We start from the raw sequence: 57,671 nt of genomic DNA on the forward strand, positions 1-57,671 counted from the left end.
ACGAAGTGGTCGGCGGCAGCCCCAGCCAGTTGCGCGGTTATACCGAAGTGGCGGGGCAGTCGGCGCGGGTGATCGTCGCCAACCCCTACGGCATCAGTTGCAACGGTTGCGGCTTCATCAACACCCCGCGCGTGACATTGACCACCGGCAAACCGGTGCTGGACAACGGTCGGCTGGATCGCTTCCAGGTCGATCAGGGCAGCGTCTCCATTGACGGCGCCGGGCTCAACGCCAGCAACGTCGACCGCTTCGAAATCATCACCCGCAGCGCCAAGATCAACGCCGAGATTCAGGCCAGGAACCTGACCATCGTCGCCGGTCGTAATGACGTCAACGCCGACAGCCTCAACGCCACCGCCCGCGCCGATGACGGCAGCGCCAAACCGCAATTGGCCATCGACTCTTCGGCGTTGGGCGGCATGTACGCCGGAGCGATCAAACTGGTGGGCACCGAGGCCGGAGTCGGTGTGAAACTCGACGGCAACCTGGCCGCCAGTGGCGGGGATATCCAGCTCGATGCCAATGGACATCTCAGCCTTGCGCAAACGTCGGCCGCGGGCGCCGTCAACGTCAAAGCAGCGAGCCTCGAAGCCCGGGGACCGGTTTACGCCGGCACTGCGCTGAACGTGCAAACCCAAGGCAATCTGACCAACCAGCAAACCCTCGCCGCACGGGACAGCATCACGTTGAGTGCCGGCGGTGTGCTGAGCAACAACGGCATCATCGAGGCCGGGGTCAACGCCGACACCAGCCGCAACGCCAACGGTGATGTGAGCCTGAACGCGCAGAACCTCAACAACACCGGCAAGAGCGTGGTGGCCAGCCGTAATCTGACGGTCAATACCAGCCAGACCCTGAGCAACCAGAATGGCACGCTGAGCGTCGGGCAAACCGCCAACATCACCGCCGGGATCCTGGACAACCAGAGCAACGGGCGAGTGTCGAGCAGCGGCAACCTCAATCTCACGGCCAATCAGGTTCTCAACACTAAGGGGGTGATCACCAGTACCGGCAATCTCAACGCCACCCTCGGTCATCTGAACAACCGCAATGGCGAAGTCTCAAGTCTGGCCACCGCGACTCTGCGCATGGCCACTCTGGATAACGTGGCAGGACTGGTGAACGCCGGTCAGGGCTTGAGCATCACCGCCACCGGGGCGGTGAACAACCAGGGCGGCAAGCTGACCAGCCTCGACAGCCTGAACCTCAACGCCGGCACGGTCGATAACAGCGTCAAGGGCCGAATCGCCAGCAACAATGCCCTGACGGTCAATGTCAGCAGCCTCGACCAGCACGATGGCGGGCAACTCACCAGTGGCACGTCGCTGAGCCTGGATCTGAATCACGGCGAGCTGAACAACCAGAACGGTTTGATCAACGCCCCGGTGCTGGTGCTGAAAAACCTCCAGAAGGTCGATAACCGTAACGGCGAGATTTCCAGTGCCCAAGCCTTCACACTGGCGGCCGACAGCCTGGATAACAACAACGGCAAACTGCTCGGCAATCAGGCAGTGACCCTGCGTGTGCAGCAGGCGTTGACCAATATCAAAGGCTTGATCGCTGCGGCATACGTGGACGTACAGGCCGGTAGCCTGAACAACAACGGCGGCACCCTCACCAGTCGGGGCGACGTCGACCTTCAGGTTAACGGGGCGCTCGACAACCAGGACCAGGGGCTGATCAACGCCACCGCCACCCTGACCATCAACACCGCCAGTTTGAACAACCAAAACGTCGGTTCATTGCTGGGCAGCGCGATTACGATTGATTTCAGCGGTGCCATGGGCGACCTGAACAACGCCAACGGCCTGATCACCACCACAGGGCAACTGAGCATCCGCAACCTGCGGGACTTGAACAACCAGGGTGGTGAACTCTCCAGCAGCGAAAGCTACACGCTGACCGCGCGCAACCTGGACAACAGCGACGGCAAACTCATCAGCCGTCAGCAAATCGACCTCACCGCCGAGACCACCACCAACCTCAATGGCCTGATCTCCGGCTGGCAGGGGCTGAGTCTTCTGGGCGGCAGTCTCGACAACCGCAACCTCGGCACCTTGTCGAGCCGTAGCGGTGATGTGTTGGTGGACCTCACCGGGGCCGTGCGTAACAGCAGCGCCGGGGCGCTGGTCAGTAACGGCACGCTGAAGATCACGGCGGCCAGCCTCGACAACAGTAACCAAGGCATTCTTTCCAGTGGCGGTACGCAAACCTTCGTCATTACCGGGACACTAGATAACAGCCAGGGTGGCCTGATCGACAGTGGTGCCGGTCTGGACATCCAGGCCAAGACCCTTGATAACACCAACGCAACCATCCGCGCGCAAAAGGATATCGGCTTCACCGGCACCTACCTGGACAACAGCGCCGGCACATTGGCCGGCAATGGTGCCGTCACCCTTGACCTGCTCGGCACCCTGACCAATACCAACGGCAAACTGGCAAGCAACGGCCCGCTGGTTATTCAACGCGCGGTGCAGATCGACAACCAGCGTGGCCAACTGGTTAGCCAGGGTTTGTTGAGCCTGTTGACCGGTGGCCTCGATAACCGCGATGGCGGCACCCTCGCCGCGAACGATCAACTGACGCTCACGGCCAGTGGCGCCGTGCAAAACAGCGCGGACGGTTTGATCTTCAGCCGCGACGCCGGCCTGACGCTCAACGCCGCCAGCCTCGACAACGCCAAGGGCACTCTGCAAAGCCAGGGCGACCTGACCGTCGAAACTAGTGCTGCCATAGATAATCAGAGCGGACGCATTGTCGCCAAGGATGGCAACCTGGACATCACTGCCGCTAGCCTCGACAGCCGCGGCGGTGTGCTCTCCAGTCTGCAAGGTGCCTTCAGCAGCTACATCACTGGCGTACTGCTCAACGGCTATGACCTGAACAACAACCGCCAGGGCGGGATCATTCAGGCTCAGAGCCTGAACCTCACGGCACTGGCCGGCATCGATAACTACGGCGGACGCATCACCGCACAAACCGGTGACGCCATCGTCGACACCGGCACGAACGGCAACTTCGACAACCGCAATGGCGGTCTCTATGCCAAGGGCCGAGTCAGCGTCACCGGTAAAGACTTCGACAACAGCGGCGACAACGACGGGCAGATTGCCGGGCTACAGGTCGACCTGAGCCTGCGCGGCGCGTTGAACAACCGTTTGGGCATTATCGAAAGCGAAAACACCCTGACCATCACGGCGGCGAGCCTCGACAATCAGACCGGCCAACTGCGCGCATTGGGCGGTAATGGCAAAACCGCCTTCACCATCGGTGGCCTGTTCGACAACCGCAACGGCACCGTGGAGTCCGCGAACAGTAACCTGAGCCTCGGCGCCGGTAGTTTGCTGAACGTCGGCGGTAACGTGCTGCACGTCGGCACCGGCATCTTCGACATTGCCACCGGGCAACTGGGCAGTGCCGGCGGCAGCTTCGTCACTCGCGGTGGCCTGATCCTGACCGCTGACGGCTGGACCAACAGCAGCGTGATTCAGGCTGATCGGCTGACCGTCAACATCAACAATCTCAACCAGACGGCCAATGGTCAGCTCTTGGCTGTCAGCCAACTGAGCGGTAGCGGCAGCAACTGGAACAACGATGGTCTGATCGCCAGTGATGGCAACTTGAAGATCGACCTTGGCGGCACTTATTCGGGAAGCGGTCGGGTCAGCAGCCTGGGAACGCTCGGCCTGAGTGCAGCACAACTGAACCTCACCACGGCAGGCAGCATTGCCGGTGGGGGTGACACCACCGTGTCGGTGGGTGGTCAACTGAACAACGCCGGGCGCATGACTTCGGCTGCCAATCTGACCGTGAACGCCGGTGGCCTCTATAACTCGGGGACGCTGGGCAGTGGCCAAGGTCTGACTGTGACCACCGGCTCACTGGTTAACGATCACGGGCTGATCTTCAGCGGTGGCGCCATGAGCCTGCGGGTCAACGCGCTGAACAACAGCTACGCCAACATTTACAGCCTGGGCAATCTCACGATTGATCGTAATGGGCAAGGCGCCCAGGCCGCCAGCATAGTCAACAGCTCTGCGTCGATTCAAAGCGACGGAACCATGAGCCTGGCGGCGAGCACAATTCAGAACGTCCGCGCAGTACTGACCACCAAAAACCAAGGCATCTACACCGCCTCCATTACCAACACTGACTGCGCGATTTTGATCAACGCCGACTGCAGCGGCAAGCAGCACTATGCCTGGAAAATCGTGCAGCGCGATAAGTTTGAGGTCACCGAGGCCAGTGCCGCGTCCAGCATCACGGCGGGTGGGGACCTGAGCCTGACCGGTGGCGACCTGCTGAACCAGAGTAGCACCATCGCCACCGGCGGCAATCTGAGCGCTTCGCTGGTCAACCTGACCAACAGCGGCATCGAGACCGGCGAAACCGAAACCACCCGAGTATATCAATCCGAGCGAACCCGGAGTCCAGGTGGGTGGTTTAACGCGGCGAGTGCCTTTACTAACAAGTACTGGTACGAAAGCGGGGGCTATGACGCCAATGACCTGGGCGGTCTTGAGGCCGCAATGGCCAACTTTATTGGCACGACCGAAGGGGAGACTACGCAACTTCGCACGACCGAAAAACTTGCCTCCAGCGACCAAAGTTACGCCGCCGTGATCCAGGCTGCTGGCGCGGTCAACATCAACACCCAAAACAACATCGACAACAGCGTCGTCCGCCCCGGCTACACCTACGTGGGCAGCGGCCCGCGGACCGGCACGGGTGCATCGGGCAGCCAGTACTCCACCCGCATCACCCTGAACCAGCAACTACCGCCCAACCTGACGCAACAGCAAGTCAACCCGTTGAGTCTGCCCGGTTTCAGCCTGCCCACCGGCCAGAACGGCCTGTTCCGTTTGAGCCAGGAAGGCAGCACCAACCCGATCGGCACCGGCCCGCAGAGCTGGAACCTCACCGGCGCCACCGTCACCTCGTCCGCCAGTGCCCCTATCACCCTCAACCGCGTACAGGGCCTGCCGAGCAATGCCGGCAAATCCCAGCCGCACAAATACCTGATCGAAACCAACCCGGTGCTCACCAACCTCAAGCAATTCATGAGCTCGGATTACCTGCTGTCCAACCTCGGTTACGACCCGGACACCAGCGCCAAACGCCTGGGCGACGGGCTCTACGAACAGCGCCTGATTCAACAGGCGGTGGTCGCTCGTACCGGCCAGCGTTTCATCGATGGCCAGACCTCCGACGAGGGCCTGTTCAAATACCTGATGAACAATGCCATCGCCAGCAAAACGGAGCTCAATCTGTCACTGGGCGTCAGCCTGACCTCCGAGCAAGTCGCGGCCCTGACCCACGACATTGTCTGGATGGAAAACGCCGAAGTGAACGGCGAAAAAGTCCTGGTGCCGGTGCTGTACCTGGCCAACGCCAACAACCGCCTGGCGGCCAACGGTGCGTTGATCCAGGGCAACGACGTAACCCTGATCGCCGGCAAAGACCTGAACAACGCCGGCACCTTGAAAGCCACCAACAACCTGTTGGCCACTGCCGCCAACGATCTGGTCAGCAGCGGTCTGGTGGAGGCTGGCAATCGCCTCGACCTGCTGGCGACCAACAATCTGACCAACAAGGCCGGCGGCGTCATCGCCGGTCGTGATGTCTCGCTGACCGCCACCCGCGGCGACGTGATCAACGAACGCACCGTCACCACTCACGAAAGCGGCAGCGGCTATCGCACCGAGCGCACCGACTTCGTCGACAACGCCGCCCGCATCGAAGCCGGAAACTCGCTCACGCTCAACGCCGGACGCGATATCAACAACGTTGGTGGCGTGCTGAAAAGCGGGGCTGACACCACGATCACTGCCGGTCGCGACGTCAACCTCACTTCAGCCGAGCAGATCGTCATCGGCGAGCGCGGTCGGCATCGTGATCAGACCATCACCCAATATGGCTCAGATATTGATGTAGGGCAGGACCTGAAGGTCAATGCCGGACGGGATATCACCGCTATCGCCAGCCAGATCGACGCCAAGCGGGATGTGAGCATGAGCGCTGTCGGCGATTTGACCCTGGCCTCGGCGGCGGATGAGCAGCACTCGTATAGCAAGAGTAAGAAAGTTACCAGTCAGGAGGATCATGTCAGTCAGGTGTCTACGACGGTCACTGCGGGGGGCAGTGTCGCCCTTAATGCAGGCAAGGATCTTGGCCTGATTGCCAGTCGGGTGAGTGCGGGGGATGAGGCCTATTTGTTTGCGGCCAATAACCTGACGCTGCAGAGCGCAGAAGACAGTGATTACAGCTTCTACAGCAAAACCAAGAAAAGCTCCTCGGGCAAGAAGAGTCGACTCGACGAGGTAGCCAGTACCACCAATATCGCCAGCGCAGTGACCTCCGGCGCTAACACCACCCTGCTGGCCGGTAACGACGTGCTGGTCAAAGGCAGCGAGATCGCAGCCGATAAAGGCGGAGTGCAACTGGTGGCTGGCAACGACATCCAGATCGTTGCGGTCACTGATTCGAACAGCGCCCGCCATGAAAGCAGCTCCAGTAAAAGCAGCTGGGGTGGCTTGAAGTCGAGCAAGGTCAAGGATCAGGTTTCTGAGACGCAAACCACTGCTGTCGGTAGTGTGATCTCGGGTAATACCGTGGATGTCGCGGCTCGTCGTGACGTAACGGTGACCGGGTCGTCATTGGTCAGCACTCAAGACCTTAAGGTTACAGCGGGGCGTGATCTGACCATTGATGCAGCGGAAAATACGTTTACCCGTAGCGAACTGCACAAGGAAAAGAACCGGGACCTGACGGGCGTACTCACTGCCAATAACCTTGGCGTGGACGACATCACCGGTAATCAGCACCTGTCGATTAGCAGGCAGAACCATACCGGCAAGTCATCCCAAACTACGTTGGCCGGTAGCACCATTGGGTCCAGCGCTGGGAACGTCAGTCTGTCTGCGGGACGCAATCTTGGGGTCATTGCCAGTGATCTGGTCAGTACTCAAAACATGACCCTTAATGGCTCGAACGTGACCATTGCCGCAGGCATGGAAAGCGCGAATCAGAGCAGCACCGACAAATCCAGCAGTCTCGCTGTTGGGCGAGTAATCGGGGGGGCTGTCGTCGATACTGCCAATAGCATCCGCGCGGCAGTTAAAGCGGCCAACGATGCCGACGATCCTCGACTCAAAGCGGTGAAGCTGGCTCAGGCGGCGCTGGCGGCCTACAACCTCAATGGAATGGCATCCCAGACTGCCGGAGAGAGTTCGGGTTTCAAAGACAAACAAGGTGGAGCTGCCAGCAACGGTTCGTTGATAAAAATTGGTACAGAACTCGCCAATACTCATAGCAAAAGTACCAGCGAGTACACCAGCCAGACCGCCAAGCAAAGCACGCTCAACGCCGGTAAAGACCTCTCCATCACCGCTGCAGGTAATGGAGCAGGATCCCTTGGTGATATTCATATCGTGGGTAGTAGCCTGAAGGCAGCGAATACCCTGTTGCTAGCAAAGAACGACATCACCCTTGAGAGTGCGCGTAACACCGCAGACTGGACCAACAACAGTACCAACAACAAAACCAGCATTGGCGCCAGTTTCAATATCGGCCAACAAAATGGCTTCACCCTGGACCTAGGAGCGCAGATTGCCAAAAGCATGGGGACTGGGAGTTCAGTCACCCAAGTCAACAGTACGCTGGACACTGGATCGCTGTTGTTGCGTAGCGGCAACGACACCACCCTGGCTGGTGCTCAGGTGCGTGCTGACAGTATCCAGGCGTTGATCGATGGCAACTTAAATATCATTTCTCGTCAGGACAGCGAGACACAGAAAAACAAGCAAGGCAGCGGCGGTTTCGGCGCCAGCATTTGTATTCCTCCCTTCTGCTATGGCTCGACGGTGGCAGCGTCTGCAAACCTTGCCGCGGGCAATATGAGCAGTGAATACAAGCAGGTGACCGACCAGAGTGGTCTATTTGCCGGCACGGGTGGTTACAGCCTTGATGTTGGCAAAAACACCACACTACAAGGCGCGGTTATTGCGAGCCAAGCCTCTGCCGACAAGAACCTGCTTATCACCGACCGGTTGATCGTCAGTGACATCAAGAATGTCAGCGAGATCAACAGCCAATCTGCTGGAGTGAGCGTCTCCGGCAGCTACGGTGGCGGAGCAGCAAGTGCATCAGTGGGCGGTTTGTCTGGTATTGCGCTGGAAGAGTCTGATCACAGCAAAACCCGCAGTGCGGTCAGCGAAGGCACGATCATTGTGCGCAACGCCGAGGGTGCAAATGATCTGATCGGCCTGAATCGCGACACCGCAAATGCCAACGAGACGCTTGATAAGCCTGACCAAAAAGCCATGGAAGAACGCATGGAGCTTGTAAGAAGCTCCATGGAACTGGTTAAAGGTGTCGGTGACGCCATTACTGCGGCAAAAATCAAAGAAGCTAACGATCCCGATAGCGAAACATCAAAAGCTGCACGTCAGAAGTTGCTCGACAACGGGGTAGTCAATCCGAGTAACGAGCAGGTCGCCAAACAGGTTCAGAGTGATTACGGGGTCGGCAGCAGTTTCCAGAAAGCCAACCAAGCGGTGACGGCCATCGTTCAAGGGCTGATCGGCGGAAATATCGGCGGTGCTCTGGCGGGCGCTGCTGCGCCTTATCTGGCGCAAACGGTCAAGGACATGACGGATGGGGACGGAACAGCCAATTTAATGGCCCATGCGGTTTTGGGCGCAGTGATCGCGAGAGCAGGTGGTAATTCGGCGTTAGCGGGGGCTGCTGGCGCTGTCGTCGCCGAGGAAACTGCACGACTGATCAGGGAAGAGCTTTATGGTGGACTCAGCAACGAACAGCTGACGCAAGAGCAAAAGCAAACAATCTCTGCATTGGCCACATTGGCAGCCGGGATTGCGGGTTCAGTCACAGGCAAGGATGCGTTATCTGCTGTGGCATCGGCTCAGGTCGGGAAGAATGCGGTAGAAAACAATTTTCTTAGCCCGGCCGACCAGACGTTGCTGGATCAACTTCGGCAACAGCGGTTGGGCGGGGATACTCGCGTTTCGGTTGCTCAGAAACTGGTCGCGTTGGATAAGCTGGATCAAATCTCAAATGCACTGATGGAACGCTATCGTCTGCATCCTGAGGCGATGTCCGATGCTGACAAGGCTCAGCTCAACAACTATCTGCAGGAATATACCTACGCACTGATCAATGCTTATGGGCCAGAGGTAGCACAAGCAAAAATTGATGCGCTAACAAGGAGCGGGCCGTTAAAGCAAAGCGATACTGTCGCCTATGCGAGCTACAGTGCAGAAAAGCAGGCTTCGCTGGATAGACTGTACCCAGGTGGACTCGTTGAGCAGATGAGTCGCCCGCGGAGTCAAAACGAGCAGCTTTATCTCGACTCCCTTGGCACGCTACGCATCAATCAGAACTACCAGGCGCTTGCTGATGTAGGCACTCCCGCGCTGTATGTGATGAGCGGTAGCTTGGGGCTGGGTATACGTCTGGTCGCTGCTGAAAGTGGGGCACTTCAGATCGTGTACGGTGGAGTGCAAGCCTACAATGGCGACACGTGGGCTGCGGCCGGCAACATAGTGATGGGCGCTCTGAACATTGCTGGTTCAGGGGTGAATGGGGTTTTGAAGGGGGGCGGCGGGGTTGTTGTTCCAGAAAGTAATTGGGGGAAATACTCTACCCTTATCGATGAGAAAGTAACTGTTGTTCCTAAAAGTGAGAGCGTTCCTGGGTGGATTAAAGAAAGCTTTCTTGATTCCAATTACCGGACGGTTGTGACAAGCGAAGATATTACTGTATACCGTGTTTACGGTGGGAATGCCCAGGCAGATGGCGCTTTTGTTTCGACAAGTCCTGCAGGAAATCGGATTCAGGCAAAAATAGATGCGGCTTTATTACCGGAGTGGAAAAATACACGAATATTTGAAGCAGAAATTGTAATTCCCAAAGGTACTCAGTTGAATATAGGAAAGGTCGCACCTCAGACTATAAGTTCAACAGGTACGATTTTGGAAGGTGGGGCTGATCAATTACTCATGCCTCAAGGCTGGCCTAAAGAGTGGATTAAAAGCACGCGTGACGTGAAGCCATAATACAAGTGACGGAGGTCTTTATTTATGAGTGATCAGATGACTGATTTAAAAAGTCAGATAGAAATATCAATTGATGCAATGGAGTTGCAGTTGAAGTCGTCAGGAGAGGTTGTTGTGACTAAATATCTTGAAAAATACCAAAAAGCCCTCAAAGCATTCGATTCGGGATCACCAGAATATTTGGAAAAGTGTCTGAGGGCGCTTTTGAATTGTGCTCGAGGCTATATGGAGTTTTCTAGTAGTTATGATCAGGTCTTTCTTCGCGAAATGTGGGAGACTGAAAATATTATCAAGAAAAGTTTGCCTGATGAGAGTGGTTAAGCGTAATGGAATATAATAGTTGTTTTTCTTGGAGTGGTATTGTGGGTAAATAAAGCTGCTTGTTTTCAGAGAAAGTTTTTTGTCAGCCTGAGAGTTGGTTTAATAAGGATATCCGTCGATGAAGAAAATAATACTACTGACCCTGATTCTCACATTACCGGGCTGCCATTCCAACGTCAGGGACTCTTCCCCTAGCCTACTGAAAGACGGTGTCCAGATGCACCAGAACAAGGTGACAGTCGATGCGCAGCACGCCAAGGTCATCATGAAAGCCTCAGGTAACACTTCTCCGGTGGAGTTCGCGATCAGGCGCGCAGCGGATCCTGACCAGCGTATGGAGGTGCTTGGAACCGTGGTGGATTCAGGCCAAGGGAAGGTGTTCGGCTGGATCGCCAAACTTAACGAAGTGGCCAACAGCGCCACGCTTAAACGCTTCCCACAGCTGGAAGTACAGGCCGATGCCGATCAGCCGTTCCAGGTGTCGGGTTATTCAAAGGGTGGGGGAGTCGGGAATGCTTACAGCTGCGGTCCGCTCAAAACCACTTTCACACCGGAAAGAAGCAAGGTCTATTTGGTGGAGTTCCAGTTTGTTGGTAGCCGCTGTGAGCAGCATATCTACGATATAACGCAGCCTCAGCAGCGCATTCCCGTGACGAGCATGCCTTCTGCGTAAGGCTCATTTATTTGTATTCCCTATGTAAATCGGGCGGCCCATAGGTCGCCCGTTTTTCATTCACTCCGCAGCCTGCGACCGCAACCGTCGACCAATCACATCCATCAAATCACAGCCATCACGCAGTGGTATGGCCAGCAGTTTTGAAAAGTCGGAAAGCACCACCGTGTCGCAGCCGATTTCTGCGCGAAAGGCGATGTTTTCCAGTACCTGAGTGACCGTGCGAATGCGGTAGTCAGCCATGGCTTGCAGGACGTCTAGCGGGGCTTGGGTGTCGATGAGCAGGGAGGCCGGGATCAGGTCGATTCCGGTGAGGGGCATGTATCTATCCATGGGTGGAGCCTCTTGTCATTAATGAGGACTCTCTGTGGTCGGGTCGCCAAACCCGGTCGCCATTTGGGCGACGGGCGGACTATAAGCTTCATCGTTCCAGCGGTGCAAGGTGCCTGTTTCCGAGGTTGTTGTAGGGCATTTGCCCCAGTTGCGGTCAGTCAATCGGACGCAACCTACAGAACACCGCGCAACTTTGTGTGCGAGCCTGCTCGCGATAGCGGTGCATCAGTCGACATCCATGTTGAATGTTAGTCAGTCATCGCGGGCAAGCCCGCTCCCACAGGGGATTGGTGGTGTTCACGGATGCTGTGACCAACCCGGATCAAGCAATCTACCCCCCATGACAGCAACTGGCCGGTGCCTTGTCCTCATACCGATCGTGATGCCGCACCCAGTCCATAATCTCCTCTTCATTACGCCCCTTGGGCGTGAGGTCCAGATAGTTATAGGCACCCACCAGCAAATCCAAACCTCGGGCATACGTTGAATAGGTGTGAAAAATCTCCCCCGCTTCATTGCGATAAAACACGCTGAGCCCTGGGAGTTCTTCTTCGGCGCCGTCGGTTTTTTCGTAGTTGTAGGTAGCTTTTCCAGCGGCGACGTCTTCGGCCCGGGCGCTGACGCCGAAGTCGTAGTTGAAGTCGCAACCTTCGGACGACACCCAGTCGAATGTCCAGCCCATGCGCCGTTTGAAAGGCTGGAATTCGGCGAACGGTGCGTGGGAAACCGCGACCACGGCCACGTCGTGATGGGCCAAGTGTTGGTTGGCGCCGTCGATGTGGTCGGAGAGGAACGAGCAACCCGGGCAGCCTTCGTCCCAGCCAGCGGCGAACATGAAGTGATAGATGATTAATTGGCTGCGGCCGCCGAACAGGTCGGCCAGGCTCAGTTCGCCGTTGGGGCCCTGGAAGCGGTAGGGTTTGTCGATTTTCACCCAGGGCAGGGCGCGGCGTTCGGCGCTGAGTTTGTCTCGTTCCTTGGTGAAGGCTTTTTCGTGGGCCAGGTGTTGTTTGCGGGCGGCAAGCCATTCTTCCCGGGACACGACCGGATGATTCTGAATGTTCATGGTGATTTCTCCTGCATGCTTTGGCGAAAGTCGATCCGCGCAGAGGGGTAAACCGTCTTACACAGCCTAGTCGTTTGGCCTGTGCCCTATTCGACATACCGCCGGTCGGTAGGGCGAAATACCTCGGCTGAACGGCCGCCCTCCCTGTCGGTCACAACCTATGAAGGCCATTTCTCTCGCGGGCACTGGAGGTTGATCAGGATGACGACTTATAACTGGGATTTGATTGAACGCTTGCTGCATGAAGTGCAGAACGGCGCTGGCCATAGCTTCACTCCACGGCCTTATGCCGAACAGTATGCGGCGGCGAAAGCTGCTGCGGGTGAGCCGTTTGAGAACCTGGATCACCTGAAAACGGTGGCTGGTGAGTACGAAAAATTACTGCTGCTGCGGGGCTATATCGAGCCTCGGCCAGAAGATCAGGGCGGCAATGGCGAGAACTACATTTTGACGCCTCGGGGCTCGAGTTTGTTGAGCCTGATCGACAGCAGCATTCCGGGTAATGAGCATCCGCGCGAGGTGCTGGATGAACAGGAAGATGCGCTGGAGGAGCTGACGTTTGATGACGTGGCGTCGAAGGCGCAGATTGCTTGATAGCGTAAACAGCTTCGCGGGCAAGCCTCGCTCCTACGGGTTTTGTGTTGTTCACAAAATGTGTGAACGACGCTTATCCGTAGGAGCGAGGCTTGCCCGCGAAGCTTTTATCTTTAGAACCTATACCTTCCGCGCCGCTTTCAGGCATTTCAAATCAGTGAAATCCTTGCGCACGCCTTCAATCTTCTGCAGCAACCGTTCACGCTGAACCGGTGTGCTCTCGGCCATCACGTCCACCAGCAACGCTCGAGCCTGGGCTTCGGTGTTGGCGTAGGCCTCGCGGTAAGCTGGCGTCCACAAACTCTCGCGATTCACCAGAAGTGTCTCGATTCGTTGTGGGAATTCTGGACTCTGCCGCTGCGCGACTGCTGCGCTGAATTGCCGTTGCCAATGGGCGCGGTTGGCGATCCATTGCTTGTTCTGATCACCCAAGGCATTCGACCAAGCCATTACCCGTTGCAGTTGGGTTGGGTTGAGCGGGCCGAGCCAGTCATTCAGGCGTTTCTCCATGCGCTTGCTCCGCTCGTTGATCTGTTGCTCCAGAGACGGCTTGAGGTAGGCCTCCTGGCGTTTACGCTGGTCCTTGGTGAAGGCGTCGTTCATTTCAGCGACTTGCTTGTCATCAAGGCCCTGCAACAGCTCGATGGCCGACGGGGTGATTTCCCGGGCGGTTTCGGCGATGGCCTGTTTGGCTTCCTGGCTGCGGGTTTGCAGTGCGGCGTCGGTGATCTGGTTCGCTTCGACCATGGCCTGTAAACGATCCAGCCAGTCGAGGTAGCCGGGCAATTGCGTGGTGCAGTGCCAGCTCAAGTGCTCTTTGAGGCGCTCGTTGAACCAGTCTTTTTGTTCGTGGTTCATTTCCAGGTAGTCGCTGAGCGTCCAGGGAATGATCACGTCGAGATTGCGGTAAGCCAGGCCCACGCGGCTGCACGCGGCGACAGTTAGACTGAGGGTGATGATGACGCCGAGCTGTTTCCACCAGTGCGACATGGCGAGTCCTTGCGAAGACCTGGTTTCTTTATGGGTTCTTTTATGTGATCGCAGGATCAGCCTGGCAGTTCAGCCGATTAATAGAAGCTGTGCGCAGCTTTGAGGGTAACCAGACCGTCGCACTCGCTATTGTGGCCGGAGTAAGCGGAACAATCGCTGCCGCTCAGGTTTGAATCACTGTAGATCAAGTCCAGATCGATGCCCATGAACGGCCGGGACAATTTCACTGACCAGTCGGTAAAGCTGCCTACATACCCATCGTCGACGGACACCGGCGTGTTGAGTTGGTGAGTGGTGTATTTCAGGCTGATCCCGATGCCGAACGGCTGGTTGCCACTGAGGTCGGCGAACAGGGTGCTGTTCTGTTTGTCGGGGTCGTTGCTGAAGGCCGCGCCGAAGCGACTGCCCAGCAGGGTCAGGCCGCCGAACAGCTCCTGGCTGTCGAGGGTGTCCGCTTTCGGGTAGCTGTAACGGATCATGCCCACTTCGTAGCCGAGGGATTGATCGAAGGGCTGTTTAAAACCCATGTAGGAATCGACTTCAAGGTTGCTGGATGGGCTCAGCCCCATGCTGGGGGACCATTGACCCACATAGAAGCCGCTGTCGTGGCTCAGGTCGAGGCCACCGTGGAACGAGCCGGTCGTCGAGGGCTTGACCAGCCCTTGGGCCATGCTGCGGCTGGGGGTGGTGGCGAGTTTGAGATCGAAGTCGCCCAGTTCGCGCTGGAAGACTTGCGCATTGGCGTCTGAACACCACAGCACGCTGCAGAGCAGGAAAAAAGAGGGCTTGAGCATGCGTCACTCCATGAACAGCGAGGAGCAGGTCCTTGAAACCTACTGAAACGCTTGATCTAGACGTGTGCAAGCATACCGGCGAATGCTCGGCATCGAGGGCCGTTCGTCGATTTTTGAAATATTGATTTGTTTGATGGGGTATTGCGGGAGGGTTCCAGTCCAAGCGCTTCGAAGCTCAAAGCGCTTACGGACCAGTTAACGCGGGGGAAATTACTTTTTGCCCAGCGTGATCTGCTTGGACGGGCCGAACGTCTGGCCGCTGACGCCTTTGGCAATTTGCTGGATCTCTCCGCCGGACTTGAGGAACGCAGCGATCTGGTTGTTGATCGATTCGCTGGTTTCAACGGCTGGAGCTGGCTTTGCTTTGCTGTTGGATGCTTTTACACGCATGGCGGCCATTAACCTGTAGAAATTAACTTGGCCAGGCATCGTACAGGAAATACTTGACAATTGCTTGGTAAATATCCTCCCGAAATACACCTCGGTGAAACGCAATTTATCGCAAGTTATTATTCGCAATGTTCCCCTAAGCTGCTGTTTTAACTAAGAACCCAAGTGAAGAACAAGCGCTTTTCGGATGAGCTGGTGAGGGGGATGACCAGCCGAACGGCCTGACGAGCGGCCAAACGCACACGTCAAAACCCAGGAAAATTAAGGCCTTCCGCGGATTTTCTTGCGCCACCGGGCCGGCCGCGAAACGCCGCCCGCAAAACCGGGTAGAATGCCGCCCACGCAATGAGGGTATTGGACATGGCTTTAGTCGGGCGCTACAACAGTTTGCAAGTGGTTAAACACACTAACTTCGGTTTATATCTGGACGGTGGCGCGGATGGCGAAATCCTCCTGCCTAATCGTTATATTCCCAAAGATATTCCCAGCGAAGATGAAGACTGGCTCAACGTTTTTGTTTATCTGGACAGCGATGACAAACTTATCGCCACCACCGAAAAGCCAAAAGTTCAGGTCGGTGAATTCGCCAGTTTGAAAGTCGTTGAAGTCAACAGCATCGGCGTGTTCCTGGATTGGGGTTTGCCGAAGGATCTGCTGCTGCCGTATTCCGAAGAAAAGCGCCAGATGACGGCCGGCGAGTATGTCGTGGTGCACGTCTACCTCGACAAACACACGCGACGCATCACCGCGACGGCACGTCTGGATCGCTACCTGGACAAGTCCCCGGCCAACTACACGCCTGGTCAGGAAGTTGATTTGCTGGTGGCCGAAGCGACCGATATGGGCTTCAAGGCAATCATCAACAACAAGCACTGGGGGCTGATCCACAAGAACGAAATCTTCAAGTTCATGCGCGCCGGTAAAGAAGAGAAGGGCTTTATCAAAGAAGTCCGCGCCGACGGCAAGATCAGCCTGAGCTTGCAACCGGTGGGCGAGGAAGCCGCCACCAGCCTGAACTCGAAGATTCTTGCCAAGTTGCGCGACAACAACGGCACTCTGCCCGTCAGCGACAAGAGCGACCCGACGCTGATCAGCAGTATGTTCGGCGTCAGCAAGGGCAACTTCAAAAAGGCCATCGGTGCGTTGTACAAGAACGGCCAGATCGTCATTCACGCTGATCGTATCGAGCTCAGCTGACCTTACGCCGGCCCCTGTAGGAGCTGCCGCAGGCTGCGATCTTTTGATCTTGATCTTTTTTACAGTCAAAAGATCGCGGCCTGCGGCAGCTACTACGGTACGCGTCGGGTGCAAACACCCGGGCTCACCACAAATCCAATGTGGGAGCGAGCCCGCTCGCGATTGACTGCGCAGTAGTCCCCCATCTCTTTGTATACATAACGTCCTGCACCGTTTGCAGGCGCTGACGCCCTGTTCATGGGCATTATCACCCCCTCTACGTCTTAAAGGCTTTGCTCTGAACAGAGTTTAAGGCCTGATTTGTCGCATTTTTCGAACGTATGGCACGCATTCTGCGTAGCAACTCGTATACAAACCATGCAGGCTCCCGTACGCAGTGTGGTCGCCACATCAATCTCGGGGGCCGCGCCTGTACTTTCGAGGAGCCCTGCGATGACCGAGCAATTGCCCAACGGCTACAGCCCACGCCTGTATAACCAGGACCTGGGGCCGCTGCCGCAGAAATGGAATTGGTACAACATCTTTGCCTTCTGGATGAGTGACGTGCACAGCGTCGGCGGCTATGTATTCGCCGCCAGCCTGTTTGCGCTTGGGCTGGCCAGTTGGCAGGTATTGATTGCGTTGCTGGGCGGGATTTGCATCGTGCAATTGATTGCCAACCTGGTGGCCAAGCCGAGTCAGCAAGCCGCGGTGCCGTACCCGGTGATTTGCCGACTGGCATTCGGTGTGTTCGGGGCGAATATTCCTGCGGTTATCCGCGGCCTGATCGCGGTGGCCTGGTACGGGATTCAGACGTACCTGGCGTCCAGTGCCCTGATCATTGTCGTGCTGCGCTTTTTTCCTTCAATGGCGGCCTACGCCGAACCGCACTTTGCCGGTTTGTCTTATCTCGGCTGGTTCGGTTTCCTCAGCCTGTGGTTCGTCCAGGCGCTGGTGTTCTGGACTGGCATGGAGTCGATCCGCCGCTTCATCGACTGGGCTGGGCCGGTGGTCTACGGCGTGATGTTCCTGCTCGCCGGCTGGATCGTCTGGCAGGCCGGCTGGAGCAACATTAGCTTCACCCTGGCGGAAAAATCCCTGTCTGGCTGGGAAGCTTTCGGTCAAGTGATCGTGGCAACGGCATTGGTGGTGTCGTACTTTTCCGGTCCGACCCTGAACTTCGGCGATTTCAGTCGCTACTGCCGCAGCATGAGCGACGTGCGGCGTGGCAATTTCTGGGGCCTGCCGGTGAATTTTCTGGCGTTCTCGCTGGTGACCGTGGTGATCGTTTCCGGCACCTTGCCGGTATTCGGTGAAATGCTTCACGACCCGATCGCCACCGTGGCGCGCATCGACAACAGTGTAGCGGTGCTGCTCGGCGCCTTTGCCTTCGTCACGGCGACCATTGGCATCAATATCGTCGCCAACTTCGTATCCCCGGCGTTTGACTTCGCCAATGTCGCCCCGAGCAGAATCAGCTGGCGCGCCGGCGGCATGATCGCCGCCGTGGCTTCGATTTTCATCACCCCGTGGAACCTGTTCAACAACCCCGAAGTGATTCACTACACCCTCGACGTGCTGGCGGCGTTCATCGGCCCGCTGTTCGGGATTCTGCTGGTGGATTACTACCTGATCAAAAAGCAGCAGATCGACGTCGATGCGTTGTTCAACGACGGCCCGAGCGGACGTTATTACTACAGCGGCGGGATCAACTGGACGGCGGTCAAGGCGTTGATTCCGGCCACCCTGATGGGCGTTGCGATCACCTTCATTCCGGTCCTGCAGCCGATGGCCAACTTCGCCTGGTTTACCGGCTGCTTCCTTGGCGGCGTCCTGTACTTCGCGCTGGCCAAGCGCGAGCAGGCACAGCAGTCGGCGGCGCTGGTCGTAGCGGGATGACGCAAGCGGCGATTTAAAGGTCTTTTGCAGACACCTTTTTCTGTCCATCTGGTTAATAATCGACGGCATAATTTTTCGCCCCGCCACTCTGTTCAGCAAGAAGGTCGGGGCTTTGCTTTTACTGTCGAGTCACTGCCATGGATTGTGTTATCGAGGTGTTCCGGTGAGCGCCACCCGGCGTAGCGCCGATGGGTTTGCCCTGCAGGTGATGGTCGGGTTGTGCCTGATCTGGGGCGTGCAGCAGGTGATGATCAAATGGGCCGCGCCCGACATCGCGCCGGTCATGCAAGCAGCGGGGCGGTCGGGGATTTCCGCGTTGCTCGTAGGATTGTTGATCTGCTGGAAGGGCGGTTGGGATCAGGTCGGTACTACCTGGCGCGGCGGCTTGCTGGCGGGTGCGTTGTTTGGTCTGGAGTTCTTCTTCATTTCCGAAGGCCTGCAATTGACCACGGCGGCGCACATGTCGGTGTTCCTCTACACCGCGCCGATCTTCACCGCGTTGGGCGTGCATTGGCTGCTGCCGAGTGAGCGTTTAAGACCGGTGCAGTGGCTGGGGATTTTTCTTGCCTTCGTCGGCATTGCCGTTGCGTTTGCCGGTGGTGTGTCGTGGGACAACCTCGACCACCGCATGCTGATGGGCGATGCGTTGGGCGTGCTGGCCGGCGCGTCCTGGGGCGCGACCACCGTGGTGGTGCGCGCCTCGCGTCTGTCGGAAGCGCCGGTGACCCTGACGCTGTTTTATCAACTGATCGTCGGCTTCGTCGGCTTGCTGTTGATCGCGATCCTCAGCGGGCAGGTCACCCATGTCAGCCTGACTACAGTTGCCGTGGCCAGCGTGCTGTTCCAAGGGGTGGTGGTGTCGTTCTTCAGTTACCTGACCTGGTTCTGGCTGCTGCGCCGTTATCTGGCAGCGAACCTGGCGGTGTTTTCGTTCATGACGCCGCTGTTCGGCGTCACGTTCGGCGTGGTGCTGCTGGGCGAAGAACTGAGCCTGAACTTCGTGATCGGCGCGGTGCTGGTGTTGCTCGGGATCACTTTTGTGAGCGCAGAGCAGTGGGTCCGCCGTCGTTTGCGCAAAGCGCTTGGGCAACCCTGACCGGGTGCAGCAACAGACCTCCTGCGATGAGCAAACCGCTGCCGGCGATCATCAGCGCGGGTTGCAATCCACCGCTGAAATGACTGCTCAGCGCGGCCAGCAACGGCCCGCTGAGCTGACCCACGGCGAAGCACGCGGTCAGCAGCCCGGCGTTGCGCTGGGTGGCATGGGGCGCCAGTTCCCGGGAGCGCTGCATCACCAGTTGCATGCAGGCCAGGAACGGTCCGCCACACAAGATCACCCCTAACGCCAGGCCGGCACCGCTGCCCAACAGGCAGGCGAAGACCCCGGCCGCCTGCAACCACAATGTTGCCATCAGCCAATGGCGAGTGGCATTCGGGTTGTGCCGACGCAGGCTCACCAACACCACCCCGATTGCCGCCGCCAGACCGAAGCACGGCCAGAACAGGTCGGCTTGCCATTGCCCATGGAACTGCGCGCTGGCCATTTGCGAGAGGAAAGTGGCCGGGATGATGTAGCCCAAACCGTACAGACCATAGATCACCGGTAAACGTCCGACACCTTGGGCACCCGATGTGACGGCAGACGGTGTCGCCGTAGAAAGGGCGGCCGGTTGCGGCAGGAACGGCAGAATCCCCAACAGCATCACCAGCCCGACACCGGCATACACCAGCCACAAGACTGCGGACGTCTGCCCCAGCAGGTTCGAGCCCAAGGCCAGCAACCCTGTCAGAAAAATCCCCAGGCCCGGTCCGGCAAAGACCAGGGCGCCAAGTCGCGGACGACCAGCCGCCGATGCCAGCGGTTGACTCAATGCGGTAATCATCACCAATACCCAGGCGCTGGCCACGCCCGTGCCGAAACGCAGCACCAGATGCGACCAGAACCCGTCGGCCCAGAACGAGGCCAGGGTCAGCAGCACACAAAGCCACAATCCGCCAAACAGGCGTCGACGAACCTGATCGGGACGACGGGCGAACATCGCGTCCACCGCGCCGGCGAAGTAGCCGAGGTAGTTGGCGGCGGCAATCAGACCGGCGGCAGTCAGGTCGATCTGGCCTTCGCTGAGCAAGTGCGGCAGTTGCGGGGTGAGGGCGAAACGCCCGATGCCCATGGCCATCATCAGGGCGATGAAGCTGGCGGTTAAGCGAATCAGAGGGGACATGGTCTGAGTTCCGTTCCGAGGATCAATGACCGTCAGGCTAGGACTGATTGACTTTCTTTAAAAATGAATAATAGTGAGAAACTTGTTCTGATTTGGAGAATGGCGTGGAATTCAGCCAATTGCGGATCTTCCAGGCGGTGGCGCAGGAGGGCTCCATTACCCGCGCTGCTGAACGCCTGCATCGCGTGCCGTCCAACCTGTCGACCCGGCTCAAGCAGCTCGAAGAGCAACTTGGTGTCGAACTGTTCGTACGTGAGCGTCAGCGTTTGCAGTTGTCACCTGCGGGAAAAGTCCTCTTGGACTACACCGCCAAGCTGTTCGCCTTGCACGACGAAGCCCATGCGGCAGTGCAGGGCGGGCAACCGGCCGGGGATTTCGTACTGGGCACCATGTACAGCACCGCCGCAATTCACCTGCCAGAGCTGTTGGCGCGTTATCACCGCAGCTATCCGGCGGTGAACCTGCAAGTGCAATCGGGCCCCAGCGGCGAATTGCTCGAAGGTCTGCTCACCGGGCGCCTCGATGCGGCGCTGGTGGACGGTCCGCTGGAACTGGCTGGGCTCGACGGCGTGCCGTTGTGCGACGAACGGCTGGTGTTGATCAGCGAGGCCGATCATCCGCCGGTACGCAGCGCACTGGATGTCGAAGGACGCTCGGTGTTCACGTTTCGGCAGGGGTGTTCCTATCGGATGCGTCTGGAAGCCTGGTTCGCCCATGATCACGCGGCCATGGGCCGGGCGATGGAGATCGAATCCTATCCGGGAATGCTCGCCTGTGTGATTGCCGGCTCTGGCGTGGCGCTGATGTCGGAGTCGATGCTCGCCAGCCTGCCGGGGCGCGAAAGCGTAGCAGTGCACCCGTTGGCCGAGCCGTTCGCCAGCGCGACCACTTGGCTGATGTGGCGCAAAGGCATGGTCGGGGCCAACCTGAATGCATGGATCGAGCAGCAGCAGGCGGTGTATCCATCGGCAGCGATTCAGGCCCGGGCAATTGCTTGAACGGGCGGTCTGGGATTTGGATCAATTTAGTAACAGATCATTGCGATCTTGGGCGAGCATTGCGTAGGACTTCGGACTATTATCAGTGCGAAGGGGCTACAGAACTTCGGCCGCTCGGCACGACCCTGAAGGGGGGCATCATGAAAGAGAAAATCCAAAACTGGCTGCATGACCTGGGTGTCGCACTCGGTTTGATCGAACCGCCTCTGCAACCCATACCCATTCGCACCGACGACGAACAACGTCGCCGCCAGCAGCGCCGCCGGTAAATCTGGCAAATCACCTGTGGCGAGGGAGCTTGCTCCCGCTGGGGTGCGCAGCGGCCCCATTCATCGCCACTGAGGTGGATCAGCTCGAGCACGGATGCAGCTTGCGATTGCTGCGCAATCGAGCGGGAGCAAGCTCCCTCGCCACAGAGGTTCATTCGTCATATTAGTGGTATCTGACAACCCGTCTCAATACCGCCCGATCTCAATCAAAAACCGGCTCAAGTCGTCGACGGTCGTCGCAGTCTTGAGCATCCGGTCTTCTTCGGCGATAGACGCTGTCAATCCCAGCTGATCTTCCAGATGGAAAATCAGATCTTCAATATCTTCTTTATCCAGTCCCAACTGCACCAGACGGGTGTTGTCGTCGAAGTCATCCCGGCCCTCCAGCAGGCGGCTGATGAAGCTATGCACGGCATTATGAATGGCATCTCTTGTCATGATTGTTCTTCGAGGGCGTCATTGTTGTTGTCCCTGACGCTGAGTACAGCAGGCTTCAGACGTGCCGACGCTGCCACTCGTCTATCATCGTGCGCAAATACTCCCCGGAAAAACTCCCGAAATGCCCGCCATGCACCGTGCGGATCGGCAGCGCGCGCAAGCGTTGCAGGCTGCGAGCGTAGTCGTCGAGGTTGGAGTGGTAGACGTTTTCGATCAGTGGCCCGTCGTAAATGATGTCGCCGCTGAACAGGGTTTCGGTCGCCGCCTCGAACAGGCTGATGCCACCCGGTGAATGACCCGGTGTGTGCAGCACTTGCAGGACCCGATCACCGAGATCGAGCACGTCGCCTTCTTCAATCAAACCCGTGGCCGGCGCGGCTTTGACCCGGTATTCGGCGTAGCACAACGGGCAGTCGGGGTGAGCCTCGAACATGTCGTCGCCGACGAAAGCCCTGCTCAATGTGTTTTCACCGTCCGGAGAAGCCAGAATCTGTGCTTCGGCCGGGTGCACCAGCCGTTCGGGGAATTCGTGATGCCCCGCGATGTGGTCGAAATGGCAATGGCTGGCCACCGCCACCAGTGGTCGTTCGGTGATCCACGGCAATTGCTCGCGCAGGCTGACCAGCCCGGAACCGCTGTCCAGCAGCAAATCCTTGTCACGCCCCTGAATGTGCCAGAGGTTGCAGCGGTAAAAGGGCCGAATGTAGGGCTCGTGAATCAGGCAGATGCCATCGCTGAACTGTTTGACCTCAAACCACTGATCGCGGCTGACGATCTTCATGGGCAGATTCCTTCAGGCGAAAAAAACGGGTGTGGCAAGTGGGCGTGTCCTCCCTTATTTCCTGCGGCGCAGGAAATAAGGGAGGACACGCCCGTGCCACACCCGTCGAAGAAAGCATCTAGTCGTTATGGAAAGTTTAGGCGGCGCTGGCCACCACTGCCGGGCGACGGGACAGCAGGCTGACCACCACGAAACTCACCAGACCCACGCCGAGGCTGTAGTAGATCGGGGTGTTGGCGTCCATACCGTCCTTGACCATGAACAGCAGCGCGGTGGCAAAGCCCATGCCCATGCTGGCGATAGCGCCGGCGGTGGTTGCGCGTTTCCAGAAGATTGCACCGATCAGCGGGATCAGCATGCCGCCCACCAACAAGTTGTAGGCCAGGGTCAGGGCGCTGATCACGTCGTTCACCACCAGCGCGATACCTAGCACGGCGATGCCGGTCAGCAGGGTGAACAGGCGATTGACCGCCAGGGTCGATTGTTTACCGCCGCGCAGTTTCGGCAGCAGGTCTTCGGTCAGGGTGGTGGCGGCGGCGAGCAGGCCGGCGCTGGCGGTGGACATCATGGCCGCCAGGGCAGCCGCAATCACCAGGCCACGGATACCGTCCGGCAGGGACAGTTTGACGATGGCGGCGAAGGCGTTGTTGACGTTGTCCAGGTCCGGGATCAGCACATGAGCGGCCATGCCGATCAGGGCGCAGGCCAGCCCGTAAAGGATGCAGTAGAAGCCTGCGAATGTACCGGCGACCTGAGCCACTTTGGCGCTCTTGACGGTGAATACACGCTGCCAGATGTCTTGGCCGATCAGGATCCCGAAGAAGTAGATCATGAAGTAGGTGATGATGGTGTCCCAGCCAATCGTGGTGAAGCTGAAGGCGGTTGCCGGCAGTTTCAACACCAACTCATCCCAACCACCGACGCGGTACAGGCAGATTGGCAACAGGATGAACATCAGGCCCACGGTCTTGATGACGAACTGGACGATGTCGGTCAGGGTCAGGGACCACATGCCGCCGATCGCCGAATAGATCACCACCACGCCACCGCCGACCAATACCGACAGCCAGAACGGCAGGTCGAACAGCACTTGCAGCACGGTACCAATGGCCAGGATCGAGACCACGCCGATCATCAGCGCATACGCCAGCATGATCACCGCGCTCGCGGAGCGGGCCATCGGGTTGTAGCGTTTTTCCAGCACCTGGGTAACGGTGTAGATTTTCAGTTTCAGCAGCGGTTTGGCGAGGAACAGGTTCAGCGCCACGATCCCGCAACCGAGGGCCGCGCAGAGCCAGAAACCGGAGATGCCATGGACGTAGCCCAGGCGCACGGTGCCGACGGTAGATGCGCCGCCCAGAACGGTAGCGGCCATGGTGCCCATGTACAGGCTCGGGCCGAGGTTACGACCGGCGACCAAAAAGTCTTCGTTGGTCTTGGCCTTGCGCATGCCGTAGTAGCCGAGTATCAGCATCGCGGCGGCGTAGATGAGTACGACGAATAAATCCAAAGCCATGATGGCGTGTCTCCGATTGTCTTTTTTATGGTGAGGCTGAAATCAGTCTTTGTGGAAAATCGACCTCTGTAGGAGCGAGGCTTGCCCGCGAACGGGGCGCCGCGGTCCATCAGGCAGACCGCGTCATCGTTCTTCGCGGGCAAGCCTCGCTCCTACAGGTAATGCGTTGACCACAGGTAATGTGTTGAATCAGGCGGCTTGTCGTATCGCCGGTTTACCGAGCGAATCCTTGCCCTTGCTGCGTGCATCGGTCGGGCCAAACACTTCCCGCGATTCCGGGAACAGGCTCAGCAGCGTCAGGTACACCACGGAGGCCAGGCCCAGTGTCACCGGCAGGGAGATGTCGATGCCCCCGGCCAGATCACCCAGCACACCGACAAACTGCCCCGGCAGGTTCACGAAGCACAAACCCACCAGCGCACTCGGGATCCAGGCACCCAGGCCGCGCCAGTTCCAGCCGTGGGTGAACCAGTAACGGCCACCTTTCTCGCCACGGGTGAACACTTGCAGGTCATCCGGGCAGTAGAAGCCGCGACGCACCAGCAGGCCGATGATCATGATCACCATCCATGGGGTGGTGCAGGTGATGATCAGCACGGCGAAGGTCGACACGCTCTGCACCAGGTTCGCCGCAAAGCGCCCGATGAAGATGAAGGCAATCGACATCACACCGATCAGCAGCGTGGCCTTGACCCGCGACAGTACCCGTGGGAACACGCTGGACATGTCCAGCCCGGTGCCATACAGCGACGTGGTGCCGGTGGACATGCCGCCGATCACCGCAATCAGGCACACCGGCAGGAAGAACCAGCTTGGCGACACCGCCAGCAGACCGCCGACGTAGTTGTTGGCCGCGATGTAGTCCGGTGCCTTGATCGCCACGATGGTGGCGGTGGCGAGGCCGAACAGGAACGGGATGAAGGTGGCGATCTGCGAGATCACCACGGCGGCCATGATCCGGCGCTTGGAGGTGTCACGCGGGATGTAGCGCGACCAGTCGCCGAGGAATGCCCCGAAGGAAATCGGGTTGCTCATCGCTACCAGCGCAGCGCCGATGAAGGCCGCCCAGAAACCCGGTTGACCGAGGCTGACGCTGCCGGCGTAGTTCACATCGAAAGGACCGGCGAAGGCGAAGACGCCCAGCAGGAACAACAGGCTGGCGCTCCACACGGCGATTTTGTTGACCCACAGCAGGAAGCGGAAGCCGTAGATGCACACCGTCAGCACCAGGATCGCGAACAGACCGTAGGCCAGGCCCAGGGTCAGGTCGGTTTCCGGCAGGCCGATCAGGCGTTTCGCGCCACCGATCAACGCATCGCCCGAGCTCCACACCGAGAGCGAGAAGAAGGCGATGGCGGTCAGCAGCGACAGGAACGAACCGACGATCCGCCCGTGCACGCCGAAGTGCGCACCGGACGACACGGCGTTGTTGGTGCCATTGAGCGGACCGAACAGGCCCATCGGCGCAAGGATCAGCGAACCCAGCAACACGCCCAGCACAATCGACCAGACGCCCGCCTGAAAAGACAGGCCGAACAGTACCGGGAAACTGCCGAGCACGGCGGTGGCAAAGGTGTTGGAACCGCCGAAGATCATCCGGAACAAGTCCGTCGGGCCTGCGGTGCGTTCGTTGTCCGGGATCTGTTCGACCCCGTAGGTTTCGATTTGCGTAAGGCTTTGGTCTTTGTTGTTGTTATTCATGATCTGCTCCGATCATAAAGGCGCGCTCATCGTGCGTGAGCGTCACCTGTTTGGCTAAGGGGGTGGCAGCCCTTCCGGCATGGCGGACAAATGTTCGTGGCAGGCCAGCCATAGGCCTTGTTGTTCTTGGCCAGACGTCTGTTTCTTGAAAACAATCGTCTCGCGTTCCTGGCTGAAGTGTTGCTCCCCTTGCATGCGCAGCTCGGTGGCTACGTCATGGATGAAAATCGCCACGTCACCTTGCAGGCTGACGAAGGCGTTGCTCGAGGTGCATGACAGCACCTCGAAGCCGTCCTCGGCGCGCCAGGTGTCCCACAACGCCTGATAGGCATCGCGCGACAGCAGGGGCTGCTCGAGGGTGTAGAACACAAAGCTGGCATCAACGCTGAATGCGCCGAAGTAAGCTTCGCGATCGTTACGGGCAAAGGCCGATACCAGCTCGGCGGCGGCGTTGAGAACCTGATCACGTTCGCTCATGACCGATCCTCAGCGATGGACCACGCCCGGCAGTACGCAGAGCATTTCGTACAGCAGGTTGGCGCCCAACAGCGAGGTGTTACCGGTGGTGTCGTACGCTGGCGAGACTTCTACCAGATCGCAGCCGACCAGGTCGAGGCCTTGGCAGCCGCGCACGATTTCGATCGCCTGAATGGTCGTCAGACCGCCGATTTCCGGGGTGCCAGTGCCTGGTGCCCAGGCCGGGTCGATACCGTCGATATCGAAACTCAGGTACACCGGACCGCCGCCGACTTTTTCGCGAACTTCGGCCATCAGCGGTGCCAGGGATTTGTGCCAGCATTCTTCAGCCTGAACCACACGGAAGCCTTGATTGCGGCTCCAGTTGAAGTCATCAGCGGTGTAGCCCTGAGCGCGCAAGCCAATTTGCACCACGCGGTCGCAATCCAGAAGGCCTTCTTCTACAGCGCGACGGAAGGTGGTGCCGTGGGCGATCTTCTCGCCGAACATGTGATCGTTCACATCGGCGTGCGCGTCGATGTGTACCAGGCCGACCTTGCCGTGCTTTTTATGGATGGCACGCAGGATCGGCAGGGTGATGGTGTGATCGCCGCCGAGAGTCATAGGGATCACATCGTGTTCGAGGATATTGTCGTAGGCCTCTTCGATGATCCGCACGGCGTCCAGCAGGTTGAACGTGTTGATCGCCACGTCACCGATGTCGGCAACCGACAGCGAATCGAACGGCGCGGCGCCGGTGGCCATGTTGTACGGGCGGATCATCACCGATTCAGCGCGGATTTCACGCGGCCCGAAGCGGGTGCCGGGGCGCAGGGACGTGCCGATGTCCAGTGGGATGCCGATAAAGGCAGCGTCCAGGCCAGCAGCAGATGGCAAATGGGGGAGTCGCAGCATGGTGGCGATGCCGCCGAAGCGCGGCATTTCGTTGCCGCCCAGTGGTTGGTGAAGAATCTTGTCCACGGGTAAGGCCTCATCGTCGTTGTTTTATTTATGTCGGTTGCACGCTCGGGGAGAGACGGGCACCGCTGTGGGCCGATTCTGCGAAATGTAGTGGCCGGGAAGAATCGCTACGGGCAAATACTTAGTTCAGATTTTTCTAAACTAATGGGCGCAGCGGCGATAGACTTCTGACCACACGCAGAACCCCTGTGGCGAGGGAGCTTGCTCCCGCTGGGCTGCGAAGCGGCCCCAAAACCATTCATCCTGGTGTGTCAGACGGACCGGGGCAACAGGTTTTACGACTGCTGCGCAGCCGAACGGGAGCAAGCTCCCTCGCCACAAAGGCTTTTCTGAAGCCACAAAAGCCTCGCGCGTTACCTTGCAACCGGAGTCTCCATGGCCAACGCTTTACCCGACCTGAAACTATTGCGCATCTTCGTCAGCGTGGTTCGCCATCAGGGGTTCGCCAACGCCCAGCAAGAGCTCAACCTCTCGACCTCGGCTATAAGCACTTACATGAGCCAGCTCGAAGCAGCCCTCGGCCTGGTGCTTTGCCATCGCGGTCGCGGTGGTTTCAGCCTGACCAGCAAGGGTGACCTGTTCCATCAGGAAACCCTGCGGCTATTGGCCGAACTCGAAGGTTTCGAACAATACGCCGCCGCCCTCAAAGGCGAGCTGCGCGGAACCTTGAACCTGGGCGTGATCGACTCCACCGTCAGCGACAAGGCCTTGCCCTTTGCCGAAGCCATCGGCGCCTACAGTCAGGAGCACCCGGCGGTGCATTTGCATCTGTCGGTCATGAGCCCTTACGAGCTGCAACTCGGTGTGCAGGACAACCGACTCGACCTGGCCATCGGTGCCTTTTCCACGCGCATGAGCGGTCTGGTCTACATGCCGCTGTACCGCGAGCAACACTGGCTGTATTGCAGCAGTCGCCATCCGCTGTTCACCGAGCGGCGTATTCCCGAGCAAGTCATCACCCAGCAGCGCATGGTCGGTCGCGGCTATTGGAGCCAGGCCGAACTGGCCCGCCACGGTTTCAAACACAGCGCGGCGACCGTGGAAAGTATGGAAGCCCAGCTGATTCTGGTGCTGTCCGGTGCTTACATCGGTTACCTGCCGGAGCACTACGCCCAGGCTTGGGCTGACAAAGGTGATTTGCGCGTGCTGCTGCCGGCGACGTTCGGTTATCAGGCGCCGTTCTCGATGATCGTGCGCCGAGGCCGCAGCCGCGAACCGCTGATCCAGACCTTTCGTGATCTGCTTAAAGCACAACTGAATCAGGCTTGAGACGATGTCCAGAATCCAATGTCCACGCTGCCTGCGTCCACAAACCCATTGCCTGTGCCCGCTGATCCCGAGCCTCGACAGCCGCACTCGAGTGTTGCTGCTTCAGCATCCGAGCGAAGTGAACCACGCGCTGAACACCGCACGGTTGGCCGCGTTGGGGTTGAAGAATGCCGAGTTGATCGTCGGCGAGGTGTTTGAGGATTTGCCGGCGCTGTTGAATCAGCCGGGCTATCAGGCGCGGTTGCTGTTTCCCGCCGAGGATGCACAACCGTTGCAGGCTTACACCACCAATGATGAACCGCTATTGCTGGTGGTCCCGGACGGCACCTGGCGCAAGGCGCGCAAAATGCTGCACCTCAATCCGTTGTTGGCGGCGTTGCCCAGGGTGACATTGGCCGAGGGCGGGGTGTCCCGTTATCGGCTGCGGAAAGCGCCGGGGCCTGGGGCGTTGTCGACGGTGGAGGCGATTGTGCAGGCGTTGCAGACGCTTGAGTCACCCGTCAGTTTTGAGCCGTTGTTAAAACCGTTTGAGGCATTGATCGAGGGGCAGATTGCGGCGATGGGGGAGGAGGTTTTTCAGCGAAATCATGGGCCGAAATAGTTGTTGTTTCTGAGGGCCTCTTCGCGGGCAAGCCTCGCTCCTACAGGATTTATGTGGTCGCAAATGTTGAACACGACAAATAACCTGTAGGAGCGAGGCTTGCCCGCGAAGAGGCCGGACCAATCACCGCAGTATCTGGATTATCACTATCGCTCGCGCATCGCCTCGGTCCGCGCTTTCAACACCGGTTTAAGCAGGTAATCCAACACACTTTTCTCCCCGGTAATAATGTCCACCGTCGCCACCATCCCCGGAATGATCAGCAGCGGTTTCACATCCCCGCCCAAGTGATTCTTATCGGTGCGCACCTGAATCAGATAAAAGCTGTTGCCCTTGTCATCAGTGATGGTGTCCGCTCCGATCAGCTCCAGCTTCGCACTCAATCCGCCGTAAATCGTGTAGTCATAAGCGCTGAACTTGACCATGGCTTTCTGGCCCGGGTGCAGGAACGCCACGTCTTGAGGGCGGACCTTGGCTTCGATCAGCAGGTTGTCTTCCAGTGGCACGATTTCCACCATGTCGTTGCCCGGCTGGACTACGCCGCCGATGGTATTGACCTTCAGCATTTTGATGATGCCGTGAACCGGCGACACCACGGTGGTGCGCGTCACCCGGTCGTCGATGGCAATGCTCGAGGCGGTGATTTTCGACAAGTCGGTGCGTTTTTCATTCAGCTCTTTTGCCGCGTCCGAACGGAAGGATTGTTCCGACTCGTCGATCTTGCTTTTGATCTCATTGATTGCCGATTCAGCACGGGGAATCGCCAGGGTCGTAGCGTTCAGCGAGCCGCGGATTTCCACCGCGCTGCGTTTGAGGCGCAGGATTTCCACCGGCGAAACCGCACCGGTGCCCACCAGCGGCGCCGACATGTTCATCTCTTGTTGCAGCAGCGCCAGGCTGGAACTGAACTGCCCCTGTTTGGAACGGAATTCCGCCAGTTCCTGGGTTTTCTGCCGAAGCTGTTCGGTCAGCGTGCGCTGTTCGCTGGCCAGTCGGCGCTGGCGTTGTTCGTACAGCGAGCGTTCGTCCTCTGCCACTTGTGGCGCCTTGGCGATGACTTCCGCGGACAGCTTGAACGGCCGACCTTCCGCTTCGGCGGACAGCCTTTCGACCTGTGCGGTCAGCGCATAGCGATCCGCTTCACTTTCACCTTTGTTCGACAGAAATCGCGTGTCATCCAGGCGCAGCAAGGTGTCGCCCTTGTTCACCATTTGCCCTTCGCGCACGAAGATTTCCGTGACGATGCCGCCCTCCAGGTTCTGGATCACCTGAATCTTGCTCGACGGAATCGCCTTGCCTTCACCCGTGGTGACTTCCTGCAACACGGCGAATTTGGCCCAGACCAGCGAGGTGATCAGCAGCGCCGCTGCCAGCCACACGGTGATCCGCGACCAGCGCGGCGAATCCTGCAACGAGGCGCCGGCGGTTTCCGGCATGAATTCGCTTTCGGCACTTTTGCTGAAACTGCCGAGGTAGCTTCGGGCCGCTGAATCCGGTGTTTGAGCAGACATGGGCAATACCCGTCAGTTAGAGAAATAGCCGAACACAAACCTGTGGCGAGGGAGCTTGCTCCCGCTCGGCGGCGAAGCCGTCGTAAAATCTGCCGATAGGGTCCATCTGACACAACGGGGTGAATGGCTTTGGGGCTGCTTCGCAACCCAGCGGGAGCAAGCTCCCTCGCCACAGGTTTTGTATTGGCATCGAGTGGGTGCCCCTAAACCGTCGCAGAGCCGACACGGCCCTTGCGCAGTGCATCGATGACCGCTTCTTTGGGGCCGTCGGCGACGATCCGCCCGTTGTCCAGCACCACCAACCGGTCCACCAGGCTGAGCATTGAGGTGCGGTGAGTGACCAGAAGCAGGGTTTTGCCCTGGATCCAGCCGTGGAGTTTTTGCCGCAAAACGTCTTCGCTGCTGTTGTCCATGGCGCTGGTGGGTTCGTCGAGCAGCATGATCGGTGGATCGAGCAACAACGCGCGGGCCAACAACACCGCTTGCCGTTGCCCGCCCGACAGTAACTGACCGCGCTCACCCACCGGCCGGTCGAAGCCTTGTGGATGTTGGCGAGCCAGCTCGGTGACGCCGGTCAGTTCAGCGACTTCAAGCATTCGCGCATCGCTGATGTAACGCGCGCCGAGGGTCAGGTTGTCGCGCAGGCTGCCGGCCAGCAGCGGCAGGTCGTGGGCGACGTAACCGATCTGCTGGCGCAGGTCGGCGACGTCCAGTTGCCGTAGGTCCAGGCCATCGAGCAGCAACTGGCCTTCTTCCGGCGCATAGAAACCCATCACCAGCCGCGCCAGCGTGCTTTTGCCCGAACCGCTGCGGCCGATGATGCCGATCCGCTCGCCCGGTTTCATGCTGAAGCTGACGTTGGCCAGGGCCGGCGCATTCTGGCCGTTGTAGTGGAATGTCACGCCGCTGACATCCAGTGCGCCTTGCAGTTGCGTGCGCTCCAGCGGCCGCTGCTTGGCGTCACGTTCTTGTGGCAACGACATCAGCGCATCGGTGCTTTTCATGGTCAGTTGCGCTTGCTGATAACGGGTGATCAGCCCGGCGATTTGTCCCAATGGCGCGAGCACGCGGCTGCCGAGCATGTAGGTCGCCACCAGCGCGCCGACGCTGAGGTTGCCGGCGATGATGCTGTAGACCCCGGCGACGATGGTCGCCATGCCGCAGAATTGCTGAATGAACAGCGTGCCGTTGGTGGCCAGCGCCGAGAGGTTGCGCGCATGGCTGTCGAGGCGGGTGAGGGCGCCGTGGGTACTTTCCCATTTGTGCTGGCGTTCGCTTTCGGCACTGCAGGCCTTGAGGGTTTCCAGGCCACCGAGGGTTTCGATCAGCAAGGCCTGGCGTTCGGCGCCGAGGCTCAGACTCTTCTGCACGGTATCGCGCAGACGTGCCTGAATCACCATGGCAAAGATGATCGTGATAGGGAAGGCCAACAGCGGAATCACCACGAGCCAGCCGCCGAGCAGGCCGATCACTACCAGCATCAATATCGCGAAGGGCAGGTCGATCAGGCTGGTCAGGGTGACGGCGGTGAGAAACTCCCGCAGGCCCTGAAAATCATGAATGCTCTGGGCGAAACCACCGATGGTTGCTGGCCGCGCTTTCATCGCCATGCCGGTGATGCGTTCGAACAAGGTCGCCGAAAGAATCACGTCGGTTTTCTTCCCGGCGGTGTCCAGCAAGTGCGCGCGAACCACCCGCAGCACCAGTTCGAAACCGGTGCCGATCAGCAAGCCGATCGACAGCACCCACAACGTTGAAGTGGCCTGGTTCGGCACCACTCGGTCGTAGGTCTGCATCACGAACAGCGGCACCATCAGCCCCAGCAGGTTGATCAGGAAACTCGCCAGAATCGCATCGCTGTACAGCCACTTCGACAACTTCAACGTGTCGCGAAACCATGCCTCCACTCTTGGCACCAGCGGCGCGCGCAAGTCTTCGAGTTCATGCCGCGGCCGGGCGAACAAGGCCTGGCCGCTGTAGTTGGCGGCCAGCTCGTCCGTGCTGACCCATTGTTCTCCGCCATCGGCTTCGCTCGGCAGAATCAGCGCCTGACCGTCATCGCCGAAGCGACGCAAGATTGCGCAGCGGCCATGGTTGAGGATCAGCATCACAGGCAGGTTGAGCGCGGAAATTTCCCCCAGTTCACGGCGTAGCACACGCGCCTGCAAACTGGCTCGGGCTGCTGCGCGCGGCAGCAAGTCCAGGCTCAAACGTTGGTGTGCCATTGGCAGCCCGGCACTCAGGCTGGCGCGACTGACCGTCGCGCCATGAAGTTTGCAGAGGATCAACAGACCGTCCAGAAGCGGGTCATCGAAGCTCAGACGCGGATCGACACCCGTGTTGCCGGTTTCCATGCTGGTCATATTGATTGCCTGTGGCGAGGGAGCTTGCTCCCGCTTGAGTGCGCAGCACTCACACTGTCTTCATCTTCAATCGGTGTTCGGGGTTGCTGCGCAACCCAGCGGGAGCAAGCTCCCTCGCCACAATTGGTCACGTTGAGCTACTTCATTTCAGTTCAGGCAAGCGAGCTTCGTTTTTCACTTCGGTGGCGGCGATCGCATCGGCAGGCAGCACCACCCGTTGTTTGCTCAGCAACTGACCCATGTTCGCCAGCACGCGGTACATCGAAAACTCCTCGGTGTAGCGCACTTCGGTGTAGCGGCGGTTGGCGTTGTAGAGTTCGTTTTCACTGTCGAGCAAGTCGAGCAAGGTCCGTTGACCCAGGCCGAATTGATCCTGATACGCGGCCCGCACACGGGTGGTGGTTTCGGCGTATTCACGGGCGGTCGGGGTTTGTTTCTTGGCGTTGAGCATGGCGTTCCAGGCCAGGTGGATGTTCTCGTTGAGCTGGCGCAGGGCGTTGTTGCGGATGTCCAGCGCCTGGTTGATCTGGTGCGCATCGGAGGCCAGCCGGGCCTTGTCGCTGCCACCGCGGAACAGGTTGTAGTTCATCACCACACCCACCCGCCATTCGTTGTCGTGACCTTCGTCGCCCTGGATATTGTTATTCGCGCCCACCGCCGCTTCAGCGTCAAAACGCGGGTAGAACGGCGACTTGGCGACTTCGTACTGGCTCTCGGCCGATTGCACATCGGCTTGGGCGGATTTCAGGTACGGGTTGTTTTCCACCATGCTCTGCTGGGCTTCCGGCAGGGTGGCGGGCAATTCGCCGCGGGTCGACGGCGGTGCTTCGAGTTCATCGGGCATGCGCCCCACGACGCTGTAGAAATTTGTCTCGGCATCGGCCAGATCGACTTCGGCGGTGTCGAGGTTGTTTTGCGCCAGTGCCCGGCGAGCGGTGGACTGGTCGGAGTCGGCGTTGCTGCCGACCCCACGCTGGGTGCGCAGGCCGATCTGGTCGTTGACTCGCATGTGCGCTTGCAGGTTGTTCTTGGCCAGGTTCACCAGTTCGCGACGCTTGAGCACTTCGAGGTACACCTCGACGGTGCGCAGGGCCAGATCCTGGGCGGTGCCTTGGGCGTAATAGGCTCGCGAATTGGCCACGCCTTTGGTGCGCGCGACCTCGTTGGAGGTGTTGAAACCGTCGAACAGCATCTGCCGCAGACGCAGTTCCGATTGGGTGTAATTGAGGATTTCGGTGTGGTGATTGCCCTGCGCCCGAGTGGTGGTGTTATCGCTGTACCCGCGCCCGTAGCCGGCGTTCAAATCCACCGATGGATAAAAGCCCCCTTTGGCGACTTTAACCTGCTCGTCGGCCGAGAGCCGGGCATCGACCCGCGACGCCAGTTCCGGGTGGGTCGCAATGGTGCTCTGGATCGCCTCGGTCAATGACATCGCCTGAGCCTGAGAAGTGCAGGCCATGGCCAGCAAAATCGCGCTGCAGAGGGGGGTTAAAACGCGCATGGATGCCTCTCCCTGATTCCTGATGGTACTTAGTGAGTCGCCAAATATTTGACGTTATTTTTAAGTGAAACCGTCTCACCCTTGTTACAACAGAGCTAAGAACATCCTGACGCGAAGCTAAGAAGGATTTCTCATAACGCTTATGCCGAAAAAAACTTATGCGCTCTGAAAAATCCAGCACATTGTTCAATGCGAAAGCCTTTGTTTATGAGCTCTCAGGAGCATCGAAGGGCTTGAGGAAAGTTCAATTCACTTTTCGACACAGAGCGAAGAAGTGCTGGAGGGGAGGGAAGCGAGACGGTTTAGAGGCGACAATTTTTTGTCACTCAAGTGATTCAAAACCGTTACGCATCGTTAGCAGGGCGGTTATTTTGGAAGTGGATCCCGATGCCGTTGATTGCAGAGGGTTTTATCCCTATCCAGAAATTCCCCTTGCGAGCGACACGCCTGGCGAAAGTGTCGGGAGGCAGTGGTTTACGTCAGGTAAACGCTTTCTCGGCAAACGATCCATCAGGCCAACCTGCTTGAACCATGGGCACGTTCTTCGCGCAAACAGGATGCCGACAGCAGTTGGCAGCGGAGGAAATGCACATGGCAACGCTCATCGGTATCGTCAGTAAAGTCATCGGTCAGGTGTATGCAGTGGCGGGTGATGGCACCCGACGCACCCTGGTCGAGGGCGATCGGCTGTTTGCCGGCGAGCAGCTGGTCACCGGGGCCGAAGGCGCGGTGGCGGTGCAACTGAAAAATGGCCAGGAGCTTACCCTGGGGCGTGACAGCAGCCTGCAAATGACGACCCAATTACTGGCGCATCAGGTCCCGCACGTGGAAACCGCCGATGCGGTAACGCCGAGCCAGGCGCAACTGACCGATGTCGAGCAACTTCAAAAAGCCATTGCCGCCGGTGCCGACCCGACTCAAACAGGCGAAGCCACTGCCGCCGGACCGGGCTCGGGCGCGCCGGGTGGATTGGGCGGCGGTCACAGTTTTGTGTTGCTGGAGGAAGTGGCGGGCCGGGTCGATCCCACGATTGGTTTCCCCACCGCGGGCTTCAACGGTATTCCCGAATTCCCCCTGGCGCGCCGGGACCCGGACAACGGCGACAACGGCGCAGGTGGTGCGGGGGGAGCAGGCGCGCCGAATAACCCGGTCACCCTCATTGGCCTCTCGGTGGCGGGGGGCGAACTGACCCTCAATGAAGCCCACCTGGCGGACGGTTCGGCCAGCAACCCCGGAGCGCTGACTCAAAACGGCACCTTCACAGTCATTGCGGCTGACGGGCTGACCAGCCTGAACATCGGCGGGATCAACGTGATCAGTGGCGGTGTGCCCGCCGGTTTTCCGCAGTCGATCACCACTCAATTGGGCAACACCCTGACGATTACCGGCTATAACCCGGCCACCGGCGTAGTGAGTTACAGCTACACCCTGGTTGGCAACGAAACCCACTCGGCAGGCGATGGCGTCAACAACCTCAGTGAACAGTTCACCGTGGTCGCGAGTGACAGCAACGGCGATACCGCCACCGGTTCGCTGGACGTCAACATCACCGACGATGTGCCCAAAGCCATTGACGACACCAACGCCAATACCGCCTCGGAAACCCTGCTGACTCTGACCGGCAGCGTGCTGCCCAACGACCTCCAGGGCGCCGACCGTATTGCCACCGGCCCCGACAGCGGGCCGATCATCGGCGGCACGTTCAACGGGACTTACGGCACGCTGGTGCTCAACGCCAACGGCACCTATACCTACACCCTGAACACCAGCGATGCCGACTTCAAAGCCTTGAACGGTGGGGGAAGCGCTACCGAGAATTTCGTCTACACCCTCACCGATTCCGATGGCGATACCAGCACCGCGACGCTGGTGCTGGAGATTCACAACAACGATGACCCAGTGACCCTCGATGGCCTGAACGTCGACGGCGGCGAACTCACCGTCTATGAGAGAAACCTCAGCGACGGCACCAGCCCCAACACACCCGCCTTGACCCAGAGCGGCACCTTCACCGCCACCGCCCTCGACGGTTTGCAAACCCTGACCGTGGGCGGCATCGCGGTGGTCACCGATGGCGTGGCCGCCGGCTTCCCGCAATCGATTGTCACTGCGCTCGGCAATACGCTGACCATCACCGGTTTCAACAGCACCACCGGCGTAGTCAGTTACAGCTACACCCTGACGGATAACGAAACCCATCCGAACGCCGACGGCACCAACAGCATCACCGAGAACCTCAACGTCGTCGCCACCGACGTCGATGGCAGCACGGCATTGGGTCAGATCAACGTCAACATCGTCGATGACTTGCCCACCGCCAATCCTGATTTCGCCACGATCGACGAGGGCGCAACGGCCTCGGGCAACGTGCTGAACAATGACGTCGGTGGTGCCGACGGCCCGGCACTCAGTGGTGCGGTGGTTGGCGTGCGCGCCGGCAGCGACACCTCGACTTCGGCTATTGGTGGCTTGAACACGCAAATCAACGGCGCCTATGGCTACCTGACGCTGGATGCCAACGGCAATGCCGTGTACCACAGCAACCCGAACTCGGTCAGTGCACCGGGCGCCACGGACGTGTTCACCTACACCGTGCGCGATGCCGATGGCGATGAAAGCACCACAATCATCACCATCAATGTGGCGGACTGCACCCTCGTAGCGGCCAGCGACAGCGACGTGACTGTTCACGAAAAAGCCCTGGATCTGACCCAGGATGGCCAGGACCTGGCGGCGGGCACCGTCACCGGCAGCGAGCCGGGCAATGCCGGTGAAACCGGCTCCGGTACGTTGGTGGGCTCGGTTACCGGCACCACTGGTGTGATCACTTACACGTTGGTCGGCAGCGCCACCGGGACTTATGGGCAAATCCTGCTCAACCCCGACGGCAGCTACACCTACACCCTGACCACCGCGCCAGCGACCACCCCCAACGTCAATGACGGGCCGAACACCCTGAGCGAAAGCTTCACCTATCAAGCGACTGATCCCTTGGGCAACAGCGTCACCAGTACCATCGTGATCAACATCGTCGATGACGTACCCACCGCTCATGCCGATGCAGTCTCGGTGGCGGAGGGCGGGACGGTCAGCGGTAATGTGTTGGGCAATGATGTGCTCGGTGCTGACGGCCCAGCGGTGGGTGGTGCAGTGGTCGGCGTGCGCGCCGGCAGCGACACCTCGACCTCGGCCATTGGCGGCTTGAACACGCAAATCAACGGCACCTACGGCTACCTGACGCTGGATGCCAACGGCAACGCCGTGTACCACAGCCATCCGAACTCGGTCAGTGCACCGGGCGCTACGGACGTGTTCACCTACACCGTGCGCGATGGCGACGGCGATGAAAGCACCACGACCATTACCATCGACGTGTCCAACTGCTCCCTCGTCGTGGTTCCCGATATCGACGTGACGGTTCAGGAGAAAGCGCTGGATTTGACCAAGGATGGCCAGGACCTGGCAGCAGGCACGGTCACCGGCAGCGACCCTGGCAATACCGGCGAAACCGCTTCCGGCACGCTGGTCGGTTCCATCACCGGCGCCACTGGCGCGATCACTTACGCGTTGGTCGGCAGCGCCACTGGCACCTACGGGCAAATCCTGCTCAACCCGGATGGCAGTTACACCTACACCCTGACCTCCGCACCAACCACCACGCCCCACGCCAATGACGGGCCAAACGCCCTGAGCGAAAGTTTCACCTATCAGGCCACCGATTCTCTAGGCAATAGCGTCACCAGTACCATCGTGATCAACATCGTCGATGACGTGCCGACTGCTTACTGCGATTCAGTCGCGGTGGTAGAGGGCGGCACCGTCAGCGGTAATGTACTGGACAACGATGTGCTCGGTGCTGACGGCCCGGCAGTGGGAGGGGCAGTGGTCGGCGTGCGCGCCGGCAGCGACACTTCGACTTCGGCCATCGGCGGTTTGAACACGCAAATCAACGGCACCTACGGCTACCTGACGCTGGATGCCAACGGCAACGCCGTGTACCACAGCAATCCGAATTCGGTGGGCGAGCCGGGTGCAACGGACGTGTTTACCTATACCGTGCGTGATGCCGATGGCGATGAAAGCACCACCACGATCACCATCGATGTCCACAACAACTGTCTCGTAACGGTCACCGATACTGATGTGACGGTCTACGAAAAAGCCCTGGATTTGACCAAGGATGGCCAAGACCTGGCAGCGGGCACGGTCACTGGCAGCGAACCTGGCAACACCGGTGAAACCGGCTCCGGTACGCTGGTCGGTGCGGTCACTGGCGCCAGTGGCGCGATCACTTACAGCCTGGTCGGCAGCGCCACCGGAACTTACGGGCAGATCCTGCTCAACCCCGACGGCAGCTACACCTACACCCTGACCTCGGCGCCGAAAACTTCGCCCAACGCCAACGACGGTGCGAACACCCTGAACGAGAGTTTTACCTACACCGCCACCGATTCGGTGGGCAACAGCACCACCGGCACCCTTGTGGTCAGCATTGTCGATGACGTGCCCACAACCGTCGCCTCGGACCGTTCGGTGCCCGCGGTGCAGATCGACTCCAACGTGCTGCTGGTGATCGACGTGTCCGGGAGCATGGTCGACCCTTCCGGCGTATCGGGTCTGTCGCGACTGGACCTGGCCAAGCAGGCAATCAGCACATTGCTCGACAAGTACGACGATCTCGGTGATGTGAAAGTGCAGATCGTCACCTTCAGCAGCAGCGCCTCCGACCAGACTTCGGTGTGGGTCGATGTGGCGACCGCCAAGTTGATCATCGCTACGCTGACGGAGGGCGGCGGTACCAACTACGACGCAGCCGTGGCGGCCATGCAAACCGCGTTCAACACCTCGGGCAAACTCACCGGAGCGCAGAACGTCGGCTACTTCTTCTCCGATGGCAAACCCAACGAAGGCGACATCGGCCCCGCGGACGAGGCCGCGCTCAAAGCCTTCCTCGATGCCAATGGCATCAACAACTACGCCATCGGCCTAGGCAGCGGCGTCAGTAACGACAGTCTCGATCCAGTGGCCTATGACGGCAGCACACACACCGACACCAACGCCGTGCTGGTGACCGACCTCAATCAACTCGACTCGGTACTCTCGGGCACCGTACAAGGTGCGCCGGTCACCGGTTCCTTGCTGGGCGAGGGCGGTACTTTCGGTGCCGATGGCGGCTTCATCAAATCCCTCACGGTTGACGGCACCACCTACACCTATGACCCGAAAGCCAACAGCAATCAGGGTTCGCTGAGCTTCAGCGGTGGCGCCAACCACGGCACGTTCAACACCGCCAATAACACCCTGAGCATCGCCACCGATGACAGCGGCACGCTATTGGTGAACCTCGATACTGGCGAGTACACCTACCTCTCGCAGAAAACCACGGCGGCGGTGATCACCGAAAACATTGGCTTCACCGCCAGCGACAATGACGGCGATCTGGCCAGCTCCACGCTGGTGATCAACGTGATTCCGAACACGCCACCAGTGGCGGTCGATGACCACGTCATCACCAACGTACTGTCGGGCAGCATTGTGGTGCCGGGCGAGCTGCTGCTGGCCAACGACAGCGACGTGAATGGCGACACGCTCACGGCATCGCCAACCGCTTTCAACACCGGCTGGACGGCCAGGGGCGCGGACTTCATCGGCACCAACTCGAACTTCAGCTTCACCGGAAATAACCAGGCGGTGACCATCGCCCGTAGCGCATTCGTCGCCAACACGGCAGCCATGACTGCGGTGCTGGTGGTCAGCGGGGCATTGGGGGCGGTCAGCAACAACAATACCAACGACGAGGACCAGATCACCGTCAACCTCAAGCAGGGTGAAACCCTCAACCTGGACCACAACCTGGCGGTGGGCCACGTCACCATGGAGTACTCGGTCAACGGCGGCGCTTTCATTGCCATCGCTGACGGCCAGACCATCACCGCTTCGGCGGACGGCACATACCAGATTCACATCACCAATATCGACGACGGTGGTCCGGGTAACAGCGGCAAGGGCTCGGAAAACTACCAGTTGACCATGACCGTCAACTACGCCGGGGCTCATGACAGCACCCCGGATTTCCACGGCACCTACACCGCCAACGACAACCATGGCGGCAGTGATAGCGCGGCCGTGACCATCAGCTATCAGGATGGCCATACGCTGACCGGCACTTCGGGCGATGACGTACTGGTGGCGGGCACGGGCAACAACGTCATCAATGCCGGCGACGGCAACGACGTACTCACCGCAGGTTCAGGCAACAACGAGTTGCACGGTGGCGCCGGCAATGACTTGCTGTTCAGCGGAGCGGGCAACGACCTGCTCGATGGCGGCACCGGCAACGACACCGCGAGCTACGCCCATGCCGCCGCCGGAGTCACCGTCAACCTGAGTCAGCTCACCGCGCAAGACACCCTTGGCGCCGGCACCGACACCCTGACCGGCATCGAAAACCTCACCGGCTCAAACTTCAACGACAGCCTCATGGGTGACAATAACAGCAACATCATCAACGGCGGTTTGGGTAACGATGTGCTCAACGGCGGGGGCGGCGACGACTTCCTGATCGGTGGCCTGGGCAACAACACCCTCACTGGAGGCAGCGGCGCTGACGCCTTCCAGTGGCTCAAAGGCAACAGCGGTCACGACGTCATCACCGACTTCACCCCGGGCACCGACAAACTCGACCTGTCGCAACTGCTGCAAGGGGAAAACGGCACCGCGGCGTCGCTGGATGACTACCTGCACTTCACTGTCAGCGGCAGCGGCGCATCGGTCATCACCAGCATCGACGTCAGCGCCATGGCCGGCGCTACGCCGAACCAGACCATCGACCTTGCCGGCGTGAACCTGGCCAGTCATTACGGCGTCACACCGGGAGCGGGTGGTGTGATTGCTGGCGGTCACGATACCGCGACGATCATCAACGGCATGCTCAATGATCATTCGTTGAAGGTGGATACTGTGTGATCTGAAAGTACAAACCCCGCCATTTCTTTGGAAAGAAATGGCGGGCTTTTTGTTGTTTGGGGTTTTGAACGTCAACAGATCGCAGCCTTCGGCAGCTCCTACAGATTCGGTGTTCACCGCCTTATCGCGGTTGAGCACAATCGCGCGTAGGAGCTGCCGAAGGCTGCGATCTTTTGATCTACCAACCCTGTGCCGCTGAAGCAAAAAAGCCAAGCCCGGATTCAGATATCCGGCCCTGGTTTTTTGTTGGGGCTTAGGGCCTCTTCGCGGGCAAGCCTCGCTCCTACGGGGGGACGTGGCATCAGTGCCCTGCACATCAGTAGGAGCGAGGCTTGCCCGCGAAGCTTTTGACTCAGGTTGTTTCGTTCAGGTATTTGCCCACGGTCGCCACGTTGTCGAGCGAGTACTGCTTGCTCAGGTTGGCGATCATTTTGTTCAGGGCTTCGGTCACGTTGAACTGATTGGTGGAGCTGTCAGTGTTCTGCTCGCGGCCGGCTTGCAGGGCGGTTTTCAGTTCATCGCTGCTCACGCCACCGCTGCTGTCGCTGTCCAGGATCTTGAGCAGTGCGGCGCTGGTGTCGGTGCTGGTCGACGAGGTGCTGTCGCTGGCCAGGGCGCTGCTCAGTTCGGTGGCGGTGACACTGCCGTCGCTGTCGGTATCGAGCTGGCTGAACAGCTCTTCGCTGGACATCTGCTGAGGTGGCGGTGGCGGCGGGGTCAGGCTGGCGACAAGTTCGTCCTGGCTGACAGTGCCGTCTTCGTTCTTGTCCAGGGCCGAGAAGATTTCCGAGCTGTCGGCCGTGCTGCCGGCATTGCTCAGGCCGCTGCTCAGTTCATCGCTGCTGATGGCGCCGTCGCCGTCAGTGTCCAGAGCGCTGATCAGCGCGTCGGCCAGTTCGGTGCTCGGTGCCTGATCATGCGGCGGTGGCGGCGGAGGGGCCATCGCGGCCATTTCCTCACTGCTCAGGCTGCCGCTTTCGTCGCTGTCCAGGTCGCTGAAGTTCTTGCTCAGGCTGACCAGCAGACCGTCGTCGGTTTTCTGCGCCAGGGCGCTCGTGAGCTCGTCCTGATCCACCGCGCCGTCGCTGTTGCTGTCGAGTTTGGCGAGCAATTCTTTCTGGAATTGCTGGTTACGGGCACTGTTGGTGGAGGTGCTGCTGGTGCTGGTATAGCTCGTGTAGTTACTGCTGATACTACCGATCATTAGGCTCACTCCTTATTGGAAACCGGTGGGTACACCGGCTAATCCAGCCTCAAGGGGCAAGTTGTCGTGGGTATGTGGGATTTGTACCGATTGGTACACACACTTGTCCGATCAGACCCGGACCCTGTGGGAGCGAGCTTGCTCGCGATGACGGCAGTACATTCAAAATCAATGCGACTGACACACCGCTATCGCGAGCAGGCTCGCTCCCACATTGGATTTGTGTGTGATTTAGAGGCGGGGCAGGCGAATGACGGCGGTTAAACCACCACCGGAAGTCTCTTCCAGACTCAACTGCCCACCCAACCGCTCCGCTGCTTCCCTTGCGATGGTCATGCCCAGGCCGACGCCGCCGGAGTTGCGATTACGTGAACCTTCCAGGCGAAAGAATGGCTCAAACACCGCTTCACGTTTATCCGCCGCGATACCCGGGCCATGGTCGATGACCCGGATCACCAGTTCCTCGCGACTGTCCTCAAGCGTGATCAGCGCGTCCCCGGCATAACGCAAGGCGTTGTCCAGCAGGTTATTGATGCACGAGCGCAAGGCCATCGGCTGAACCTGCAACGGCGCGCAATGGCCGCTGGCCTGGACGTTGGCGCCCTGGTCCTGGGCGTTTTCGCTCAGGGATTCCACCAGCGCCTGCACGTCCATCCATTGTGGCGCCTCACTGGTGCGCTGTTCGTGCAGGTAGGTGAGGGTGGAATCGAGCATGCCGATCATGTCGTCCAGGTCCTGACGCATCTGGCCTTGCAGCTTGTCGTCATCGATCTTCTCCAGCCGTAGCTTGAGTCGCGACAGCGGCGTGCGCAGGTCATGGGACACCGCGCCAAGCATCCGCGAGCGCTGCTGCATCTGTTCAAGAATGCGCTTCTGCATCAGGTTGAAGGTGTGCGCCGCTTGTCGCGCTTCCCGTGGGCCCGACTCATCCAGCGGCGGGCTGTCGAGATTTTCACTCAGGCGCTCGGCGGCATCGCTCAGGCGTTGAATCGGGCGGGTCAGCAACTTGGCGCCGTACCAGGCGGCGATGATCAGCGAGACAAACTGAAAGGTCAGCGGCACCAGCGGCCCGCCGAACCACGGCCGTGGCGGCCGGTTGCCGAAGCGCGGGTCCGGTGGTGGGCGTTGTCCGTCGAAGCGCTCGGAAAATTCCGGCGGAGGAGGAGGGGGAGGCGGTGGACCGTAATGCTTGAACCAGAGGAACGCCAACAGGTGCGCGAGTACGATCGCCAGCAGCAGCACGCCAAACAGGCGGCCGAACAGCGTATCGAAGCGCGCACGCATCAGCCGATGTCTCGTGCGTCGAACAGGTAACCCTCGCCGCGAACGGTCTTGATCAGTTGTGGCGCTTTCGGATCGTCACCCAGTTTCTGGCGCAGGCGCGAGACGAGCAAATCGATGCTGCGATCAAACGCTTCGATCGAGCGACCGCGGGCGGCGTCCAGCAGTTGTTCGCGGCTGAGTACCCGGCGCGGACGTTCGATGAACACCCAGAGCAAACGGAATTCGGCGTTGGACAACGGCACCACCAGGCCATCGGCGGCGATCAACTGGCGCAGCACGCTATTGAGGCGCCAGTTGTCGAAGCGAACATTCGCACGCTGTTCGGTGCGGTCGTCGCGCACCCGACGCAGAATGGTCTGAATCCGTGCGACCAGCTCCCGCGGCTCGAATGGCTTGGCCATGTAGTCGTCGGCACCCAGTTCCAGGCCGATGATCCGGTCGGTGGGTTCGCAGCGGGCGGTGAGCATCAGGATCGGGATATCCGATTCGGCGCGCAACCAGCGGCACAGCGACAAACCGTCTTCGCCGGGCAGCATCAGGTCGAGCACCACCACGTCGAAATGCTCGGCTTGCAGCGCCTGACGCATAGCGGCGCCATCGGTGACACCGCTGGCGTGGATATTGAACCGGGCCAGGTAGTCGATCATCAGTTCACGGATCGGGACGTCATCGTCTACGATCAGGGCGCGAATGCTCCAGCGTTTATCGTCGGCCGGCGCTTTTTGATCGTCGTTCAGAGGTGCTGGGGAGTTGTGCATGCGTGCGTTCATCTGCCAGATAGGCTGCCAACCACAAAGATAGGCTGCGAGGTTGTGGCTTCAGCATAGGCGTCCGGCCGTGAGGCGGGAAGTGCTGTAGGACCTGTTGCGGCTGCCGAGGGTAGCGCTGAAGGGTGTTGTGGGCGTGTCGTGTGTGTACCGAACTCGACACAATTGCCGCAGGAGCTAGTCTTGTCTAAGCCGCGACGACGAATTACCGATCATCGGGTCCCGCAGCGGCGCTGGTTCCGCTACAATGCGCGCCGATTTCGACTTGCCTGAGAGCCCACTCATGTCCGCCTGCCAGACGCCTATCATCGTCGCCCTGGATTTCCCTACCCGTGACGCCGCACTGAAGCTGGCCGATCAGCTGGACCCGAAGCTGTGCCGGGTCAAAGTCGGTAAAGAACTGTTCACCAGTTGCGCCTCGGAAATCGTCGGCACCTTGCGCGACAAAGGCTTCGAAGTGTTCCTGGACCTCAAGTTCCACGACATTCCGAACACCACCGCCATGGCCGTCAAGGCTGCCGCGGAAATGGGCGTGTGGATGGTCAACGTGCACTGCTCCGGCGGTTTGCGCATGATGGCCGCCTGCCGTGAAGTGCTTGATCAGCGCAGCGGCCCGAAACCGTTGTTGATCGGCGTGACCGTGCTGACCAGCATGGAACGTGAGGATCTGGCGGGTATCGGTCTGGACATCGAGCCGCAGGAGCAGGTGCTGCGCCTGGCCGCGCTGGCGGAAAAGGCCGGGATGGACGGTCTGGTCTGCTCGGCCCTGGAGGCCCGGGCACTGAAAACCGCGCACCCGTCGCTGCAACTGGTGACCCCGGGGATTCGTCCGGCGGGCAGCGCCCAGGACGATCAGCGCCGCATCCTGACCCCGCGTCAGGCGCTGGAGGCCGGTTCCGACTACCTGGTGATCGGTCGTCCGATCAGCCAGGCGGCAGATCCGGCGAAGGCGTTGACCGATGTAGTGGCAGAGCTCGCTTAATCGGCGCTCGCTAAAACCATTCGCGGGCAAGCCTCGCTCCTACAGGTTATGCGCCAATTTTGATATCGCGCATAACCTGTAGGAGCGAGGCTTGCCCGCGAAGCTTTTAAACCTTCAACACCAACTTCCCGAAATTCTCGCCGCTGAACAATTTCATCAGCGTCTCCGGGAATGTTTCCAGTCCTTCAACGATATCTTCCTTGCTCTTGAGCTGCCCCTTGGCCATCCAGCCGGCCATCTCCTGCCCGGCAGCGCCGAACTGTGCGGCGTAATCCATCACCACAAAGCCTTCCATCCGGGCGCGGTTAACCAGCAGCGACAGGTAGTTGGCCGGGCCTTTGACCGCTTCTTTGTTGTTGTACTGGCTGATGGCACCGCAAATCACCACCCGCGCCTTCATGTTCAGACGATTCAGCACGGCATCGAGAATATCGCCGCCGACGTTATCGAAATACACGTCGACGCCTTTCGGGCACTCGCGTTTGAGGCCCGCGTGTACATCTTCGTTTTTGTAGTCGATGGCGCCATCAAAACCCAGCTCGTCAATCAGGAATTTGCACTTGTCCGCGCCGCCGGCAATGCCGATCACCCGGCAGCCTTTGATCTTGGCAATCTGCCCGGCAATGCTGCCCACCGCGCCAGCCGCGCCCGACAGCACTACGGTGTCGCCGGCTTTCGGCGCGCCGACATCGAGCAGGGCGAAGTAGGCAGTCATCCCGGTCATGCCCAGCGCGGATAAATAGCGCGGCAGCGGTGCCAGTTTCGGATCGACTTTATAGAAACCTCGCGGCTCGCCGAGGAAGTAATCCTGCACACCGAGGGCTCCGTTGACGTAGTCCCCCACGGCGAAACCCGGATTGTTCGAAGCGATGACTTTGCCCACGCCCAATGCACGCATCACTTCGCCAATGCCGACCGGCGGAATGTAGGACTTGCCCTCGTTCATCCAGCCACGCATGGCCGGGTCCAGGGACAGGTATTCGTTCTTGACCAGAATTTGACCCGCCGCCGGTTCGCCGACCGGTACTTCTTGATAGGTAAACGTCTCGCGGGTGGCTGCCCCCACGGGACGTTTGGCGAGCAGGAACTGGCGATTGGTCTGGGTAGTCATGACAGGCACTCAAGATGAATGAAGTCTTGTTGATAGACCTTCATGGGCGATGTCGCAAGGTTGGCTGATGCTGCGAATGCACATCGATCCAGTGCGGTGATAGTCATGGCAGCGGTTCTATCACTGCAACTCATGGGCGCCCAACCGGCCTTCTGATAGTGCTGCCGCGCCATATGCCCCTGTGACTAGACTGGGCACACGCGATCCCCCGCATTCTTCCCTCCGAGGACATAACAATGAGCATGACGTTTTCCGGCCAGGTCGCCGTTGTGACGGGCGCGGCCAATGGTATTGGCCGCGCGACCGCTTTGGCATTCGCCGCCGAAGGTTTGAAAGTGGTGGTCGCCGATCTGGACGCGGCCGGTGGTGAAGGCACTGTGGCGCTGATTCGCACCGCCGGCGGTGAAGCGACCTTCGTGCGGTGCAACGTCACGGTGGAAAGCGATGTAAAAAATCTGATGGACGAGGTTGTAAATACCTACGGCCGTCTCGACTATGCCTTCAACAATGCCGGTATCGAAATCGAGAAAGGCAAACTGGCTGAAGGCACGATCGATGAGTTCGACGCGATCATGGGCGTCAACGTCAAAGGCGTCTGGTTGTGCATGAAGTATCAGTTGCCGTTGCTGCTGGCCCAGGGCGGTGGCGCGATCGTCAACACCGCTTCGGTCGCCGGCTTGGGCGCTGCGCCGAAGATGAGCATTTACGCAGCCTCCAAGCACGCGGTGATCGGCCTGACCAAATCGGCGGCCATCGAATACGCCAAGAAAAAGATTCGCGTGAATGCGGTGTGCCCGGCAGTGATCGACACCGATATGTTCCGTCGAGCCTACGAAGCGGACCCGAAAAAGGGCGAGTTCGCCAACGCCATGCACCCGGTCGGGCGTATCGGCAAGGTCGAAGAAATTGCCAGCGCGGTGCTGTACCTGTGCAGCGATGGCGCGGCATTCACCACCGGTCATTCGCTGGCGGTGGATGGTGGGGTCACGGCGTTTTAACTTTTTAGGTCGTGATGCAGAATCAGGCACACCTACCTTTGTGGCGAGCGAGCTTGCTCGCGCTGGGCTGCGTAGCGGCCCCAAAATCTTGTGAGTGCTACGCACTCAAGCGGGAGCAAGCTCCCTCGCCACAGGTATCTCAGCACTACATACATCGGCGTTGATTCCGTGAAGACGCCGATCAATGTGTTTCAAATGATTAGATCTGAGGGTTTTGGCGGTGTTGTCGCACATCCCCTGGAGCGCTCCTGTGATTAACTGTTCCCCGCAAAACGGACAGGAGTTTGCTTGCTCATGGAGTTGAGAATCGATCGGGAGGCATTGGTGCCTGTCGTGCAGCAAATCGTCGACGCATTGGCCGACTGGCTCCGTCGCGGCGAGGTGACGCCGGGGGGGCGTTTGCCTTCCGTACGACAAATCGCGCGGATCAATCTGCTCAGTCAATCCAGTGTCGTCGAGGCCTGTGAACGGCTGGTGGCTCAAGGGGTACTGGAGACGCGTAACGGGGCGGGTTTCTTTGTCGCGGCAACGGTGCTGGCCGCTCAGGAGCAACGCGATCTTCCCTGGTTCGAAGGGGTTGAGGAGAAGCAAAGCGGCCATGTCGAGGAACTGAAACTGGGTTGCGGCGGCCTGCCCGAAAGCTGGCGCGAGACTGACGACCTTTGCTACGCCATACGCCAGGTCAGCCGCACCGACATGGCCGGGTTGTTCAATTACAGCACGCCACTGGGCCTGCCTGCTTTACGCCAGCAGATCCTCAAACGGTTGAAGCAGCTGAGTATCGAGGTGGATGAAAGCCGAATACTGACCACGGCGGGGGCCAGTCATGGGCTCGATCTGATTGTGCGTACTCTATTCAAACCGGGCGATTGCGTGGTGGTGGAGAGCCCCGGTTATTCGATGTTGTTCGATTTGCTCAGGCTGCACGGGGTCAGCATGATCGAGGTGCCACGAACCCCTCGCGGGCCAGATACCGAAGCACTCGAGGCATTGTTGTTGAGGTACAAACCCCGCGGCTTGTTCATCAACAGCTTTTATCACAACCCCACTGGCAGCTGTTTGACCACGGGGGTGGCTCAGCAGGTCCTGCAACTGGCCAAAAACCATGGCGCGCTGGTGATCGAAGACGACGTCTATGCTGATTTTCACAGCGGTCCCGGCACGCGCCTTGCGGCTCTCGGTATCGATGACAACGTGATCTACGTCGGCAGCTACTCCAAAACCCTCAGCAGTTCATTGCGGGTTGGCTTTGTAGTGGCCAGCGCCGATGTGATTTCGCGACTGGCGCAGGTCAAGATGATCAGCAGCATGGGGGCTTCGGGGTTTAGCGAGTCGGTGCTGGCTTGTCTGTTGGCCAGTGGTGCCTACCGCAAATTGGTGCAGCGTCAGCGCCAGCGTTTAAGCACTGGCAGGGAAGCGGCCTTGCAGGTGCTCGAAGACGCGGAGTGGGAGGTTTTCGGCAAGCCGGCGGGCGGCCTGTTCATCTGGGCGCGATCGCGCAAGTCCGACCGCGCTCAGGTGCGAACTCAGGCGCGGCGTTTTGGTGTCCTGCTGTCTTGCCCGACGGCGTTCAGTCCGAGCGGCCAAGCGGATGACTGGCAGCGCATCAATGTTGCCTATGCCTGTGATCCTCGCGCCCGGGCATTTTTTCAAGCCACCGCCAGGGTCTGTTGACGTTTGGCATCGCAACGCGGTTCGTCACCAAACGTCAACAGACCCTGGGGATCGACCTCGAGCGTTCTGAAAGCGACGCGGGCGTAGCTTTTTGCCATTATTCCGACGCCAGAGACTTGTGTTGGCACAAGCCCGTTGCGAATCTGCATCCACAGACAATGGCAGGGGACTAAGTGCAATGATTTCGGCCGTGCAAGGACGTTTTGCCAACCTCGGTATGGCGAAAAAACTGGGTGTCGGGTTTGTACTGGTACTGCTGTTGACTGCCTTGGTGGCGGCCATCGGCGTATGGTCCCTGCAAACCATCAGTCAGCGCTTCGACGGGCTCAAGCAGATGTCGTCGCTCAACAGTGGTTTGCTCAAGGTTCGCCTGCTCGAGCAGGAATACGCCTTGCACGGTAATCCGAAAACCGCGGACGCCTTGCGCGCCGGGGTAGACGCTCTGATCGCTCTGGCGACCCAGCTCAAGGCCCAGTCAGCGGCCAACGTGCCGGTCATGAATGATGTCGAGCAATCTCTGGGGGCTTATCGCAAGGCTTTTGACGAGTTCGTCTCGCTGAGTCAGGCCAAAGACCTTGCGCTGGAAATGGCCAGTTGGTCGGTATCCAGCGTGGCCAATAACCTGGACGTGCTGCAGGCCGGGCTCACCGATGATGGTGCCTATACCTTGAAGGAATCTGAGGGCAAGGACGGCGCGCAATTCATCGAGCAGGCCAATCAGGTCAGTCAGGTATCGCGGCTGATGTTGCAGGCCATGAACGAAGCGCGCGTACGCCTGGACCAGAGCCGCAAGGGCGACGACAGTGGCGGGCAGGGCAAGATCGAGCAAGCCGATCAGGCACTGACCCAAGCCGGGCAACTGAAAACCACGATCAAGGATGAGGGTTACCAGACCGTCCTCAATGAAGTGTCCGGTCACATCGCCGGTTTCAGTGAAAAACTCGCCGAGTACACCGGGTTACTGGCGCAGGAAAAGACCGTCTACGAGCAACTCCACCAGCGTGCAGCTCAAGTGGTGGAGCGGGTGGATCAGGCCTACGTTGCCGAAGACCTGTCGATGCAGGCAGAGCTGAAAAAGAACTCGCTGTTGATCATCGGCTCTTCGGCACTGGCCTTGCTGGTGGGGCTGATTGCTGCGTGGGTGATCACCCGGTTGATCGTCACGCCGCTGCGCAGTGTGATCCGTGTCGCTCAGCAGATCGCCGCGGGCGATTTGAGTGCAACGATTGAAGTGACCCGGCGTGACGAGATCGGCCAGTTGATGCAAGCCATGCAGCAAATGGGCGCTGGGCTCAGCAATATCGTCAGTGGTTTGCAGGCCGGTATCGAACAGCTGGCAAGCTCTGCTCAATCGCTGTCGGCGGTGACCGAGCAGACCAACCTTGAAGTCAGCAGCCAGAAGGAAGAAACCGAGCAGGTCGCCACCGCAATGAATCAGATGACCGCCACGGTGCACGACGTCGCACGTAACGCGGAAGAGGCCGCCCAGGCGGCACAGACTGCCGACGGTAAGGTCGAAAGCGGTCAGCAGGTGGTGCGTCAGAGCATGGCGCGGATCGAACAATTGGCGGACTCGGCCACCTCGGCCAGCTCCAGCATCGAAAGCCTCAGTGCGGAAATCCAGAACATTGGCACGGTGCTCAGCGTGATCAAAAGCGTCGCCGAGCAGACCAACCTATTGGCGCTCAATGCGGCCATCGAGGCGGCGCGGGCCGGCGAGCAGGGCAGGGGCTTTGCGGTGGTGGCCGATGAAGTTCGGGCACTGGCCAAGCGAACCCAGCAATCGACCGAGGAAATCGAACGGCTGGTCAGTGCCTTGCGCTCGGCGGCGCAGTCGTCGGTGCAGCAGATTCAGAACAGTGGCGAGTTGGTGAAGCTGGCGGTGAGCGATGCGTTGCAGACCGAGAGCGCATTGGGGAGCATTGCGGCAGCGGTGTCGTTGATTCAGCAGATGAACCAGCAGATTGCAGCGGCTGCCGAAGAGCAGAGTTCAGTGGCCGAGGAGATCAATCGCAGTGTCACCAGTATTCGCGCCAGTGCGGATCAGTCGTCGCTGGCGATGCGGGGCAATGCGGCGTCGAGTATTGAGTTGGCGCAGCTGGGGGTTGAGCTGAAGGGGATGGTGGGGCATTTCAGGTTGTAGGGGCTGCCCTTCATCAATACCAACGCAAAAAAAAGCCACCTGACCCGGTGGCTTTTCAGCATTTTCACGATCAGTCGTAGATCACTTTTTTCTTCCAGTCGGCATCAGCCTCGACGTCTTTGAGGCCTTCGGTCAATTGGTTCACCTCGCCTTCAACCGGAGCGATCTTGTCCATGACCTGGGCGTTGGCGCGGGCCAGGAGCTTCTCCAGGTATTCCAGCTGCTCTGCGTAAACCTGCGGTTCCTGTTGTTTGCGCAGGTATTGAACACCGCGTTCAAAGGCAAGGCGAGCCTGGCCGGGCTGGTTCTGTTGCAGAGAATGCTGGCCCAGGTTATTGAAGAATTCGATGTGCAGCAGGACCAGGATGTGGCGGACCTCGCGGATCCAGCGCTTGGCTTCGTTGGTCGGCAGGAAACCGTCCTGTGCCGCGCGGGTGATCTGGCCATGCAGGGCTTCGAGCAGGAAGCGCACGTCTTTGGCCTTGGCTTCGGTCTGGATCGGTGCCGGCGGGTTGTTGACCGGGATCGATTCGCCCTGGGCGACCAGGGCACTCAGCTCGGTAATCCGAGCCTTCAACGTGGCATTGGTTTTTTCCAGGTTCAGCAGGCGCTGGCAGACGTTCAGTTCCAGACGGGTCAACAGCAGCTTGAGCGCCGGTGTCATCAATTGACCGGGGAAGGTCTCGGTGATTTCGCCGCAGCGACGCAGGCGGTCGTTGAGCTCAACCTTGGTGCGGGCCTTTTCCAGCTTGTTGTTTTCCACCACATGGTTCATGTAGCCAATGGCGATCAATAGTGCGATCCCGGCTACGACTAGCAGGGTGATCATGAGTGGTGTCACCGGTAAGACCTCTTTATGGGGTTCGCGTGCGAGTCGAGTGTAGTGGCTTGGCATTTGGGCGCATAGGGCCGCTCGACGAGTTGAATCGGCTACAGCTCTGCTTATATCGGCCGTATTGCTGCATATATAAGTAAATAGCGTGCGAGGTGCACATTGCCATCATCTCGGCGCGGACTATAGCGTCTTGATGGATGCCAGAATATAGGTGCCCACGGTCAGGCGACGGAAAAGCCCGAATCGCTGCTGAAAGCAGGGCGAAGTCATTGATTTAAATAAATTTATATCTGGGGGTTGACGACCCCTCAATCCATCCATAGAATGCGCGCCACTTACAGCGTAAAGCACACAGCGAAACGCGGTAGGGAGTGAATGTTGTACGTGTGTCCCCTTCGTCTAGTGGCCTAGGACACCGCCCTTTCACGGCGGTAACAGGGGTTCGAGTCCCCTAGGGGACGCCAATGCGGGAATAGCTCAGTTGGTAGAGCACGACCTTGCCAAGGTCGGGGTCGCGAGTTCGAGTCTCGTTTCCCGCTCCAGTTTTAAACGGCTTTGCTTTCGGGCAGGGCTGAGTGAAACCAGAACCAAATCTTCGGATGCGGATCTGGGCACCGAAACACACACCATGTGTTCCGGGCAGCGTGTCCCCTTCGTCTAGTGGCCTAGGACACCGCCCTTTCACGGCGGTAACAGGGGTTCGAGTCCCCTAGGGGACGCCATTTGCGGGAATAGCTCAGTTGGTAGAGCACGACCTTGCCAAGGTCGGGGTCGCGAGTTCGAGTCTCGTTTCCCGCTCCAAATTCAAAAAAACGCCGCTCATTGAGCGGCGTTTTTTTATGCGCGTTATTTGTCATTTTCATTGATTGGAATAAAAACTTCGGGTAATCCGTAGCAGCTGCCGAGCCTCGCAGGCTCGGCAGCTGCTACAAGCAGAATGCAGTTTCTATGCGCCTAAAAAACCGTCTCAATTTCCGAGGCTTTGCACCAGGCTTTCGAGCGCTTGCGTGGTTGTATCCTCCAGCGCCGGTTGCGCTGCTACCGCTCTGAGTTGGCAGGTCAAACGGTATTCGCTGGGCGTGCAGTTGACGAACTGCTTGAAGGCGCGAGCGAAGTACGACGGATCCTTGAAGCCGGCCTCATAGCCGATGCTGGTAATAGGCATCTGGCTATTGTCGAGCAGTTGCTTGGCGAAGCTCATGCGCTTGTCCAGGATGTAATCGGTGAAGCCAACGCCATTGGCTTCCTTGAACAGGCGGCTGAAGCGAAAGGTCGTCATGCCGCAGCGCTTCGCTAAATCCCTCTGATCGATGCTGTCCCGAAAGTGCTGATCGATGTACAGCATGATGTTGCTCAGCGCCTGGTGTTTTTGGTGTCCCGCGGTCAACCGGATGCTGTCCGGCAGGGTCGGGGAGTGATCGATCAACGATGTCTGGCGCTGGCCGTTGGCATTTCGGCGCAACTCGCACAACTGCACCACGGCTGTCAGATAGCGCTTCCTCTCGGTGGCCGAGAGCGGGAGCACCATGTATTCCCAGACACTGGAGCGCATGGCCCAGACAGCCAGTTCTTCCGAGTGCTGCACGGTGAACATGGTGATCGGGATGGTAGGAGTGGTGCGTTTGATCTCCAGCAGCAGCCTCAAGCCTGGTGTGTCGGGGCGATCAAAATGGATGCAGATCATGTCTGCCTGTTCGCCGTGGGGCAACACGGCGTTTTTTGCCAATTTGCAGTCGCAGGCGCTCTCGAACTGCGCGATGAGTTCCTTGGTGGAGCGATCGTGGGTCTGATCGAACCACAGTAGCGATGGCCTTTTGGTCAAATTGGACGTCATGTCTCTACTCTGCGGTTCTTCGTGCCGTTCTCGGTGAGTAGTATTGCTAACGTGCTATCACTTTGCAGAATAAATGCTGATAAGAAAGACGGAAGTTAGTTCTATTCGCTCTATGTGTTGCCTGAAGTCGGTCTACGGCGACTGTTTGTTGGCGTGGCTTGGCAACACCCGGTACCCACCGCTTGTCGCTTGTGAATCAATGGCAATCGCCTTTGCCTGCCACCCCTCGTTTTGCCCCCTCTTAATACTTCTTCAAGGGCCAATGACCCGTATTTGGTTCACCCGCAAAAAAGTCCTAGTGATGTGCAAAATCTTCCTAACGCCCATGCCTTGCCCCTGACTAGTGTTGCATCCAGGCAGCACAGAACGTACTGCCTCCGGAAAAACAACATTCGAGTGAGGTGGGCAAAATGATCATGCAAACAATCAAGGCTTCGGTAGTGAAGTTCGCCAAAGACGAAGACGGCCTGACCATTGTGGAATACGCAGTGGCGGGTGGGCTGATTACGGTGGCTGTTGTCGCGGCGTTCACGCTCCTTGGCGGCGTGGTAGATACCAGAATCCGGGCAATTTGTAACGCCATTATTCCTGGTACTTGCTGATAACAACAACTCTGTTAGGGAGATACGCAATGTCCATGGAACAGCTGGTTGCGACCGTTTTGCTGATAGGACTGCTGGGCGTGGCGGTGGTGAGCGACTTGCGTCGCCACCGCATTCCCAACCTGCTGATCCTGGTAGGTCTGGCCTTGGGATTGGCCGGCCAGACTTATTCAGGTGGGATCAGTGGGATGGGGGACGGCCTGATGGGCCTCCTGATCGGTTTTTCGCTGTTCCTGCCCATGTATGCCCTGGGCGGCATGGCTGCCGGCGACGTCAAGCTGATGGCCATGGTTGGCAGTTTCCTACCCCCCCATTACGCCTTGTGGGCTGTGTTCTTCAGTCTGCTATGGGGAGGCTTGTGCGGTTTCCTGATCGTGCTGGTGCGCGGTCAATTATTGCAGACCCTGGGACGTTATCGGTTGATGCTTCGGGCGCGGTCTTATATGGCCCCGAGTTCGGAGGAGGTGGCCGGTAAGCCCTTTCCTTATACGGTTGCGATCCTGCTCGGGACGTTGAACAGCGTCTACTGGCAACTCGTTGCCGCTGGATTTGGAGGTTAGTCATGCACGTCATCGTCGATAGTGATGCCTACCCCAGTGATCGAGAAGCGGTGCAACGACTGGCTCCTCAGCCGTGCAATATTCGCGAAACTGGTCTGTCCGACAGTTTTCTCGGTGAGTTGGTGTGCAAGCATTTGTATGACGCCGGCGTGCTGGACATGCCGCGGCTGGTGGAGCGCCTGGCGCTGACCGGCGCTGTACTTGAAGAAGTCCTGGCGTTCTTGCGCAAGGATGGCCGTGTCGAAGTGCTCGGCCAGATGGGGCAAGCCAGTGGGCAGATGCTGCGTTATGGCCTGACCGAACGTGGTCGCAGTGCCGCCCGCGATGCCTTGTCGCGCAGTGGCTACATCGGCGCGGCACCCTTCCCGGTGAGTTCCTACCGCTCCCTGATCAAAATCCAGACCATTCACCATGGCCGCATCAACTCCAACGATATGCACAACGCCCTTGCTGGCGTGGTGCTTACCGAAGGGATGCTCGATCAGTTGGGCGTGGCGCTGAACTCCGGGCGCGCGATCATGATTTATGGCCCTGCGGGTACCGGCAAGACTTATGTCAGCAGTCGGCTGATTCGTCTGTTCGCCGAAGCCATCTGGGTGCCTCACGCCATCGTGATCAATGAGTCGGTGATCGAGATCTACGATCCGCAAGTACATCAGCGGCTCGATGAAAACGGTCAACAGAACAATCTGATGCTCAACGAAGGGATCGACCGTCGACTGCTGTGCTGCAAACGCCCGATCGTGATTACGGGCGGCGAGCTGAGCATGGAACAGCTGGACGTTCGCTATGACCCCTACACCCGTCAATACCAAGCCGCCTTGCAACTCAAGGCCAGTAATGGCCTGTTCATCATCGACGACATGGGACGCCAGCGCATGGCTCCGGCCGAGCTGTTGAATCGCTGGATCGTACCCATGGAAGAGAAGCGCGACTTCATCAACCTAGGCGGCGGTCGGCATTGTGAGCTGCCGTTCGATTTGATTCTGGTGTTTTCCACCAACCTCAATCCCCTGGAGCTGGCCGATGAGGCCTTCCTCCGCCGGATTGGCTACAAGCTGCAGTTCGGTTACCTGAAGCCTGAGGAGTACGAAAAGATCTGGCGTCAGGAAAGCGAGCGCCTGGGCATTCCTTTTGACCCGCTGCTGCTGCGTTATGTATTGCAAAGGCTTTATGCAAGTGAAGGCATGCCCTTGGTGCCTTGCCACCCCCGCGATCTCCTGAACATGGCCCTCGACCGTCAGCGTTACCTGGGCGGTTCCGGAGCCCTGTCGCCGCAGGAGCTGGAATGGGCCTGGCACAACTATTTCGTCCAGCTCGACTTTCTTTGAAGCGGAGATACTGACATGAGCTCTCGTACTGTTTCCCTGATAGGCATTTCTCTGGTCATGGGCCTTGGGGCTGCATGGATGGCCGATTCCTGGCTGAGCGCACGGCTCAATGCCAGCCCGGATGACCACCTTCGAAGCGTGGTAGTCGCCACGGTCGAGATTCCATTCGGGCAGATGGTCGAGGCTCAACAAGTCACGACCATGCGCATGCCCATAGATACGATACCGGACGATGCTTTCGACTCTACCGACAAAGCAGTAGGCAAGATCGCAACGTTCGACATCCTGAAGGGCGACATCATGCGCGGCGCGCGCCTGAGCGAGCATCTGGGGGGCAGTACCCTGGCGTCTCTGATTGCGACAGACAAACGTGCCATCTCGGTACGCGTGGACGATGTGGTCGGCGTGGGCGGATTCCTCTTGCCGGGTAACCGGGTCGATGTGCTGGCAACCAAACG

General features: G+C 59.1%; 41 protein-coding genes, 4 tRNA genes and 1 pseudogene (1 of these 46 running past the window's edge). 25 read left to right on the plus strand and 21 right to left on the minus strand.

The annotated features are described in order from the left end of the window. From PMI18_RS06345 to PMI18_RS06335, 3 genes are all read left to right on the plus strand, one after another. Positions 1–10,079 (plus strand): hemagglutinin repeat-containing protein (locus tag PMI18_RS06345; protein WP_007905096.1); only part of this gene is annotated, 10,079 nt, incomplete at its 5' end. Between the two features lie 24 nt (positions 10,080–10,103). Then, positions 10,104–10,400: a hypothetical protein gene (locus PMI18_RS06340; RefSeq protein ID WP_007905099.1), complete on the plus strand. Its 297-nt coding sequence runs from the start codon at positions 10,104–10,106 to the stop codon at positions 10,398–10,400. A gap of 118 nt (positions 10,401–10,518) precedes the next feature. Further along, a complete protein-coding gene (locus tag PMI18_RS06335; RefSeq protein ID WP_007905101.1) occupies positions 10,519–11,073 on the plus strand; it encodes a hypothetical protein in 555 nt (184 codons plus the stop codon). Positions 11,074–11,133: 60 nt separating this feature from the next. On the opposite strand, the gene PMI18_RS06330 is transcribed toward PMI18_RS06335, so the two are convergent. Both PMI18_RS06330 and PMI18_RS06325 read right to left on the minus strand, forming a co-directional pair. Then, a complete protein-coding gene (locus PMI18_RS06330; RefSeq protein WP_007905103.1) occupies positions 11,134–11,406 on the minus strand; it encodes a hypothetical protein in 273 nt (90 codons plus the stop codon). Positions 11,407–11,737: 331 nt separating this feature from the next. Beyond that, positions 11,738–12,472 carry a DUF899 domain-containing protein gene (locus PMI18_RS06325; RefSeq protein ID WP_007905105.1) on the minus strand — a complete coding sequence of 245 codons (735 nt, stop codon included), beginning with the start codon at positions 12,470–12,472 and terminating at the stop codon, positions 11,738–11,740. 201 nt (positions 12,473–12,673) lie between these two features. Between PMI18_RS06325 and PMI18_RS06320 the strand changes: the two genes are divergently transcribed. Continuing rightward, complete coding sequence (locus PMI18_RS06320) at positions 12,674–13,066, plus strand: hypothetical protein (RefSeq protein ID WP_007905110.1); 393 nt, start codon at positions 12,674–12,676, stop codon at positions 13,064–13,066. 120 nt (positions 13,067–13,186) lie between these two features. Here the strand turns inward: PMI18_RS06320 and PMI18_RS06315 are convergent, their stop codons facing one another. The 3 genes from PMI18_RS06315 to PMI18_RS0129745 form a co-directional block, all read right to left on the minus strand. Next, the gene (locus PMI18_RS06315) at positions 13,187–14,056 is read right to left on the minus strand and encodes a DUF6279 family lipoprotein (protein ID WP_007905111.1); all 870 of its coding nucleotides are present in this window, start codon (positions 14,054–14,056) and stop codon (positions 13,187–13,189) included. 77 nt (positions 14,057–14,133) lie between these two features. Further along, positions 14,134–14,850 carry a TorF family putative porin gene (locus PMI18_RS06310; protein WP_007905112.1) on the minus strand — a complete coding sequence of 239 codons (717 nt, stop codon included), beginning with the start codon at positions 14,848–14,850 and terminating at the stop codon, positions 14,134–14,136. Positions 14,851–15,060: 210 nt separating this feature from the next. Continuing rightward, on the minus strand, positions 15,061–15,249 hold the full coding sequence (locus PMI18_RS0129745; RefSeq protein ID WP_017337097.1) for a hypothetical protein: 189 nt from the start codon (positions 15,247–15,249) through the stop codon (positions 15,061–15,063). 351 nt (positions 15,250–15,600) lie between these two features. Here PMI18_RS0129745 and PMI18_RS06305 point away from each other — a divergent pair, with 351 nt between their 5' ends. The 3 genes from PMI18_RS06305 (at position 15,601) to PMI18_RS06295 (ending at position 19,411) form a co-directional block, all read left to right on the plus strand. Further along, positions 15,601–16,437 carry a CvfB family protein gene (locus PMI18_RS06305; protein ID WP_007905114.1) on the plus strand — a complete coding sequence of 279 codons (837 nt, stop codon included), beginning with the start codon at positions 15,601–15,603 and terminating at the stop codon, positions 16,435–16,437. 432 nt (positions 16,438–16,869) lie between these two features. Beyond that, positions 16,870–18,315 carry an NCS1 family nucleobase:cation symporter-1 gene (locus PMI18_RS06300; protein WP_007905115.1) on the plus strand — a complete coding sequence of 482 codons (1,446 nt, stop codon included), beginning with the start codon at positions 16,870–16,872 and terminating at the stop codon, positions 18,313–18,315. A gap of 163 nt (positions 18,316–18,478) precedes the next feature. Beyond that, a complete protein-coding gene (locus tag PMI18_RS06295) occupies positions 18,479–19,411 on the plus strand; it encodes a DMT family transporter (RefSeq protein WP_007905116.1) in 933 nt (310 codons plus the stop codon). Here the strand turns inward: PMI18_RS06295 and PMI18_RS06290 are convergent. Next, entirely contained in the window at positions 19,347–20,537 is a 1,191-nt protein-coding gene (locus tag PMI18_RS06290; protein WP_007905117.1) for an MFS transporter, read from the minus strand. The two genes, PMI18_RS06295 and PMI18_RS06290, sit on opposite strands and share 65 nt — an antisense overlap. A 104-nt stretch (positions 20,538–20,641) precedes the next feature. Between PMI18_RS06290 and ptrR the strand changes: the two genes are divergently transcribed. Then, positions 20,642–21,535: a putrescine utilization regulator PtrR gene (gene ptrR / locus PMI18_RS06285; RefSeq protein WP_007905118.1), complete on the plus strand. Its 894-nt coding sequence runs from the start codon at positions 20,642–20,644 to the stop codon at positions 21,533–21,535. A 140-nt stretch (positions 21,536–21,675) separates the two neighbouring features. Continuing rightward, positions 21,676–21,804: a PA1414 family protein gene (locus PMI18_RS31760; protein WP_007905120.1), complete on the plus strand. Its 129-nt coding sequence runs from the start codon at positions 21,676–21,678 to the stop codon at positions 21,802–21,804. A gap of 186 nt (positions 21,805–21,990) precedes the next feature. Here the strand turns inward: PMI18_RS31760 and PMI18_RS06280 are convergent, their stop codons facing one another. From PMI18_RS06280 to speB, 6 genes are all read right to left on the minus strand, one after another. Continuing rightward, positions 21,991–22,242, minus strand: a complete 252-nt coding sequence (locus PMI18_RS06280; RefSeq protein WP_007905122.1) for a hypothetical protein — start codon at positions 22,240–22,242, stop codon at positions 21,991–21,993. 55 nt (positions 22,243–22,297) lie between these two features. Continuing rightward, complete coding sequence (locus tag PMI18_RS06275; RefSeq protein WP_007905125.1) at positions 22,298–23,023, minus strand: MBL fold metallo-hydrolase; 726 nt, start codon at positions 23,021–23,023, stop codon at positions 22,298–22,300. 136 nt (positions 23,024–23,159) lie between these two features. After that, positions 23,160–24,539 (minus strand): sodium:solute symporter, encoded by a 1,380-nt coding sequence (locus PMI18_RS06270; RefSeq protein ID WP_007905127.1) that lies wholly within the window; start codon positions 24,537–24,539, stop codon positions 23,160–23,162. Between the two features lie 189 nt (positions 24,540–24,728). Continuing rightward, positions 24,729–26,240 (minus strand): purine-cytosine permease family protein, encoded by a 1,512-nt coding sequence (locus PMI18_RS06265; protein ID WP_007905128.1) that lies wholly within the window; start codon positions 26,238–26,240, stop codon positions 24,729–24,731. A gap of 54 nt (positions 26,241–26,294) precedes the next feature. Next, entirely contained in the window at positions 26,295–26,717 is a 423-nt protein-coding gene (locus PMI18_RS06260; RefSeq protein ID WP_007905130.1) for a YybH family protein, read from the minus strand. Between the two features lie 9 nt (positions 26,718–26,726). Next, positions 26,727–27,677, minus strand: coding sequence for an agmatinase (gene speB / locus PMI18_RS06255; protein WP_007905133.1), 951 nt, complete (start codon positions 27,675–27,677; stop codon positions 26,727–26,729). A gap of 375 nt (positions 27,678–28,052) precedes the next feature. On the opposite strand from speB, the gene PMI18_RS06250 reads away from it, so the two are divergent. Together PMI18_RS06250 and PMI18_RS06245 are read left to right on the plus strand one after the other, a co-directional pair. Then, positions 28,053–28,946: a LysR family transcriptional regulator gene (locus tag PMI18_RS06250; protein WP_007905136.1), complete on the plus strand. Its 894-nt coding sequence runs from the start codon at positions 28,053–28,055 to the stop codon at positions 28,944–28,946. Positions 28,947–28,950: 4 nt separating this feature from the next. Further along, positions 28,951–29,547: a tRNA-uridine aminocarboxypropyltransferase gene (locus PMI18_RS06245; protein ID WP_007905138.1), complete on the plus strand. Its 597-nt coding sequence runs from the start codon at positions 28,951–28,953 to the stop codon at positions 29,545–29,547. Between the two features lie 146 nt (positions 29,548–29,693). On the opposite strand, the gene PMI18_RS06240 is transcribed toward PMI18_RS06245, so the two are convergent. From PMI18_RS06240 to PMI18_RS06230, 3 genes are all read right to left on the minus strand, one after another. Further along, complete coding sequence (locus PMI18_RS06240; protein WP_007905140.1) at positions 29,694–31,058, minus strand: HlyD family type I secretion periplasmic adaptor subunit; 1,365 nt, start codon at positions 31,056–31,058, stop codon at positions 29,694–29,696. A 203-nt stretch (positions 31,059–31,261) separates the two neighbouring features. Continuing rightward, positions 31,262–33,421 carry a type I secretion system permease/ATPase gene (locus tag PMI18_RS06235; RefSeq protein WP_007905141.1) on the minus strand — a complete coding sequence of 720 codons (2,160 nt, stop codon included), beginning with the start codon at positions 33,419–33,421 and terminating at the stop codon, positions 31,262–31,264. Between the two features lie 142 nt (positions 33,422–33,563). Next, positions 33,564–34,922, minus strand: coding sequence for a TolC family outer membrane protein (locus PMI18_RS06230; RefSeq protein ID WP_007905143.1), 1,359 nt, complete (start codon positions 34,920–34,922; stop codon positions 33,564–33,566). 591 nt (positions 34,923–35,513) lie between these two features. Between PMI18_RS06230 and PMI18_RS06225 the strand changes: the two genes are divergently transcribed. After that, positions 35,514–41,888, plus strand: a complete 6,375-nt coding sequence (locus PMI18_RS06225; protein WP_007905145.1) for a retention module-containing protein — start codon at positions 35,514–35,516, stop codon at positions 41,886–41,888. Between the two features lie 352 nt (positions 41,889–42,240). Here PMI18_RS06225 and xopAW read toward each other — a convergent pair whose 3' ends face one another. The 3 genes from xopAW to PMI18_RS06210 form a co-directional block, all read right to left on the minus strand. Beyond that, positions 42,241–43,092: a XopAW family type III secretion system calcium-binding effector gene (gene xopAW / locus PMI18_RS06220; protein ID WP_007905147.1), complete on the minus strand. Its 852-nt coding sequence runs from the start codon at positions 43,090–43,092 to the stop codon at positions 42,241–42,243. A gap of 231 nt (positions 43,093–43,323) precedes the next feature. Next, positions 43,324–44,376: a sensor histidine kinase gene (locus PMI18_RS06215; protein ID WP_007905149.1), complete on the minus strand. Its 1,053-nt coding sequence runs from the start codon at positions 44,374–44,376 to the stop codon at positions 43,324–43,326. Continuing rightward, the gene (locus PMI18_RS06210; RefSeq protein WP_032835756.1) at positions 44,376–45,134 is read right to left on the minus strand and encodes a response regulator; all 759 of its coding nucleotides are present in this window, start codon (positions 45,132–45,134) and stop codon (positions 44,376–44,378) included. The genes PMI18_RS06215 and PMI18_RS06210 overlap by 1 nt, the downstream gene beginning before the upstream one ends. Positions 45,135–45,426: 292 nt before the next feature. Between PMI18_RS06210 and pyrF the strand changes: the two genes are divergently transcribed. After that, complete coding sequence (gene pyrF, locus PMI18_RS06205) at positions 45,427–46,125, plus strand: orotidine-5'-phosphate decarboxylase (RefSeq protein ID WP_007905151.1); 699 nt, start codon at positions 45,427–45,429, stop codon at positions 46,123–46,125. Positions 46,126–46,231: 106 nt separating this feature from the next. Here pyrF and PMI18_RS06200 read toward each other — a convergent pair whose 3' ends face one another. After that, positions 46,232–47,236: an NADP-dependent oxidoreductase gene (locus PMI18_RS06200; RefSeq protein ID WP_007905152.1), complete on the minus strand. Its 1,005-nt coding sequence runs from the start codon at positions 47,234–47,236 to the stop codon at positions 46,232–46,234. Between the two features lie 236 nt (positions 47,237–47,472). Between PMI18_RS06200 and PMI18_RS06195 the strand changes: the two genes are divergently transcribed. From PMI18_RS06195 to PMI18_RS31980, 4 genes and pseudogenes are all read left to right on the plus strand, one after another. Then, positions 47,473–48,234: an SDR family oxidoreductase gene (locus tag PMI18_RS06195; RefSeq protein ID WP_007905153.1), complete on the plus strand. Its 762-nt coding sequence runs from the start codon at positions 47,473–47,475 to the stop codon at positions 48,232–48,234. Positions 48,235–48,528: 294 nt separating this feature from the next. Beyond that, on the plus strand, positions 48,529–49,908 hold the full coding sequence (locus tag PMI18_RS06190) for an aminotransferase-like domain-containing protein (RefSeq protein ID WP_007905154.1): 1,380 nt from the start codon (positions 48,529–48,531) through the stop codon (positions 49,906–49,908). Positions 49,909–50,965: 1,057 nt separating this feature from the next. After that, a pseudogene (locus tag PMI18_RS31975) lies at positions 50,966–51,190 on the plus strand (HAMP domain-containing protein); the annotation flags it as partial. Continuing rightward, positions 51,188–52,051, plus strand: a complete 864-nt coding sequence (locus tag PMI18_RS31980; protein ID WP_443200874.1) for a methyl-accepting chemotaxis protein — start codon at positions 51,188–51,190, stop codon at positions 52,049–52,051. The pseudogene PMI18_RS31975 and the gene PMI18_RS31980, both read left to right, overlap by 3 nt. 70 nt (positions 52,052–52,121) lie before the next feature. On the opposite strand, the gene PMI18_RS06180 is transcribed toward PMI18_RS31980, so the two are convergent. After that, a complete protein-coding gene (locus PMI18_RS06180) occupies positions 52,122–52,880 on the minus strand; it encodes a hypothetical protein (protein WP_033036802.1) in 759 nt (252 codons plus the stop codon). Positions 52,881–53,274: 394 nt separating this feature from the next. Between PMI18_RS06180 and PMI18_RS06175 the strand changes: the two genes are divergently transcribed. The 4 genes from PMI18_RS06175 to PMI18_RS06160 all read left to right on the plus strand — a co-directional run bounded on the left by PMI18_RS06175 (position 53,275) and on the right by PMI18_RS06160 (position 53,687). Continuing rightward, positions 53,275–53,350 (plus strand) — tRNA-Glu (locus tag PMI18_RS06175). 2 nt (positions 53,351–53,352) lie between these two features. Next, positions 53,353–53,428: transfer RNA gene (locus tag PMI18_RS06170), tRNA-Gly, on the plus strand. Positions 53,429–53,532: 104 nt separating this feature from the next. Further along, positions 53,533–53,608 (plus strand) — tRNA-Glu (locus tag PMI18_RS06165). Positions 53,609–53,611: 3 nt separating this feature from the next. Next, positions 53,612–53,687 (plus strand) — tRNA-Gly (locus PMI18_RS06160). 166 nt (positions 53,688–53,853) lie between these two features. Here the strand turns inward: PMI18_RS06160 and PMI18_RS06155 are convergent. Then, positions 53,854–54,720 (minus strand): response regulator transcription factor, encoded by an 867-nt coding sequence (locus PMI18_RS06155; RefSeq protein ID WP_007905159.1) that lies wholly within the window; start codon positions 54,718–54,720, stop codon positions 53,854–53,856. Positions 54,721–55,130: 410 nt separating this feature from the next. Between PMI18_RS06155 and PMI18_RS06150 the strand changes: the two genes are divergently transcribed. The 4 genes in view from PMI18_RS06150 to cpaB are tightly spaced (at most 29 nt apart) and all read left to right on the plus strand, a layout consistent with a single transcriptional unit that may run on beyond the window. Next, entirely contained in the window at positions 55,131–55,322 is a 192-nt protein-coding gene (locus PMI18_RS06150; RefSeq protein WP_007905161.1) for a Flp family type IVb pilin, read from the plus strand. A 29-nt stretch (positions 55,323–55,351) separates the two neighbouring features. Further along, positions 55,352–55,882 (plus strand): A24 family peptidase, encoded by a 531-nt coding sequence (locus PMI18_RS06145; protein WP_007905163.1) that lies wholly within the window; start codon positions 55,352–55,354, stop codon positions 55,880–55,882. Positions 55,883–55,884: 2 nt separating this feature from the next. Continuing rightward, positions 55,885–57,213: a hypothetical protein gene (locus PMI18_RS06140; RefSeq protein ID WP_007905165.1), complete on the plus strand. Its 1,329-nt coding sequence runs from the start codon at positions 55,885–55,887 to the stop codon at positions 57,211–57,213. A gap of 15 nt (positions 57,214–57,228) precedes the next feature. Next, positions 57,229–57,671 carry the 5' portion of a Flp pilus assembly protein CpaB gene (gene cpaB, locus PMI18_RS06135; RefSeq protein ID WP_007905166.1) on the plus strand. The gene runs 364 nt beyond the window's last position, so the window shows 443 of its 807 coding nt (coding positions 1–443); the start codon lies at positions 57,229–57,231; its stop codon lies beyond the right edge, outside the window.

Origin of the sequence: Pseudomonas sp. GM102, from assembly GCF_000282555.1 — a bacterium.
In the GTDB taxonomy this organism is placed as follows: Bacteria; Pseudomonadota; Gammaproteobacteria; order Pseudomonadales; family Pseudomonadaceae; genus Aquipseudomonas.

What these genes read in the sequence shown, in the direction of transcription:
- PMI18_RS06340 (WP_007905099.1), top strand. Translation starts at nt 10,104, where the DNA reads ATGAGTGATCAGATGACTGATTTAAAAAGTCAGATAGAAATATCAATT.
- PMI18_RS06335 (WP_007905101.1), top strand. Translation starts at nt 10,519, where the DNA reads ATGAAGAAAATAATACTACTGACCCTGATTCTCACATTACCGGGCTGC.
- PMI18_RS06330 (WP_007905103.1), bottom strand. Translation starts at nt 11,406, where the DNA reads ATGGATAGATACATGCCCCTCACCGGAATCGACCTGATCCCGGCCTCC.
- PMI18_RS06325 (WP_007905105.1), bottom strand. Translation starts at nt 12,472, where the DNA reads ATGAACATTCAGAATCATCCGGTCGTGTCCCGGGAAGAATGGCTTGCC.
- PMI18_RS06320 (WP_007905110.1), top strand. Translation starts at nt 12,674, where the DNA reads ATGACGACTTATAACTGGGATTTGATTGAACGCTTGCTGCATGAAGTG.
- PMI18_RS06315 (WP_007905111.1), bottom strand. Translation starts at nt 14,056, where the DNA reads ATGTCGCACTGGTGGAAACAGCTCGGCGTCATCATCACCCTCAGTCTA.
- PMI18_RS06310 (WP_007905112.1), bottom strand. Translation starts at nt 14,850, where the DNA reads ATGCTCAAGCCCTCTTTTTTCCTGCTCTGCAGCGTGCTGTGGTGTTCA.
- PMI18_RS0129745 (WP_017337097.1), bottom strand. Translation starts at nt 15,249, where the DNA reads ATGGCCGCCATGCGTGTAAAAGCATCCAACAGCAAAGCAAAGCCAGCT.
- PMI18_RS06305 (WP_007905114.1), top strand. Translation starts at nt 15,601, where the DNA reads ATGGCTTTAGTCGGGCGCTACAACAGTTTGCAAGTGGTTAAACACACT.
- PMI18_RS06300 (WP_007905115.1), top strand. Translation starts at nt 16,870, where the DNA reads ATGACCGAGCAATTGCCCAACGGCTACAGCCCACGCCTGTATAACCAG.
- PMI18_RS06290 (WP_007905117.1), bottom strand. Translation starts at nt 20,537, where the DNA reads ATGTCCCCTCTGATTCGCTTAACCGCCAGCTTCATCGCCCTGATGATG.
- PMI18_RS31760 (WP_007905120.1), top strand. Translation starts at nt 21,676, where the DNA reads ATGAAAGAGAAAATCCAAAACTGGCTGCATGACCTGGGTGTCGCACTC.
- PMI18_RS06280 (WP_007905122.1), bottom strand. Translation starts at nt 22,242, where the DNA reads ATGACAAGAGATGCCATTCATAATGCCGTGCATAGCTTCATCAGCCGC.
- PMI18_RS06275 (WP_007905125.1), bottom strand. Translation starts at nt 23,023, where the DNA reads ATGAAGATCGTCAGCCGCGATCAGTGGTTTGAGGTCAAACAGTTCAGC.
- PMI18_RS06270 (WP_007905127.1), bottom strand. Translation starts at nt 24,539, where the DNA reads ATGGCTTTGGATTTATTCGTCGTACTCATCTACGCCGCCGCGATGCTG.
- PMI18_RS06265 (WP_007905128.1), bottom strand. Translation starts at nt 26,240, where the DNA reads ATGAATAACAACAACAAAGACCAAAGCCTTACGCAAATCGAAACCTAC.
- PMI18_RS06260 (WP_007905130.1), bottom strand. Translation starts at nt 26,717, where the DNA reads ATGAGCGAACGTGATCAGGTTCTCAACGCCGCCGCCGAGCTGGTATCG.
- PMI18_RS06250 (WP_007905136.1), top strand. Translation starts at nt 28,053, where the DNA reads ATGGCCAACGCTTTACCCGACCTGAAACTATTGCGCATCTTCGTCAGC.
- PMI18_RS06245 (WP_007905138.1), top strand. Translation starts at nt 28,951, where the DNA reads ATGTCCAGAATCCAATGTCCACGCTGCCTGCGTCCACAAACCCATTGC.
- PMI18_RS06240 (WP_007905140.1), bottom strand. Translation starts at nt 31,058, where the DNA reads ATGTCTGCTCAAACACCGGATTCAGCGGCCCGAAGCTACCTCGGCAGT.
- PMI18_RS06235 (WP_007905141.1), bottom strand. Translation starts at nt 33,421, where the DNA reads ATGACCAGCATGGAAACCGGCAACACGGGTGTCGATCCGCGTCTGAGC.
- PMI18_RS06230 (WP_007905143.1), bottom strand. Translation starts at nt 34,922, where the DNA reads ATGCGCGTTTTAACCCCCCTCTGCAGCGCGATTTTGCTGGCCATGGCC.
- PMI18_RS06225 (WP_007905145.1), top strand. Translation starts at nt 35,514, where the DNA reads ATGGCAACGCTCATCGGTATCGTCAGTAAAGTCATCGGTCAGGTGTAT.
- xopAW (WP_007905147.1), bottom strand. Translation starts at nt 43,092, where the DNA reads ATGATCGGTAGTATCAGCAGTAACTACACGAGCTATACCAGCACCAGC.
- PMI18_RS06215 (WP_007905149.1), bottom strand. Translation starts at nt 44,376, where the DNA reads ATGCGTGCGCGCTTCGATACGCTGTTCGGCCGCCTGTTTGGCGTGCTG.
- PMI18_RS06210 (WP_032835756.1), bottom strand. Translation starts at nt 45,134, where the DNA reads ATGCACAACTCCCCAGCACCTCTGAACGACGATCAAAAAGCGCCGGCC.
- pyrF (WP_007905151.1), top strand. Translation starts at nt 45,427, where the DNA reads ATGTCCGCCTGCCAGACGCCTATCATCGTCGCCCTGGATTTCCCTACC.
- PMI18_RS06200 (WP_007905152.1), bottom strand. Translation starts at nt 47,236, where the DNA reads ATGACTACCCAGACCAATCGCCAGTTCCTGCTCGCCAAACGTCCCGTG.
- PMI18_RS06195 (WP_007905153.1), top strand. Translation starts at nt 47,473, where the DNA reads ATGAGCATGACGTTTTCCGGCCAGGTCGCCGTTGTGACGGGCGCGGCC.
- PMI18_RS06190 (WP_007905154.1), top strand. Translation starts at nt 48,529, where the DNA reads ATGGAGTTGAGAATCGATCGGGAGGCATTGGTGCCTGTCGTGCAGCAA.
- PMI18_RS31980 (WP_443200874.1), top strand. Translation starts at nt 51,188, where the DNA reads ATGGGCGCTGGGCTCAGCAATATCGTCAGTGGTTTGCAGGCCGGTATC.
- PMI18_RS06180 (WP_033036802.1), bottom strand. Translation starts at nt 52,880, where the DNA reads ATGATCACCCTGCTAGTCGTAGCCGGGATCGCACTATTGATCGCCATT.
- PMI18_RS06155 (WP_007905159.1), bottom strand. Translation starts at nt 54,720, where the DNA reads ATGACGTCCAATTTGACCAAAAGGCCATCGCTACTGTGGTTCGATCAG.
- PMI18_RS06150 (WP_007905161.1), top strand. Translation starts at nt 55,131, where the DNA reads ATGATCATGCAAACAATCAAGGCTTCGGTAGTGAAGTTCGCCAAAGAC.
- PMI18_RS06145 (WP_007905163.1), top strand. Translation starts at nt 55,352, where the DNA reads ATGTCCATGGAACAGCTGGTTGCGACCGTTTTGCTGATAGGACTGCTG.
- PMI18_RS06140 (WP_007905165.1), top strand. Translation starts at nt 55,885, where the DNA reads ATGCACGTCATCGTCGATAGTGATGCCTACCCCAGTGATCGAGAAGCG.